The organism is Paraburkholderia tuberum STM678 (genome assembly GCF_902833905.1).
Classification (GTDB): domain Bacteria; phylum Pseudomonadota; class Gammaproteobacteria; order Burkholderiales; family Burkholderiaceae; genus Paraburkholderia; species Paraburkholderia tuberum.
Genome location: NZ_CADFGP010000023.1, coordinates 1 through 55,369 on the forward strand (window position 1 = coordinate 1; position 55,369 = coordinate 55,369).

At 65.7% G+C, this 55,369-nt stretch carries 54 protein-coding genes and 2 tRNA genes (1 of these 56 cut by a window edge); 23 read left to right on the top strand and 33 right to left on the bottom strand.

Annotated features, from left to right (window positions below; translation table 11 throughout):
* The first annotated feature begins 3 nt into the window (after positions 1-3).
* Positions 4-951, top strand: a complete 948-nt coding sequence (locus tag HWY30_RS20610; RefSeq protein ID WP_090801292.1) for an electron transfer flavoprotein subunit alpha/FixB family protein — start codon at positions 4-6, stop codon at positions 949-951.
* A 98-nt stretch (positions 952-1,049) separates the two neighbouring features.
* Complete coding sequence (locus HWY30_RS20615; RefSeq protein ID WP_090801290.1) at positions 1,050-2,840, top strand: acyl-CoA dehydrogenase; 1,791 nt, start codon at positions 1,050-1,052, stop codon at positions 2,838-2,840.
* A 139-nt stretch (positions 2,841-2,979) separates the two neighbouring features.
* Here HWY30_RS20615 and HWY30_RS20620 read toward each other — a convergent pair whose 3' ends face one another.
* Complete coding sequence (locus HWY30_RS20620; protein ID WP_090801289.1) at positions 2,980-4,266, bottom strand: D-amino acid dehydrogenase; 1,287 nt, start codon at positions 4,264-4,266, stop codon at positions 2,980-2,982.
* A gap of 179 nt (positions 4,267-4,445) precedes the next feature.
* On the opposite strand from HWY30_RS20620, the gene HWY30_RS20625 reads away from it, so the two are divergent.
* Positions 4,446-4,934 carry an Lrp/AsnC ligand binding domain-containing protein gene (locus HWY30_RS20625; RefSeq protein WP_090801287.1) on the top strand — a complete coding sequence of 163 codons (489 nt, stop codon included), beginning with the start codon at positions 4,446-4,448 and terminating at the stop codon, positions 4,932-4,934.
* A gap of 145 nt (positions 4,935-5,079) precedes the next feature.
* Positions 5,080-6,231: a PA0069 family radical SAM protein gene (locus HWY30_RS20630; RefSeq protein ID WP_090801284.1), complete on the top strand. Its 1,152-nt coding sequence runs from the start codon at positions 5,080-5,082 to the stop codon at positions 6,229-6,231.
* Between the two features lie 34 nt (positions 6,232-6,265).
* Here the strand turns inward: HWY30_RS20630 and HWY30_RS20635 are convergent, their stop codons facing one another.
* Together HWY30_RS20635 and HWY30_RS20640 are read right to left on the bottom strand one after the other, a co-directional pair.
* Positions 6,266-6,733: an NINE protein gene (locus HWY30_RS20635; RefSeq protein ID WP_090801282.1), complete on the bottom strand. Its 468-nt coding sequence runs from the start codon at positions 6,731-6,733 to the stop codon at positions 6,266-6,268.
* A gap of 198 nt (positions 6,734-6,931) precedes the next feature.
* The gene (locus HWY30_RS20640) at positions 6,932-8,026 is read right to left on the bottom strand and encodes a PQQ-dependent sugar dehydrogenase (RefSeq protein ID WP_425199390.1); all 1,095 of its coding nucleotides are present in this window, start codon (positions 8,024-8,026) and stop codon (positions 6,932-6,934) included.
* A 261-nt stretch (positions 8,027-8,287) separates the two neighbouring features.
* On the opposite strand from HWY30_RS20640, the gene rpsP reads away from it, so the two are divergent.
* From rpsP to HWY30_RS20670, 6 genes are all read left to right on the top strand, one after another.
* Entirely contained in the window at positions 8,288-8,542 is a 255-nt protein-coding gene (rpsP, locus tag HWY30_RS20645; protein WP_013090118.1) for a 30S ribosomal protein S16, read from the top strand.
* Positions 8,543-8,676: 134 nt separating this feature from the next.
* Entirely contained in the window at positions 8,677-9,411 is a 735-nt protein-coding gene (rimM, locus tag HWY30_RS20650; RefSeq protein WP_090801278.1) for a ribosome maturation factor RimM, read from the top strand.
* A 25-nt stretch (positions 9,412-9,436) separates the two neighbouring features.
* The gene (gene trmD, locus HWY30_RS20655) at positions 9,437-10,204 is read left to right on the top strand and encodes a tRNA (guanosine(37)-N1)-methyltransferase TrmD (protein ID WP_090801276.1); all 768 of its coding nucleotides are present in this window, start codon (positions 9,437-9,439) and stop codon (positions 10,202-10,204) included.
* A 149-nt stretch (positions 10,205-10,353) separates the two neighbouring features.
* Complete coding sequence (gene rplS / locus HWY30_RS20660; protein WP_013090115.1) at positions 10,354-10,740, top strand: 50S ribosomal protein L19; 387 nt, start codon at positions 10,354-10,356, stop codon at positions 10,738-10,740.
* 87 nt (positions 10,741-10,827) lie between these two features.
* Positions 10,828-11,586, top strand: a complete 759-nt coding sequence (locus tag HWY30_RS20665) for an NUDIX hydrolase (protein ID WP_090801275.1) — start codon at positions 10,828-10,830, stop codon at positions 11,584-11,586.
* Positions 11,587-11,736: 150 nt separating this feature from the next.
* Positions 11,737-12,675: a CobD/CbiB family protein gene (locus HWY30_RS20670; RefSeq protein WP_090801273.1), complete on the top strand. Its 939-nt coding sequence runs from the start codon at positions 11,737-11,739 to the stop codon at positions 12,673-12,675.
* A 72-nt stretch (positions 12,676-12,747) separates the two neighbouring features.
* Here HWY30_RS20670 and HWY30_RS20675 read toward each other — a convergent pair whose 3' ends face one another.
* Genes HWY30_RS20675 through HWY30_RS20685 form a run of 3 tightly spaced genes read right to left on the bottom strand, consistent with a single transcriptional unit; the run spans position 12,748 to position 15,324 of the window.
* A complete protein-coding gene (locus HWY30_RS20675) occupies positions 12,748-13,068 on the bottom strand; it encodes a putative signal transducing protein (protein ID WP_090801271.1) in 321 nt (106 codons plus the stop codon).
* Between the two features lies 1 nt (position 13,069).
* A complete protein-coding gene (gene rsgA, locus HWY30_RS20680) occupies positions 13,070-14,068 on the bottom strand; it encodes a ribosome small subunit-dependent GTPase A (RefSeq protein ID WP_090801269.1) in 999 nt (332 codons plus the stop codon).
* Positions 14,065-15,324: a M48 family metallopeptidase gene (locus HWY30_RS20685; protein ID WP_090801268.1), complete on the bottom strand. Its 1,260-nt coding sequence runs from the start codon at positions 15,322-15,324 to the stop codon at positions 14,065-14,067. The genes rsgA and HWY30_RS20685 overlap by 4 nt, the downstream gene beginning before the upstream one ends.
* Positions 15,325-15,551: 227 nt before the next feature.
* Here HWY30_RS20685 and orn point away from each other — a divergent pair, with 227 nt between their 5' ends.
* Positions 15,552-16,163, top strand: coding sequence for an oligoribonuclease (gene orn / locus HWY30_RS20690; protein WP_090801266.1), 612 nt, complete (start codon positions 15,552-15,554; stop codon positions 16,161-16,163).
* A 38-nt stretch (positions 16,164-16,201) separates the two neighbouring features.
* Here the strand turns inward: orn and mog are convergent, their stop codons facing one another.
* Both mog and yjgA read right to left on the bottom strand, forming a co-directional pair.
* Positions 16,202-16,843 (bottom strand): molybdopterin adenylyltransferase, encoded by a 642-nt coding sequence (mog, locus tag HWY30_RS20695; protein WP_090801264.1) that lies wholly within the window; start codon positions 16,841-16,843, stop codon positions 16,202-16,204.
* Positions 16,824-17,441: a ribosome biogenesis factor YjgA gene (gene yjgA, locus HWY30_RS20700; RefSeq protein ID WP_090801262.1), complete on the bottom strand. Its 618-nt coding sequence runs from the start codon at positions 17,439-17,441 to the stop codon at positions 16,824-16,826. The genes mog and yjgA overlap by 20 nt, the downstream gene beginning before the upstream one ends.
* Before the next feature lie 150 nt (positions 17,442-17,591).
* On the opposite strand from yjgA, the gene pmbA reads away from it, so the two are divergent.
* On the top strand, positions 17,592-18,962 hold the full coding sequence (gene pmbA, locus HWY30_RS20705; RefSeq protein WP_090801260.1) for a metalloprotease PmbA: 1,371 nt from the start codon (positions 17,592-17,594) through the stop codon (positions 18,960-18,962).
* 97 nt (positions 18,963-19,059) lie between these two features.
* On the opposite strand, the gene HWY30_RS20710 is transcribed toward pmbA, so the two are convergent.
* The 9 genes from HWY30_RS20710 to HWY30_RS20750 all read right to left on the bottom strand — a co-directional run bounded on the left by HWY30_RS20710 (position 19,060) and on the right by HWY30_RS20750 (position 27,536).
* The gene (locus HWY30_RS20710) at positions 19,060-19,560 is read right to left on the bottom strand and encodes a dihydrofolate reductase (RefSeq protein WP_090801258.1); all 501 of its coding nucleotides are present in this window, start codon (positions 19,558-19,560) and stop codon (positions 19,060-19,062) included.
* 71 nt (positions 19,561-19,631) lie between these two features.
* Positions 19,632-21,101 (bottom strand): sigma-54 dependent transcriptional regulator, encoded by a 1,470-nt coding sequence (locus tag HWY30_RS20715; RefSeq protein ID WP_090801256.1) that lies wholly within the window; start codon positions 21,099-21,101, stop codon positions 19,632-19,634.
* A gap of 24 nt (positions 21,102-21,125) precedes the next feature.
* Positions 21,126-22,577 (bottom strand): hypothetical protein, encoded by a 1,452-nt coding sequence (locus HWY30_RS20720; RefSeq protein ID WP_090801255.1) that lies wholly within the window; start codon positions 22,575-22,577, stop codon positions 21,126-21,128.
* A gap of 93 nt (positions 22,578-22,670) precedes the next feature.
* The gene (locus HWY30_RS20725; protein ID WP_090801253.1) at positions 22,671-23,480 is read right to left on the bottom strand and encodes a peptidase C39; all 810 of its coding nucleotides are present in this window, start codon (positions 23,478-23,480) and stop codon (positions 22,671-22,673) included.
* Positions 23,481-23,487: 7 nt separating this feature from the next.
* Complete coding sequence (locus tag HWY30_RS20730; protein WP_090801251.1) at positions 23,488-24,201, bottom strand: C39 family peptidase; 714 nt, start codon at positions 24,199-24,201, stop codon at positions 23,488-23,490.
* Between the two features lie 105 nt (positions 24,202-24,306).
* Complete coding sequence (locus tag HWY30_RS20735) at positions 24,307-25,698, bottom strand: serine-rich family protein (RefSeq protein ID WP_090801249.1); 1,392 nt, start codon at positions 25,696-25,698, stop codon at positions 24,307-24,309.
* A gap of 25 nt (positions 25,699-25,723) precedes the next feature.
* Positions 25,724-26,392 (bottom strand): hypothetical protein, encoded by a 669-nt coding sequence (locus HWY30_RS20740; protein ID WP_090801247.1) that lies wholly within the window; start codon positions 26,390-26,392, stop codon positions 25,724-25,726.
* On the bottom strand, positions 26,389-26,940 hold the full coding sequence (locus HWY30_RS20745; RefSeq protein WP_090801245.1) for a hypothetical protein: 552 nt from the start codon (positions 26,938-26,940) through the stop codon (positions 26,389-26,391). Before HWY30_RS20745 ends, HWY30_RS20740 begins: the two co-directional genes overlap by 4 nt.
* Before the next feature lie 119 nt (positions 26,941-27,059).
* Positions 27,060-27,536 carry a hypothetical protein gene (locus HWY30_RS20750; RefSeq protein ID WP_090801243.1) on the bottom strand — a complete coding sequence of 159 codons (477 nt, stop codon included), beginning with the start codon at positions 27,534-27,536 and terminating at the stop codon, positions 27,060-27,062.
* A 538-nt stretch (positions 27,537-28,074) separates the two neighbouring features.
* Here HWY30_RS20750 and HWY30_RS20755 point away from each other — a divergent pair.
* Together HWY30_RS20755 and HWY30_RS20760 are read left to right on the top strand one after the other, a co-directional pair.
* Positions 28,075-29,469 carry a sigma-54 dependent transcriptional regulator gene (locus HWY30_RS20755; RefSeq protein ID WP_090801240.1) on the top strand — a complete coding sequence of 465 codons (1,395 nt, stop codon included), beginning with the start codon at positions 28,075-28,077 and terminating at the stop codon, positions 29,467-29,469.
* Between the two features lie 334 nt (positions 29,470-29,803).
* Positions 29,804-30,775 (top strand): thymidylate synthase, encoded by a 972-nt coding sequence (locus HWY30_RS20760; RefSeq protein WP_090801238.1) that lies wholly within the window; start codon positions 29,804-29,806, stop codon positions 30,773-30,775.
* Between the two features lie 112 nt (positions 30,776-30,887).
* On the opposite strand, the gene HWY30_RS20765 is transcribed toward HWY30_RS20760, so the two are convergent.
* On the bottom strand, positions 30,888-33,422 hold the full coding sequence (locus HWY30_RS20765; RefSeq protein WP_090801236.1) for a DUF6600 domain-containing protein: 2,535 nt from the start codon (positions 33,420-33,422) through the stop codon (positions 30,888-30,890).
* A 149-nt stretch (positions 33,423-33,571) separates the two neighbouring features.
* Complete coding sequence (locus HWY30_RS20770; RefSeq protein WP_090801234.1) at positions 33,572-34,285, bottom strand: ArsR/SmtB family transcription factor; 714 nt, start codon at positions 34,283-34,285, stop codon at positions 33,572-33,574.
* A gap of 208 nt (positions 34,286-34,493) precedes the next feature.
* On the opposite strand from HWY30_RS20770, the gene HWY30_RS20775 reads away from it, so the two are divergent.
* Together HWY30_RS20775 and HWY30_RS20780 are read left to right on the top strand one after the other, a co-directional pair.
* The gene (locus HWY30_RS20775) at positions 34,494-34,634 is read left to right on the top strand and encodes a hypothetical protein (protein ID WP_167368602.1); all 141 of its coding nucleotides are present in this window, start codon (positions 34,494-34,496) and stop codon (positions 34,632-34,634) included.
* A 119-nt stretch (positions 34,635-34,753) separates the two neighbouring features.
* A complete protein-coding gene (locus HWY30_RS20780) occupies positions 34,754-35,260 on the top strand; it encodes an acyl-CoA thioesterase (RefSeq protein WP_090801232.1) in 507 nt (168 codons plus the stop codon).
* Between the two features lie 10 nt (positions 35,261-35,270).
* Here the strand turns inward: HWY30_RS20780 and fumC are convergent, their stop codons facing one another.
* The 5 genes from fumC to HWY30_RS20805 all read right to left on the bottom strand — a co-directional run bounded on the left by fumC (position 35,271) and on the right by HWY30_RS20805 (position 41,766).
* Positions 35,271-36,668: a class II fumarate hydratase gene (gene fumC / locus HWY30_RS20785; RefSeq protein ID WP_090801230.1), complete on the bottom strand. Its 1,398-nt coding sequence runs from the start codon at positions 36,666-36,668 to the stop codon at positions 35,271-35,273.
* Between the two features lie 15 nt (positions 36,669-36,683).
* Positions 36,684-38,333 carry a phospholipase D family protein gene (locus HWY30_RS20790; protein WP_176078924.1) on the bottom strand — a complete coding sequence of 550 codons (1,650 nt, stop codon included), beginning with the start codon at positions 38,331-38,333 and terminating at the stop codon, positions 36,684-36,686.
* Positions 38,334-38,534: 201 nt separating this feature from the next.
* Entirely contained in the window at positions 38,535-39,494 is a 960-nt protein-coding gene (panS, locus tag HWY30_RS20795) for a ketopantoate/pantoate/pantothenate transporter PanS (RefSeq protein WP_090801228.1), read from the bottom strand.
* Between the two features lie 343 nt (positions 39,495-39,837).
* Positions 39,838-41,253, bottom strand: coding sequence for an MATE family efflux transporter (locus HWY30_RS20800; protein ID WP_090801226.1), 1,416 nt, complete (start codon positions 41,251-41,253; stop codon positions 39,838-39,840).
* Between the two features lie 294 nt (positions 41,254-41,547).
* The gene (locus HWY30_RS20805; RefSeq protein WP_013090085.1) at positions 41,548-41,766 is read right to left on the bottom strand and encodes an RNA-binding S4 domain-containing protein; all 219 of its coding nucleotides are present in this window, start codon (positions 41,764-41,766) and stop codon (positions 41,548-41,550) included.
* 336 nt (positions 41,767-42,102) lie between these two features.
* On the opposite strand from HWY30_RS20805, the gene HWY30_RS20810 reads away from it, so the two are divergent.
* Positions 42,103-42,621 (top strand): hypothetical protein, encoded by a 519-nt coding sequence (locus HWY30_RS20810; protein ID WP_090801225.1) that lies wholly within the window; start codon positions 42,103-42,105, stop codon positions 42,619-42,621.
* Between the two features lie 53 nt (positions 42,622-42,674).
* Here the strand turns inward: HWY30_RS20810 and HWY30_RS20815 are convergent, their stop codons facing one another.
* Complete coding sequence (locus HWY30_RS20815; RefSeq protein ID WP_167368583.1) at positions 42,675-42,899, bottom strand: hypothetical protein; 225 nt, start codon at positions 42,897-42,899, stop codon at positions 42,675-42,677.
* On the opposite strand from HWY30_RS20815, the gene HWY30_RS20820 reads away from it, so the two are divergent.
* A complete protein-coding gene (locus HWY30_RS20820) occupies positions 42,863-45,058 on the top strand; it encodes an ATP-dependent helicase (protein WP_090801220.1) in 2,196 nt (731 codons plus the stop codon). The two genes, HWY30_RS20815 and HWY30_RS20820, sit on opposite strands and share 37 nt — an antisense overlap.
* A gap of 89 nt (positions 45,059-45,147) precedes the next feature.
* Here the strand turns inward: HWY30_RS20820 and HWY30_RS20825 are convergent, their stop codons facing one another.
* The 8 genes from HWY30_RS20825 to fdxA all read right to left on the bottom strand — a co-directional run bounded on the left by HWY30_RS20825 (position 45,148) and on the right by fdxA (position 49,767).
* Complete coding sequence (locus tag HWY30_RS20825) at positions 45,148-45,915, bottom strand: DUF4088 family protein (protein WP_090801217.1); 768 nt, start codon at positions 45,913-45,915, stop codon at positions 45,148-45,150.
* Positions 45,916-46,250: 335 nt separating this feature from the next.
* Entirely contained in the window at positions 46,251-46,574 is a 324-nt protein-coding gene (locus HWY30_RS20830; RefSeq protein ID WP_090801215.1) for an AzlD domain-containing protein, read from the bottom strand.
* Positions 46,571-47,332 carry an AzlC family ABC transporter permease gene (locus HWY30_RS20835; RefSeq protein WP_090801213.1) on the bottom strand — a complete coding sequence of 254 codons (762 nt, stop codon included), beginning with the start codon at positions 47,330-47,332 and terminating at the stop codon, positions 46,571-46,573. The genes HWY30_RS20830 and HWY30_RS20835 overlap by 4 nt, the downstream gene beginning before the upstream one ends.
* 178 nt (positions 47,333-47,510) lie before the next feature.
* Positions 47,511-48,353 carry a helix-turn-helix transcriptional regulator gene (locus tag HWY30_RS20840; RefSeq protein ID WP_090801211.1) on the bottom strand — a complete coding sequence of 281 codons (843 nt, stop codon included), beginning with the start codon at positions 48,351-48,353 and terminating at the stop codon, positions 47,511-47,513.
* Positions 48,354-48,474: 121 nt separating this feature from the next.
* Positions 48,475-48,951 carry a CreA family protein gene (locus HWY30_RS20845; protein WP_090805411.1) on the bottom strand — a complete coding sequence of 159 codons (477 nt, stop codon included), beginning with the start codon at positions 48,949-48,951 and terminating at the stop codon, positions 48,475-48,477.
* A gap of 159 nt (positions 48,952-49,110) precedes the next feature.
* A tRNA-Asn gene (locus HWY30_RS20850) sits at positions 49,111-49,186 on the bottom strand.
* Positions 49,187-49,248: 62 nt separating this feature from the next.
* Positions 49,249-49,324 (bottom strand) — tRNA-Asn (locus HWY30_RS20855).
* Between the two features lie 119 nt (positions 49,325-49,443).
* Positions 49,444-49,767, bottom strand: a complete 324-nt coding sequence (gene fdxA, locus HWY30_RS20860; protein WP_090801209.1) for a ferredoxin FdxA — start codon at positions 49,765-49,767, stop codon at positions 49,444-49,446.
* Positions 49,768-50,058: 291 nt separating this feature from the next.
* Between fdxA and pncB the strand changes: the two genes are divergently transcribed.
* The 5 genes from pncB to HWY30_RS20885 all read left to right on the top strand — a co-directional run.
* Positions 50,059-51,255: a nicotinate phosphoribosyltransferase gene (pncB, locus tag HWY30_RS20865; protein WP_090801208.1), complete on the top strand. Its 1,197-nt coding sequence runs from the start codon at positions 50,059-50,061 to the stop codon at positions 51,253-51,255.
* Between the two features lie 186 nt (positions 51,256-51,441).
* Positions 51,442-52,104: a LutC/YkgG family protein gene (locus HWY30_RS20870; protein WP_090801206.1), complete on the top strand. Its 663-nt coding sequence runs from the start codon at positions 51,442-51,444 to the stop codon at positions 52,102-52,104.
* 139 nt (positions 52,105-52,243) lie between these two features.
* Positions 52,244-53,635, top strand: coding sequence for a sodium:proton antiporter (locus tag HWY30_RS20875; RefSeq protein ID WP_244144953.1), 1,392 nt, complete (start codon positions 52,244-52,246; stop codon positions 53,633-53,635).
* A gap of 48 nt (positions 53,636-53,683) precedes the next feature.
* The gene (locus HWY30_RS20880) at positions 53,684-54,673 is read left to right on the top strand and encodes a 2-hydroxyacid dehydrogenase (RefSeq protein WP_090801203.1); all 990 of its coding nucleotides are present in this window, start codon (positions 53,684-53,686) and stop codon (positions 54,671-54,673) included.
* Positions 54,670-55,369, top strand: the 5' portion of a protein-coding gene (locus tag HWY30_RS20885; RefSeq protein WP_090801201.1) for a DNA recombination protein RmuC. The gene runs 749 nt beyond the window's last position; only the first 700 of its 1,449 coding nucleotides appear in the window; its start codon is at positions 54,670-54,672; its stop codon lies beyond the right edge, outside the window. Before HWY30_RS20880 ends, HWY30_RS20885 begins: the two co-directional genes overlap by 4 nt.

Consider the following 55,369-nt stretch of genomic DNA (forward strand, 5'->3'; position numbering starts at 1 on the left):
CAAATGACGAACCTGGTAATTGCAGAACACGACAATGCGTCGATCAAGGCCGCGACGCTGAACACGATCGCAGCGGCACAGAAGATCGGCGGCGATATTCACGTGCTGGTCGCGGGACATAACGCGCAGGGCGCGGCCGATGCCGCCGCGAAGATCGCTGGTGTCAGCAAGGTGCTGCTCGCCGATGCGCCGCAACTGGCCGCAGGCCTCGCGGAAAACGTCGAAGCGACGGTCCTGACGCTTGTGCAAGATGCGGCGAAGCACTACACGCACATCCTCGCGCCGGCTACCGCCTACGGCAAGAATGTCGCGCCGCGTATCGCCGCGAAGCTCGACGTCGCGCAGATCAGCGACATCACGGCAGTGGATAGCGCCGACACGTTCGAGCGTCCCATCTACGCGGGCAACGCAATCGCGATCGTGCAATCGGCTGATCCGATCAAGGTCATCACCGTGCGCTCGACCGGTTTTGATGCCGTCGCAGCCGTTGGCGGCAGCGCAGCGGTCGAGAGAATCGAAGCGGCACCCGACGCTGGCCTCGCGCAGTTCGTGAGCCGCGAAGTGACGAAGCTCGATCGTCCGGAACTGACGAGCGCGAAGATCATCGTGTCGGGTGGCCGTGGTCTGGGCAATGGCGAGAACTACATGAAGGTGCTCGAGCCGCTGGCCGACAAGCTCGGCGCGGCACTGGGCGCATCGCGCGCGGCGGTCGACGCGGGCTTCGTGCCGAACGACTATCAGGTCGGCCAGACCGGCAAGATCGTCGCGCCGCAACTGTACGTCGCAGTCGGCATCTCGGGTGCGATCCAGCATCTGGCCGGCATGAAGGACTCGAAAGTCATCGTCGCGATCAACAAGGACGAAGAAGCGCCGATTTTCAGCGTGGCCGATTACGGTTTGGTTGGCGATCTGTTCACCCTCGTGCCGGAACTCGTGAGCGAACTAGGCTAAGCGCCGCGGCGCCTGAAAGAGGCCGCCGACAGCAAGCGAAGGGCGCAGGACCCACCAAGTCCCGCGCCCTTTTTTCATATCAAGGGAGGAGTACCGAAATGAGCTATACGGCACCCATCAAGGACATGCTGTTCGTGATGAAAGAACTGGCCGGACTGGAAGACATCGCGAAGCTGCCCGGCTTCGAGGACGCGAACCTCGACACCGCGAAGGCCGTGCTCGACGAGTCGGCGAAACTATGCGGCGAAGTGCTCGCGCCGCTGAACGTCGACGGCGATCGTAATCCGAGCAGCTGGAAGGATGGCGTGGTCACTGCGACGCCGGGTTTCAGGGAAGCCTTCCGCCAGTTTGCCGAAGGCGGTTGGCAGGGCGTGCAACATCCGCTCGACTACGAAGGCCAGGGCCTGCCGAAGCTGATCGCGACGCCTTGCATCGAAATGCTCAACGCGTCGAACCTCTCTTTTGCGCTGTGTCCGTTGCTGACCGACGGCGCCATCGAAGCGCTGTTAACCGCTGGCAGCGAAGCGCAAAAACAGACCTACGTGCCCAAGCTGATTTCAGGCGAATGGACCGGCACGATGAACCTGACCGAGCCGCAGGCCGGCTCCGATCTCGCGCTCGTACGCACGCGCGCCGAGCCGCAGGCCGACGGTTCGTTCAAGCTGTTCGGCACGAAGATTTTCATCACCTGGGGCGAGCACGACATGACGGAAAACATCGTGCATCTGGTGCTCGCACGCACGCCGGGCGCGCCTGAAGGCGTGAGAGGCATTTCGCTGTTCGTCGTGCCGAAGTTCCTCGTCAACGAAGACGGCTCGCTCGGCGAGCGCAACGACGTTCACTGCGTATCGATCGAACACAAGCTCGGCATCAAGGCGAGCCCGACCGCCGTACTGCAGTTCGGCGATCACGGCGGCGCGCTCGGTCAGCTGATCGGCGAAGAGAATCGTGGCCTCGAATACATGTTCATCATGATGAACGCCGCCCGTTTCGCGGTCGGCATGCAAGGTGTCGCGATCTCGGATCGCGCGTATCAGAAGGCGGTCGCGTATGCGAAGGAGCGCGTGCAGAGCCGTCCCGTGGATGGCTCCGCGAAGCAGTCGGTCGCGATCATCCAGCACCCGGACGTGCGCCGCATGCTGTCGACGATGCGCAGCCTCACCGAGGCGTCGCGCGCGCTCGCCTACCTCGCGGCCTCGCACTGCGACGTCGCGCATCGTCATCCGGACGATGCGACGCGCGCGAAGCATCAGGCGATCTACGAATACCTCGTGCCGATCGTGAAGGGCTGGAGCACGGAGCTGTCGATCGACGTGACGAGCCTCGGCGTGCAGGTGCATGGCGGCATGGGCTTCATCGAGGAAACCGGCGCTGCCCAGTACTACCGCGACGCGCGCATTCTACCGATTTACGAAGGCACGACCGCGATCCAGGCCAACGACCTGATCGGTCGCAAGACGCTGCGCGACGGCGGCAAGGTCGCGAAGGAACTGCTCGCTGGCGTCGCCGAAACGGTTGAAGCGCTTGGCGCGCAGCAGGGCGCGGCGTTCGCATCGATGCGCACACAGCTCGCGCAGGGCCGGCGCGCGCTTGGCGCGGTCGTCGATTTCGTCGTCGCCAATGCGAAGGGCGATCCGAATGCGGTGTTCGCGGGCAGCGTGCCCTATCTGAAGCTCGCGGGCATCGTGCTGGGCGGCTGGCAGATGGCGCGTGCGCAGCTTGCCGCGGCGACGAAGCGCGACGAGGACCCAGCGTTTCATGACGCGAAGATCGCGACCGCGCGGTTTTACGCCGAGCATGTGTTGCCACAGGCGGCGGCGCTCGAAGTGGCGATCGTCAGCGCGAAGGGTGGCGAGGGCGTGCTGGCTTTGTCGGAAGACCAGTTCTGAGCATGCCTTGATGCCGGCCGCGATCGCGGCAGCACATTGAAATGCAAACGGCGCCCCGCGAGGCGCCGTTTGTTTGTACGGCTGCTGTTTGTTGCGGCCTGCGCCGCGGCCAGGGCCGCGTCAGCGCACGCACTCAAACTCACGCATACGCCGGCCGATGCTCGCCCGCGGTCTCGCCGAGATAGCGATGCACCGACAGATCGTCCGCGCGAATCGCGGGCTGCTTGCCCGACATCAAGTCGGCGAGCAGTTGGCCCGAGCCGCACGACATCGTCCAGCCAAGCGTGCCGTGGCCGGTGTTCAGGAACAGGTTCGGCACCGGCGTGCGGCCGACGATCGGCGTGCCGTCCGGCGTCATCGGCCGCAGACCGGTCCAGAACGTCGCCTTCGACGTGTCGCCGCCGCCCGGGAACAGGTCATTCACAGAAAGCTCGAGCGTCTCGCGGCGCGCCTCGCGCAGCGATTTGTCGAAGCCGACGATCTCGGCCATCCCGCCGACGCGAATCCGGTCATCGAAGCGCGTGATCGCGATCTTGTAGGTCTCATCGAGCACGGTCGACACCGGCGCGGCAGCCGCGTCGACGATCGGCGCGGTGATCGAATAGCCCTTCAGCGGATAGACCGGAAGCTTCACTATGCCATCGAGGAAGCGCGTCGAATACGAGCCGAGCGCGACCACGAACGAATCCGCGCGCACGAACTCGCTGCCGCACTGCACGCCGGCGACGCGGCCGCCCGCCATCGCGAGCGCGTCGATCGACGTGTTGTAGCGGAACTTGACGCCCAGTTCCTCGGCGAGCGCCGCGAGGCGCGTCGTGAACATCTGGCAGTCGCCGGTTTCGTCGCCGGGCAGGCGCAGGCCGCCGGTGAGCTTGTGCGACACCGCGGCGAGGGCTGGTTCGGCCTTGGCGAGTTCGTCGGCCGTCAGCAGCTCGTATGGCACGTTGGCATCCTGCAGCACGGCGATGTCTTTCGCGGCGCCGTCGAACTGCTGTTGCGTGCGAAATACCTGTAGCGTGCCGCCGGTGCGGCCTTCGTACTCGATGCCGGTGTCGGCGCGCAACGCCTGCAGGCAGTCGCGGCTGTATTCGGCCAGCCGCACCATACGGCCCTTGTTCACCGCATAGCGCGGCGCCGTGCAGTTCTGCAGCATCTGCCACATCCATTGCAGTTGGAACGCGGTGCCGTCGACGCGAATCGCTAGCGGCGCGTGCTTCTGGAACATCCACTTGACGGCCTTCAGCGGCACGCCCGGGGCGGCCCACGGCGAAGCGTAGCCCGGCGAGATCTGGCCCGCGTTGGCGAAACTGGTTTCGAGCGCCGGGCCGGCTTCGCGATCGATAACGGTCACTTCGTGACCGGCGCGCGCGAGGTAATACGCACTCGTCACGCCGACGACGCCACTGCCCAAAACGACGACTCGCATAGCTGCTCCAGATATCCAAAAATTGAGTGAGGGGAAGGCGCTCGTCGGAGGTTCGATCTGAATCGATTCGGCGAGCTGCAATGTGAGGTGAAATGCCGTTTGCCCAGTGTTAACCGCTATAGTATTTACAGTGAGACAGGTTTTGTTATTGTATTTTCATCATTTTTAGAAAAAACACCATGCGTACCCAGCGCCAGCCCGTGCGGGCTCTCGACAAGCTCGATCACAAGATCCTGCGGCTCCTGCAGCAGGACGGCCGTATGGCGATGAAGGACCTGGCGGAGCAGGTCGGTCTGTCGGTGACGCCGTGCATCGAGCGCGTCAAGCGGATGGAGCGCGACGGCGTGATCACCGGCTACTACGCCCGCGTGAACCCGGCCGAGCTGGGCGCGGCGCTGCTCGTGTTCGTCGAGATCACGCTCGATCACAAGAGTGGCAACATGTTCGATCTGTTCCGGCGCGAGGTGCAGAAGATCCCCGAGGTGCTCGAGTGCCACCTCGTGTCGGGCGATTTCGACTATCTGATCAAGGCGCGCATCGGCGAAATGGCCGATTACCGCAAGTTGCTCGGCGATATCTTGCTGCAACTGCCGGGCGCGGTGCAGTCGAAGAGCTATGTGGTGATGGAGGAAATCAAGGAGACGCTGACGATCGCGGTGGGCGAGTAGGTGCCGGTTCACTGACGGGGTTGGACGCGCATCAAGCGACCAACGAAGTGCTCGACAAACGGCGTAAACACTGTATATTTATACAGGTGTTTTGCGCCGCTTTCCTTTGGCGCTTCCTGTTTGCGTTTGCTTTGCGTGGCCCGCCGTGGATGACCCCGACACCCCTGACATTCCCGAATTTCCGATCGCGCGGCCGGCGCCTCGCAAGGGGCGCGGCGCGGTCACGAACCTGCAAGGCCGCTACGAAGTCGACCAGCGCGAAGCCGTCCACGACGGCTGGCAGACGGCCGACGAAGACGGGGAGCCGAAGGTCCTGCGCACGCAGGTGTTCGAGGAGCGCGCAAAAACCATCCTCACACGCAATGCGTCGCCGGACATTCCGTTCAATGTGTCGCTGAATCCTTACCGGGGCTGCGAACACGGCTGCATCTATTGCTTCGCGCGGCCCACGCACAGCTACCTGGGTTTGTCGCCCGGGCTCGATTTCGAAAGCCGCATCTACGCAAAGATCAACGCGCCCGAACTGCTCGAGCGGGAACTGTCGAAGAAATCCTATGTACCCGAGCCGATCGCGCTCGGCGTCGCCACCGATGCTTGGCAGCCGGCCGAACGTGACTTGCGTCTTACGCGTCGTGTGATCGAGGTGCTCAGCGAGCGCAACCACCCGTTCGCGGCGATCACCAAATCATCGCTGATCGAGCGCGACATCGACCTGCTTGCGCCGATGGCCGGGCGCGGGCAATTCATGGCGGCGATCACCATCACCACGCTGGACGCCGACATCGCGCGCACGCTCGAACCGCGCGCGGCCACGCCGTCGCGCCGGCTGCGCACGATCCGTACGCTCAGCGAGGCGGGCATTCCGGTCGGCGTCAGCATCGCGCCGGTGATCCCGTTCGTCACCGAACCGGATATGGAGCGCGTGCTCGAAGCATGCGCCGAAGCGGGCGCCAGCAATGCGAGCTATATCGTGCTGCGGCTGCCGTGGGAGGTCGCGCCGCTGTTCAAGGATTGGCTGGGCGCACATTTCCCGGATCGGGCCGAGCGCGTGATGAGCCGGGTGCGCGACATGCGAGGCGGCAAGGATTACGATTCTTCGTTCTCGACCCGCATGAAGGGAGAGGGCTTATGGGCGGATCTGCTCAGGCAGCGCTTTCACAAGGCCGTGCGCCGGTTAGGGTTGAATGGGCGCGACCGCGGCATTCTCGACATGTCGCATTTCCGCCGGATCGAGCCGCCGCGCGCCGAGCAGGTGAGCGCACCGGCACGCGACAATCCGCAACTGAGGCTTTTCTAGCGCCAGGAACGTCTGCGGGTCCCGCCACGGGGCATTACTGCGAAATCGCTTTGGCCGCTTCGACCTGACTTTCGAAGTAGGTCTGGAACGCGAGCGCGAGACCGGTCATCAGCAGAAACGCACCGATCAGCAGCGAAAAGATCACGACGAAAATGACCGTCCAGCCGGAGCGGCTTTTGCGTTGCGTGTGGGTGTTGAATTGCGCATCCCATTTCTGATCAGGACGCAGCCCGTAGACGAGCGCCGCCAGAAACGCGGCAAACAGCGAAACCGCGCCGATCGGCGCGAGCACCCAGCCCAGGATCGACGCGCGCTCGGTCGCGACCAGCAGCATCACGCCGGGAATGCCGATCAGCGTGCCGAGTAGATGCGCCCAGCCGTAGATGTCTCGGGTGCCGTACAGATAGAAGCGGTGGGCGCCGAGGCTGCCGAACAGGAACGCCAACGCGGCGGTGAGCGTCTTGGATCTGAAGCGCGGGGAAGTCGAGGCAGCGGTGGGCATGAACGCGTGGGCAGAGTGACGGGCGGTCGAAAGGAGCGGCGCGCCGCGGGGGCGCGGACCGACGCGCATTCTACGCCTGCGGCGCGCGGGTGGTCACGTGGAGGACGATCGCCCAGGCTGAAAGCGGGGTGGCGAGATGCGCCGGACCTGGCTCGAGGTGAGTGCAGCCGTTCAGCCGGGCATGCGTGCATCCGCGCGTTACGGCGCTGAATACGTGATGCGATAGATTGCGCCGGCGGTATCGTCGCTGATCAGTAGCGAACCGTCTGGCAGCGGCAACACGTCGGCGGGGCGGCCCCAGACCGATTCGCCGGGTTGCAGCCAGCCTTCGGCAAAGACCTGCTGGCGTGCGTGGCTGCCGTCAGGGTCGGTGATCACGCGCACGACGCGGTAGCCGACCTTCTTGCTGCGGTTCCACGAGCCGTGCTCGGCGATGAAGATATTGTTGCGGTAGTCGGCTGGAAACATCGGGCCGTCGTAGAAGCGCATGCCAAGCGCCGCCACGTGCGCGCCAAGCTTGACCACTGGCGGCGTGAATTCGCTGCACGGATGATCCTTGCCGAACTCGGGGTCGGGCGTGTCGCCGCCGTGACAGTACGGAAAGCCGAAGTTCATGCCGACATGCGGCGCGCGGTTGAGCTTGTCGCTCGGAATATCGTCGCCGAGCAGGTCGCGACCGTTGTCGGTGAACCACAGTTCGTGGGTGACCGGATGCCACGCGAAGCCGACGGAATTGCGGATGCCGCGCGCGACGACCTCGTAGTGGCTGCCGTCCGGGTTCATGCGGCCAATCATCGCAAAGCGGTCCGGATCTCTCTGGCAAATGTTGCACGGCGCGCCTTGCGGCACGTACAGCTTGCCATCCGGGCCGAACGCGATGAATTTCCAGCCGTGATGCGTGTCCGTCGGCAGCTTGTCGGTGACAACGACCGGTTTCGGCGGATCGTTCAGGTGCGAGTCGATCGCATCGAAGCGCACGATTTTCGACACGGCCGACACATACAGCGCGCCGTCGCGCCACGCGACGCCGGCGGGCATCTGCAGCCCGGACGCGATCACGTGGTGAGCCGTCACGCGGCCGTTCCGCAGCTCGAGCGCATACACATGGCCATCGTCGCTACCCACGTAGAGAATGCCCTTGGGCGACAACGTCATCGCGCGCGCGCTCGGCACCTCGTCCGACAACACTTCGATGTGAAAGCCCGGCGGCAGCTTGATTTTCTCGATGGGCAGCGCGGCGATTGCCGTCAACGCCTGCGCGGCGATAACCGCGGCCGCTACCGCACGTAGAATCCGGCTGCACGAGGTGCGCGAAAGTCCGGCAAAGCGTACGAAAAAGGCACGAAAGGCGAACGGAAACGGGAGTTTCGGCTGGCGTTGCACGGGCGCTCCTTCAGGTAATTCGGGCGTTTGAGCGGGTTCTCGCACCTCTTGTAGAAGGTGGGTGCAGCCCGTTTCCGCAGTTTATCCCGGTAAGTGTTTGTTATGGCGTCGCTTTCCCGCTATAATCGCCTGTTTCAGTCGTTCCGAACCCCGGTTTTCAAGGATTCTAGTATGGTCATCATCCGCTTGGCTCGTGGCGGCTCCAAGAAGCGCCCGTTCTACAACATCGTCGCCACCGACTCGCGCAGCCGTCGTGACGGCCGCTTCATCGAGCGCGTCGGTTTCTACAACCCGGTCGCTACGAAGGGCGAGTCCCTGCGTATCGCTCAGGATCGCCTGACGTACTGGCAAGGTGTTGGCGCGCAACTGTCGCCGACCGTCGAACGTCTCGTGAAGGAAGCGCAAAAGGCGCAGCCGGCTGCTTGATATGGCGGCCCGCAGGCGTATCGTCGTCGGTTCGGCCGGCGGCTCGCGCAACTCGCGTGAGCAGTCCGATGCGCAATTTGTTTTACTGAAGCAGACGCCAAAGCAGGCTGCGAAGTTGTTGTCGAGGTTATTCGATGTCTGAGCGTGATTCCGGCAGTTCTGGTAGCGTCAAGGCAGCTTCGCGCGCAAAGGCGTCTGGTCAGGCGTCGTTCGGTGCATTCGTCCGCAAGCCGGTCGAACGAACCGACGGCAAGGCGAAAGAGGCGCAAGCCGATGCCGCGAACGCCGATTTCGAAGCTGCAGAAATGCGCATCGAAACGGCGGCAAGCTGGCCGGCCGATGCGGTCGAAGTCGGCGCAATCGTCGACGCCTATGGTCTCAAAGGCTGGGTCAAGGTAGCCGCGCATGCGGATGCCGGGCAAGGCGGCGACGTCTTGCTGAGCGCGAAGCGCTGGTGGCTGCTGAAAGGCCAGGAGCGCAAATCGGCGCCGTCCTTGCAGGCCAAAACACATAGCGACAGCGTGGTCGCCCGTCTGGGTGGCGTCGCTGACCGCGATACGGCGTTGGCTCTGCGCGGTTCTCGCGTATACATCGGCCGTAGCGAATTTCCGGCGCTCGAAGCCGACGAATTCTACTGGGTCGATCTGATCGGCCTGGACGTGGTGAATCTCGCCGGGCTCAACCTCGGCAAAGTCGCCAGCATGATCGACAACGGCGCGCAGTCGGTGCTGCGCATCGAATATCCGGCTACCGGCAAAAACGGCAAGCCGGTCGCAGGCGAGCGTTTGATCCCGTTCGTCGGCGTCTTTGTCAAAACGGTGGACCAGGCGGCAAAGCATATCGTCGTCGACTGGGAAGCTGACTATTGAAATCTATCGTTGAGCGGGGAGAGCGATGCAGTTCGATGTCGTGACGCTCTTTCCAGAAATGTTCCGCGCGCTGACTGACTGGGGTATCACCAGCCGGGCCGCGAAGCAGCAGCGCTATGGGTTGCGTACGTGGAATCCGCGCGATTTCACGACCGACAACTACCGCACGATCGACGATCGCCCATACGGCGGCGGCCCCGGCATGGTTATGCTGGCCCGGCCGCTCGAAGACGCGATCAGTGCCGCGAAAGCGGCGCAGTCGGAGCAGGGCATCGGCGCGGCGCGCGTCGTGATGATGTCGCCGCAAGGCGACACACTGAATCACGAGCGCGTGATGAAGTTCGCGGCCGAACCCGGTCTGATCCTGTTGTGCGGGCGCTACGAAGCGATCGACCAGCGTCTGCTGGACCGTGTAGTCGACGAAGAAGTAAGCCTTGGCGATTTCGTGCTGTCGGGCGGCGAGTTGCCCGCGATGGCGTTGATGGATGCGGTCGTGCGTCAGTTGCCTGGTGTGCTGAACGACTCACAGTCGGCGGTGCAGGATAGCTTCGTCGATGTGCTGCTCGATTGTCCGCACTACACGCGTCCTGAGGAATACGAGGGCGTGCGGGTGCCTGATGTGCTGCTCGGCGGCCATCATGCGGAAATCGAAGCGTGGCGGCGGCGCGAAGCATTGCGCAACACGTTGAACAAGCGGCCCGATCTGATCGTGAAGGCCCGAAAGAACAGAATGCTGAGCCGTGCCGACGAGGCGTGGCTCGCGAGTCTCGCGAAGGAAGAGCCGAAGGCCTGAGGCCCCGGTCTTTCGAGCGGACACAAGGCGGTGCCGTGCATGCGTGTGCGGTGCCAGATGTGAACCCATCCTCTATCGGGGCCGTAGCCCAACGCAGTAAGCGCGTGAGGCAGGTACGAACGCCGACAAGATGGATCTAGGAGTCAGTGATGAATCTGATTGCAAAACTCGAGCAGGAAGAAATCGCGCGCGTTCTCGGCGAAAAGACCATTCCGGATTTTGGTCCGGGCGATACGGTCATCGTCAGCGTGAACGTGGTTGAAGGCACGCGCAAGCGTGTGCAGGCTTACGAAGGCGTCGTGATCGCCAAGCGTAACCGTGGTCTGAATTCGTCGTTCATCGTCCGTAAGATTTCGTCGGGCGAAGGCGTCGAGCGTACGTTCCAGACGTATTCGCCGCTGCTGGCTAGCATCGTCGTCAAGCGTCGCGGCGATGTGCGTCGTGCGAAGCTGTACTATCTGCGCGAGCGTTCGGGCAAGTCGGCTCGAATCAAGGAAAAGCTGGTCTCGAAAGACCGCGCTGCTTCCCAAGCGTAAATGCTGTAAGAAAAAGCACCCCTCGCGGGTGCTTTTTTGTTGGCCAGGTCAAAATAGCGGCATGTCCACGCTCATCAGAGAGACCCGTTGATCCGCCCCGTCTTTGAGCCCGAAACTCTGCCTGTCATCGCGACAGGCGCCGATCTGCCACCGGTCGCGCGCGAGCGTCTGACGCCCGATGCACTGCGGGCGCGCTTTGATCGGCAGCTTGCCTGGACACCCGAGAAAATTGCCGATGCGCCGTGGCGCAATACCGACCTCGATCCGCGCGTGGCCGCGGTGCTGGTGCCGCTCGTCGTGCGCGCGCGCGGTCTTACCGTGTTGCTCACGCAGCGCGCGGACCATCTGAACGATCACGCCGGTCAGGTGAGTTTTCCCGGCGGCCGCCAGGAACCGTTCGACGCTGATGCGACCGCAACGGCTCTGCGCGAAGCGCACGAAGAGGTGGGCCTCGACGCGTCGCGCGTCGAAGTTCTCGGCGCATTGCCCGACTATCTCACTGGCACCGGCTTTCGCGTGTCGCCGGTCGTCGCTCTTGTGCACCCGCCGTTCTCGCTGGAGATCGATACGCTCGAAGTGGCCGAGGTCTTCGAAGTGCCGCTCGCGTTCCTGATGGACCCGTCCAACCACGAAGAGCGCCTGTTCCGCTACGAGGGCGGAGAGCGCCGCTTCTTCGCGATGCCGTATCCGCGCGGCGAATTGACGGTGGCTCCGGAGGCCGCCGAGCAGCGCGGCGCGCACCAAGCGCAGACGGTCACGCCAGCAGCGGTGCAAGGCGGCCATCATTTCATCTGGGGCGCGACGGCGGCGATGCTGCGCAACCTGTATCGGTTCCTCGCCGCATAAATTACGTGACTCGCATCGCCGCGTCGACGATGCACAGTTGCGCGAACGACGCACTTGTCGGCGCTTTGTCAGCATCCGCGTTCAGACTCATCCGACCCTGTGCTATCGTTATAAAACAATCGTAAAAACTTAAAAAGCACGGCGCATCGCATGACTTTTTTCTCCGTATTGCTGGCTCTGATCATTGAACAGGTACGCGCGCTGTCGCCGAACAATCCGTTGTCCGCGTTGCTTCAATACCATGCGGAGTCGGCGGCGCACGGATTCGATGCTGGCAAGCAACGTCACGGTCTGCTCGCGTGGCTCGTCGTGGTGGTGCCCTGGACGCTCGCGGTCGCGCTCGTCTACTACGTGCTGTATCACATTCACTTCATGCTCGCGTTCCTGTGGAACGTCGTGGTGCTGTACTTCACGCTCGGCTTCCGGCAGTTCAGCCATTACTTCACCGACATCCATCTCGCGTTGAACAACGACGACGTGCCACGCGCGCGCGAAATTCTCAACGAATGGACCGGGCTCGAGACCGTCGACATGCCGGTCAGCGAGATCGTGCGTCACACGCTGATCCACGCGGTGGTCGCGTCGCATCGTCATGTGTTCGGCGTGTTCTTCTGGTTCCTGATTCCGGTCGGTCCCGCTGGCGCGGTGCTGTACCGTTGCGCGGAATATCTCGCGCGCGCATGGGCGCGGCCGGCCGACGACCGCACCGTCGCGTTTTCGAGCTTCGCGCAGCGCGCGTTCTTCGTGATCGACTGGGTGCCGGCGCGGCTGACGTCGCTGGGCTTTGCGATCGTCGGCAATTTCGAGGATGCGATTTACGCGTGGCGCAACCATGCGCGGCAGTGGCCCGATACGAACGACGGCGTGCTGCTCGCCGCGGGCAGCGGGGCGCTCGGCGCGCGCCTGGCCGGGCCACTCGCGGAGCCGTCGAGCCTCGACGCGCTCGCCACCGGCGACGGCGGTCCGATGCAGGTCGGCGACGACTGCACGCCGCGCACGCTGCAATCGGCAGTGGGGCTGGTGTGGCGTGCAGTCGTACTGTGGATGATCCTGCTGTTGATGCTGACCATCGCGGTGTGGCTCGCCTGAAGCGGCCAGGCCACGCGCGCAGCACAAGAAGAAGCCGGGCAATGCCCGGCTTCTTCAATTCCCGACTCCGCTTCACCCCTTCAACGGATCGCGCACAGTCCCGCATTGCCAGCACACGGTGAACTGCGCCTCGAGCAGCTCGCCGCACTGCTGACATTGCCATGGAGGCGCGCCCGGTGCCGGTCCTCGCGAGGCCGCTTCGATCAGCCGCCGCGCGATCGCCTCATCGCGTTCATCGACGAGCCACAGCTCCGGCGCGCACTGGTCGGCCGGAATCTCGCCGAGCGCCCCGTTCAGATAGCGGTTGTGCAGCTCGCAAGCGATGCCCGCGGTCTCCAGCACGTTGACCCAATGCTGTCCGATGATCAGGTTCGGCGCGCGCATCAGTTTCATGTCAGCGGACGATCTGGCTCGCCTCGTGCATGAGCTGCGCATAAAGCGCATGCCGTTCGCGGCGGATGCGCCCGTCGGCGACGGCTTCGAGGATCGCGCAGCCAGGCTCGTGCAAATGATGGCAGTTATAGAAACGGCAGTTTGGCAGTAGCGGCCGGAACTCGGGGAACGCGCGTTCGAGCCGGCCTTCGCTCAGGTGATGCAGGCCGAATTCCTGAAAGCCCGGCGAGTCGATCAGCGCGCCGGCCGCGCCGTTGACGCCATTCACGCCGGTCGTGCCCTCCGACCGCGGCAGGGGATAAAGACGCGTGAACGTCGTGGTATGGCGCCCGCTGTTCAGCGCGGTCGAAATCTCGCGCGTCGCGACTTCGGCATCGGGAATCAGCAGGTTCACGAGTGTCGATTTGCCCATGCCGGACTGGCCGAGCAGCAGCGTCGCGTGACCATGCAGATGTTCGGTCAGCGTGGCGCGTGCCGCCTCGGGCTGCATCCGGATCGACGCTTCGAGCACCGGATAGCCGAGCGCGCGATACGGCTCGAGCCGCTTGCGCGCGCCGTCCAGAGCCTCGGTGACGTCGATCTTGTTCAGCACGATCAGCGGCTTCAATTCGTTCGCCTCGGCGGCGACGAGCGCGCGGCCGAGCAGATCCTCGCTGAAATGCGGCTCGGTGGCGAGCACGATCAGCAACTGGTCGAGGTTCGCGGCGAACAGCTTCGACTTGTACTGATCCGAGCGATACAGCAGATTGCGCCGCTCGCCGATCTCGACGATCACGCCTTGATCCGCCGAGGTCGGCTCATAGATCACGCGATCGCCGACCGCGACCTCGCTGCGCTTGCCGCGTGGGAAACATTGCAGCAACGCGCCGCCGTCTTCAGGAGCGACCAGATAGTGGCGGCCGTGCGCGGCCACCACGAGGCCGCCCGTGCGCACGCCGTACATGCCGGATGCGGTGGCCGACGCGCCGCGCGACGCCTTCTTCGGAGCGCGGCCGCTCATGCGTGCTGCAGCAGTCGGTCGATCCGCTGCGAGGCCGGCGGATGCGAATAGTAGAACGCGGTGTAGATCGGATCGGGCGTCAGCGTCGACGCGTTGTCCTCGTACAGCTTGACGAGCGCGTTGACGAGATCGTGCGCGTCGGTTTGCGTCGCCGCGAACGCGTCGGCTTCGAACTCGTGCTTGCGCGAGCTGAGACTGCCAAGCGGCGTGACGAAGAACATGAACACGGGCAGCGCGAGGAAGAACAGCACGAGCGCGAGTCCGCTATTGCCGCCGACGAGCGACGGCCGCACGCCGAGCCCTTCGTAGAACCACACGCATTGCGTCAGCCAGCCGAGCAGCGCGAGCATCGCGAGGCTGATCGCGAACGTGACCAGCATGCGCTTCATCACGTGACGACGCTTGAAGTGGCCGAGCTCGTGCGCGAGCACCGCTTCGATCTCGCGGCCCGACAGGCGCGCGAGCAGCGTGTCGAAAAACACGATGCGCTTGCTCGCGCCGAAGCCGGTGAAGTACGCGTTGCCGTGCGCCGAACGGCGGCTGCCGTCCATCACGAACAGGCCCTTCGCGGCGAAGCCGCAGCGCTTCATCAGCGCCTCGATGCGGGTCACGAGCGCTTCATCCTTCAGCGGCTCGAACTTGTTGAAGAGCGGCGCGATGAAGGTCGGGAAAATCAGCAGGCCGAACATCTGGAACGCGACCCACACGACCCATGCCCACAGCCACCACAGGTTGCCCGCGCGGTTCATCAGCCACAGCACGACGAACAACAACGGCAGGCCGAACGCGATGCCGAGCAGCGCGCCCTTCAGACGGTCGAAAAAGAACAGGCTTTTGCTCATGCGATTGAAGCCGAAGCGTTGCTCGACGACGAACTGCCGGTAGTAATCGAACGGCAGGTCGATCGCGCTCGTGATCGCGATCACAGCGGCAACCAGCGCGATCTGACCGACGTAGCCGCGGCCGAGCCAGTCGGAGATCGCGAGATCGAGCATCTGCACGCCGCCGAGCAGCGTGAGCCAGATCAGCACGGCCGCGCCGACGACGATCTCGACCATCGCGAGCCGCGTGCGCTCGACCGTGTAGTCGGCCGCGCGCTGATGCGCGGTGAGCGCGATGGTGTTCGCGAACTGGCTCGGCACCTGTTCGCGATGCGCGACGACGAAGCGGATCTGCCGCGACGCGAGCCAGAGTTTGGTGCCGACCATCGCGACGACGGCGACGACGAACAGGGCGGTGAAGTACAGGGTAGGCATCCGGGGATTCCGTGGTATCTATGCGAGAATTATATGTTTCTTCCCGCCTTGCGGCGGAGATACGGTTTAAAGCGACGGTTCAACGCAAGAACTCCGGGTAGCAGTTCAGGGCGGCGCTTTGGCGCGGCCGGCCCGGCTCGAACCGCGCGAATCGATTTCAAACGAACACATGCCGCGCCGCGCGGGTTTCCAGCGAAGCCCACCGCGCGGCCCTCAGGGTTGCCTTCATGACTGACATCCTCGCATCCACCGAACAGCCGCCGCTCGTGCGCAGCGACATGAACCTCGTCTGGCTGGACATGGAAATGACCGGGCTCGAGCCCGACACCGACCGCATCATCGAAATCGCGGTGGTGGTGACGAATTCGACGCTCGACAGGATGGTCGAAGGTCCGGTGCTCGCGATTCATCAGAGCGATGAAACGCTCGCGAAGATGGACGCGTGGAACCAGAACACGCATGGCCGCTCGGGGCTGATCGATCGCGTGAAGGCGTCGACTGTCAGCGAGGCCGATGCGACCGCGCAAATCCGCGAGTTCCTCGGCCAGTACGTGCCGCCGGGCAAGTCGCCGATGTGCGGCAACTCGATCTGCCAGGACCGCCGCTTCATGGCGCGCTGGATGCCGGATCTGGAGAGCTTCTTCCACTACCGCAACCTCGACGTGAGTACGCTGAAGGAGCTGTGCCGGCGCTGGCAGCCGGTCATCTACAAGGGCTTCCAGAAGCGCGCGATGCACACGGCGCTGGCCGATATCCACGAGTCGATCGACGAGCTGAAGTACTACCGCGAGCATTTCCTCGTGCCGTCGGCGCCGGACGCCGCCGCGAGCGCTCAGTAAAGCGCGGGCCTGTACGGGCAGGCCCCGAACCTCGAACCTCAGTCTTGCCGCGGCGCGCGTTGCGCACTTTTCGGCCGGAACGCCTTGACCACGTCGACGTTCGTTTCTACGTAAGGGCCGCCGATCAGGTCGATGCAGTACGGCACCGCCGCGAAAATCCCTGGCACCTTGACCATGCCGTCATCGCGCAGGCCTTCCAGCGTTTCCCTGATGGATTTCGGCTGGCCGGGCAGGTTGATGATCAGCGCGGCGTGTCGTTCGGTTTCGCGGATCACCGCGACCTGGCGCGACAGGATCGCGGTCGGCACGAAATTCAGGCTGATCTGCCGCATCTGCTCGCCGAAGCCGGGCATCTCCCTGGTCGCGACAGCGAGCGTCGCCTCGGGCGTCACGTCGCGGCGCGACGGTCCGGTGCCCCCGGTCGTCAGCACCAGATCGCAGCCCACTTCGTCGACCAGCTCGATCAGCGTCGCCGAGATGGTCGGCGCGTCGTCGGCGATCAGCCGCGTGACCACCTGCCATGGCGAGCTCAAGGCCGCGCCGAGCCACTCCTGCAGCGCCGGAATGCCCTTGTCCTCGTACACGCCCGTCGACGCGCGGTCGCTGATCGACACGAGGCCGATCACGATTTCGTCGGGGTGCTGACGCTGCTTACGTCGATCAGGCGTCGCGGTCGTCATCGTCGTCTTCCGCGGCGAGGTTGGGGTCGTGCGCGTCTTGCGCTTCGTCGTCGGTGCCGGCCGCGCTCTTGATCCACTGGAACAACTCGCGGAAGTAGCGCGGCGGCTTGCTCTGCTCCGCTTCCTTGCGCGCGTTGCGGATCAGCGTGCGGCCCTGCTGCGGGTCGACGCTCGGGTGCTGGCGGATGAACTCGGTCAGCGCGGCGTCGTCGGCCAGCAGCTTTTCGCGGGTGCGCTCGATCCAATGGAGCTTCGCCGTCTCCGACTTGTTGATGCCCTTGTAGGTGTCGAGCGCGGTGCGCAGCGCGGCGGTTTCGGTGTCGAGCAGCGAGCGCATCACGCGGCCGACGTACTGGATCTGGCGGCGCTTGCCTTCGTGGTCGGTGATGCGGCGCGCTTCGCGTACGGCTTCGTCGAGCTTTTCGGGCATCGGCATGCGCTTGAGCGCGTCTTTCGGCAGCGCGACGAGTTCCAAGCCCAGATCCTGCAACGCCTGCATTTCGCGTTTGACCTGGGACTTGCTCGGACGATCGTAGCCGTTTTCGTCGACTTCCGTGACGACGGATTCGATCGGTTGAATGCGGGTTTTGCGTGTCATGCCGGTATTGTAACTTGCCGCGCCGGCCCGACCCGCGGCGGCGCGTACCTTGCTATGATCGCGGGATGCATTTATCCCGCACCCGCGCGCCTGCCCCGAATACGGTGTGCATACCCAGGGCCGCGCGGCCCCAACAGGACGGCAACCACAATGGCAGCAGACATGGACGTCAAGCAGCGCTTTTTTCCGCATACCCAGGATGAGCTGAAGGAAATCGCCTCGGACATCCTTCGTCACGCGAAGGCGCTCGGCGGCACCGACGCCGCGACCGAAATCTCCGAAGGCGACGGCCTGTCCGTCTCGGTACGGCGCGGCGAAGTCGAGACGATCGAGCACAACCGCGACAAGATGGTCGGCGTGACGGTGTTCATCGGCAACAAACGCGGTAACGCGAGCACCTCGGACTTCTCGCGGCAGGCATTGAAGGACACGGTCGCGGCCGCCTACAACATCGCGCGCTTCACCGCCGAAGACAATTGCGCGGGCCTCGCCGAAGCGGAGCTGCTCGAAACCGCGCCGCGCGACCTCGATCTGTACCACCCGTGGAATCTGTCCGCCGACGAAGCGGTCGAAATCGCGCGCCGCGCCGAAGACGCCGCGTTCGCGACCGATCCGCAGATCAAGAACTCGGAAGGCGCGAGCGTGTCGGCACAGCACTCGCAGTTCGTGCTGGCGACCTCGCGCGGCTTCCTCGCCGGCTATCCGTATTCGCGCCACTACGTCGCGTGCGCGCCGATCGCCGGCAGCGGCCGCAACATGCAGCGCGACGACTGGTACACGTCGACGCGCAGCGCCGACGAACTCGCCGATCCCGAAGCGGTCGGTCGTTACGCGGCGCAGCGCGCGCTCGCGCGCATCGGCGCGCGCGGCCTCGACACGCGCAAGGTGCCGGTGCTGTTCGAGGCGCCGCTCGCGGCGGGCCTGCTCGGCGCATTCGTGCAGGCGACGAGCGGCGGCGCGCTGTATCGCAAGACTTCGTTTCTGGTCGACAGCCTCGGCAAGCCGGTGTTCGCGCCGCACGTGCAGGTGGTCGAAGACCCGCACGTCGCGCGCGCGATGGGCAGCGCGCCGTTCGACGAGGAAGGCGTGCGCACGCGCCAGCGCTCGGTCGTGAAGGACGGCGTCGTCGAGGGCTATTTCCTGTCCACCTACTCGGCGCGCAAGCTCGGCATGAAGACCACCGGCAACGCGGGCGGCTCGCACAACCTGTCGCTGCTCAGTTCGAACACGCGCCCCGAGGACGACTTCGAGGCGATGCTGAAGAAGCTCGGCACCGGTCTGCTGCTGACCGAGCTGATGGGGCAGGGCGTCAATTACGTGACCGGCGACTACTCGCGCGGCGCGTCGGGTTTCTGGGTCGAGAACGGCAAGATCCAGTATCCGGTCGAGGAAATCACGGTCGCGAGCACGCTGCAGGAGATGTTCCGCCATATTGTCGCGGTCGGCGCGGATACGATCACGCGCGGCACCAAGCAGACCGGCTCGGTGCTGATCGAGCGGATGACGATCGCGGGGCAGTAAGCCGCACGGCGCGTTCCAGCGCAGCCCCGTATCAAACGAAAACGCCACGCAACTGAACGTTGCGTGGCGTTTTTTATCGCTTGCGCGGCGCGCGCCGTCAGACGTCCTTGCGCTGATACGTGACGAATGCGTAATCGAAGTCGTTGGGCGCATTCGAGTGATGCGCTTCGCGCGCGATTTCTTCCCAGACCTGCGGGTCGATCGTGGGGAAGGTCGCGTCGCCGTCGAAGTCGGCGGCGATTTCGGTGACGATCAGCTTGTCCGCATGGCGCAGCCCTTCGTCGTAGAGCTCTGCGCCGCCGATCAGAAACGCCTGCGGCGCCTGGTCCTGCGCGGCGAGCACGAGCGCTTCGTCGAGATTGGTCGCGGTGTCGCAGCCCTGAAAGCGTCGCGAGGCATCGCGCGTGACGACGATGTTGCGGCGTCCCGGCAGTGGCCGGCCGATCGATTCATGCGTTTTGCGGCCCATGATGATGGGCGCGCCCATCGTCGTGCGCTTGAAGAATTTGAGGTCTTCGGGCAGTCGCCAGGGTAACTGGTTGTCGCGGCCGATCACGCCGTTGCTGGCGCGAGCGACGATCAGGGTGAGCGTCGTCATCGAATGGAAAGAGGAGGGTAACCGGGCGATTCTACCCGAGCCGTCGATCCACACCGACGCGTACCCGCCGCTCACTCCCGCGCCGGCCCGTCTGCGGGGAGTGCTCCCTTGTCGTCGGCGCTGCCCGGTTCGCGCAAGCCGTGCACGCCCATCAGCCGATACAGCGTCACTCGGGAAACGTTCAGATCCACCGCCGCCTCGTTCAACCGGTGCCGATGGCGCAGCAGCGCGGCCTCGATCGCGCGCTTCTCGGCAGCCTCGCGCGCCTGCGTGAGCGTCATGCTTTCCTGCTCCGTGTAGCCCGCGAGGTCGAGGTCGTCGGCCGAGATCAGCTTGTTCTCGGCCATCACGATCGCGCGGCGTACGCGGTTGATCAGCTCGCGCACGTTGCCGGGCCAGTTGTAGTTGTAGAGCGCCTCGATCGCCGACGGCGTGTAGCCGCGAATCTTGCGCGCGTTGTCGGTCTTGAACTTGTGCAGCATGTGGTACGCGAGAATCTCGATGTCCCGCCCCCGCGCGCGCAGCGGCGGCTCATCGAGGCGCAGCACGCACAGGCGATGAAACAGATCCGCACGGAACTGGCCCTCGCGCATCGCGCCGTCGAGATCGACGTGGGTCGCCGAGATGATGCGCACGTCGACCGGAATCGATTCGCGTCCGCCGAGCCGCTCGATCTTGCCTTCCTGCAGAAAGCGCAGCAGGCTCGCCTGGCTTTCGAGCGGCAGATCGCCGATCTCGTCGAGAAACAGCGTGCCGCCGTCTGCCGCCTCGACGCGGCCGATCTTGCGCTGATTCGCGCCGGTAAAGGCACCGCGCTCGTAGCCGAACAGTTCGGATTGAAGCAGATGATGCGGGATCGCGCCGCAGTTGATCGGCGTGAAAGGCGCCTTGCGGCGCGGCGAGCGCTCGTGGATCGCGAGCGCGGTCAGCTCCTTGCCAGTGCCCGATTCGCCCGCGATGAACACGCTCGCGTCGGTGTTCGCGACCTTGCGGATCGTGCGAAAAAGCTGTTGCATCGCCTCGCAGGTGCCGACCATTTCCTCGTCGCCCGCTTCGCTGACGGGCGGCGGAAGTTCCGGGTCGCACAGCGCGACCATGCCGAACGCGTGGCCGGCCAGATAGTCGATCGTGGCGTGCGCGACGGGCAGCTTCACGAAGTCGAAGCAGTAGTGGCGCACGAGGCGTCGCACGAGCGGATCGTCGAGCCGCTCGTTGGTCGCCAGCGCGATCCAGCCGATCTGCTGCTGACGCAGGCTCGCCTCGAGCCCGCCGATGTCGCGCGGCGCGAAGCTCGCCAGATCGACGACTCCCGCGCATGCGATGTCAGGTTTCACGAGCCGCCCGAGTTCGTGCGCCGAGCGCGCCGCCGCGACCTGCCAGCCGCGGCTTTTCAGATGCGCGATCAGCGTTTCGTCGGGCGTGCGCGCGACGTACAGCAGCTGTCGCGCGACGGCGGCGCGCTGCTTCGGCACCGCGAGCGACAGATGCGATCCCGCTGCCGCGACGGAAGCCACACTGGTCAGATGAGGTGATTCACGCACGTTCGACCTCGTATCGTTGGCACGTCAGAAGGTGTACGGAAAGCGCATGCCGACCACGAAGTTCGGCGCGTCGGGTGTGAGTCCGATCGATACCGAGCCGTTGATGGTCAGATGCTTGTTCACGACGTGGTTCAGGCCAAAATTCATCGCCGCGGCCGTGGTTTCGCTGCCCGGCACCTTCTGATAGCTGCCGCCCGGCGACTTGGTCTGCGACGCGGGTTCGAGCGCCATCGTGAACGACACGCTGGCCGAATCCTTGTCGGAGAACGCGAGCGCGACGCCTCCGCCGAACTGCACGATGTCGCCGAGCTTGACCGTCGCGGGTTCGGTTTGTCCCTGCACCGACGAGATGTCCGCGAACGAACGCGCGAGGTTGTAGGTATAGGAAACGCTGCCGAACAGCACGACCGGGTCGTAGGTCTTCAGCAGCGACAGACCCGCCGTGATGTTCCAGAAGCCGGTGCCGGTCGGCAGTCTGGTCGGCGCGACGAGGTTGGTGTTGTCCGCGTCGACCTGCACGACTTTTTCGCCGAACGGCGAGCTGCCGGTCGGCGCCTTCACGCGCAGACTGCCGACCACGTCCGGCAAGGCATTGGTTTCCCTGACGAACTGGTAGTAGATGCCGAAGTTCACGTCGCCGATGTCGTGACTCGACACCGTCGCGTCCGACAGCGTGCTCGCCGCGCCGCCCGCGCCGCCGACGATGAAGGTGCTGCGCCGATACAGGTACGGCACGTCGACGTCGACATTGATGCGGTCGGACACGCCGTAGCGCGTGTCGAGGTCCGCCATTACCTGGTGCGACTTGGTCTGGCCGAGGTTGATGTTGCCGAGGAAAATCGCGTCGAGCGCGAGGAAGCCCGACAACTGCAACTGGCGACGGTCGTAGTAGGTGTCGCTGATGCCGAAGTCCATCGTCAGCTTGTGGTCGAAGAGCGGCGCATGCTCGCGTTGCACGACCGCCTGCTCGGCCTGCGTGCGCACCGGTTCGTTCGCGCGCTGGGTCCGGCCGACCGCGCCGCTGGCGTCGGTGGCGGCGGGCAGGCCGCCGGCGCTGGCGTTGCCTGCATTGCTGCCGTCCGGCGTCGGCGGATTGACCGGCACGCCGGTCGCGGTGCCGGTGGTGCCCGCCGGCGCGGGCGCGCCGGGCGCGATCTGCGCGAGCGGCGGCAGCGGCACCGGCAGGCCGTCGGCGCCCGGCTGCTCGGCCACCGTGTCGCTGCCCGCGGGGGCGTCGGCGCCCGGCACGCCGCGTCCGCGCTGCGCCATCTCGAGTTCGGTGACCTGCCGTTCGAGCGAATGGATCTGCCGCTGCTGCTCGTCGACGACGCGCATCAGCGTGTTCAGACGGTCCTCCACGGATTGACCGGCGAGCGCCTGCGCGCTCGCCGACTGAGAAAGAGCCCACAGCATCACGGCGGCCGGAATGGCCGCGAGAGCCATGCGCGGTGCCCTGGGCGATGACACTTTTTTCATTTTTGCTCCCCCGGTGGTCCGGCCGCGCGGTGCTGACTGCGCGGCCGTTTCTTTACTGCTTTTGCTGCAACTGGCTGGTGGCGGCCCGCTTCGTCATCTCCTGTTTTGCAGTGCCTGCAGTACGCCTAACTGACGAAGCATCGAAGCCGACATCTGCTGGGTTTGCAGATGCAGTTGCAGTGCGTTGGCGACTTGCTGGTTATTGCCTGCAATCTGCAGCAACTGGGCGATCTGCCCGTTGCTCGGCGCGATGGTCTGGGTGGCGAGCCCAGCGGGTGTCCGCAGCGCCACGTTCACGCCGTTGCTGCCGAACGAAATGCCGGCTTTCACGGAGCCGGTCGAATCGCTGGCCGATGCCGACGGCGCGTTGGCGGAGCCCGTCAGCGTCACGGCGCTGTTGTTGAAGTCGATTAGCGCGGTGTTGGTGCCGCTGTTGCGATCGCCCGCGACCTGGGTGATCTGCGACACGCCATTGACACCGATGCTCTGGCCGCCGCGCGCCTGGGCATTCGGGTTGGCGCCCGAATCGCCTGGTTGGCCGTGCGCGCCGCCGCTCACGCTGGCGAACGTGCTGACGGAGCTCGTGAGCTGGCCGCCGCCGTTCTGCACCGCGCTCAGCGATCCCTGGGCGAGCGCGCTCGCGCCGTTGGGCAACTGCCATTGCGAAATGACGTTCAGCACGAAGCCGGAAATCATCGTCGCGCCGGCGTATTTGCCGGTCTGGGTCGCGAGCACGTCGTCGCCGACGAGTTGCACCCGCAGGGGCGCGGCGCCTGGCTCGGGCGGTATCGAAAGTTCGGGAGCCGGTGGCGAGGCGGCGCCCTCCGAAGCGTGGGCAAGGCCGCCTGCGCCGCAGGCGACGGCGCAGAGCACGAACCCAAGCTGTGTGAAGTGTGACTTCATGGCGGGATCAGAACATGTCTGCCTTGTTCAAGCCGTACTCGAAAAAGGGAGTCGCGGCGGTGCCGGCTGCCAGCGCAGCGGCGCGCAGCTTCAGCGCGAGCGACTCGTTGTCCTGCAACAGTGGTGAATCCTCCCTGAAGGGTTTGCCGAGGACCGCGAACACGAGACCGTTCCAGGTCTTCGCGAAGTCCTCTTCGAGCACGATGCGATTGCCGAGCGCCGGGTCCGCGATGAACACGCGGCCGTCCTGCGCATGTTTGACGATCACGAAATGCTCGTAGCCGTCGATGTTCATCAGGACCATCACGGGGATCTGAAGATGGTGGAGCGCTTCGACGTTGACGCGAAAGCCGCGGCCGCGCAGTCCGATGGTCTCGACGAAGTGCTTCATGTCGAGCATCGAGAAGCCGTTCTTGACGACGACTTCGGGGGTTGAAAAGACCATCATCCGGCGAATCAGTTCGGTTTCCGGAATATCGATGCCATAGCCGTACTTGAGGAGGGTGGCGAGCGCCGCCGCGCCGCAGCTGTAATCGAATTGCTGATTGACGATGTGGTTGTAGCGCAGGTCCTTCATTGAACGGACCGTCTTCGTCAACGGCACGCCGACGAACGTGGACGTGTCGATGCTCGACTGTGCGGCGGCGTGATCCGCGCACAGCACGCACCCTGCCAGCGCTACGGCGAACGGTAGCGCCGGGAACCCCTTGAAGCCGGTCATGCTGGTCTCCTGCCCGATCCGAGCCGGCAGCTTCGATGGCTGCCGGCGCGCCCCTCCGACTGCTTTGTGCTTCTTCTGCTTGCCCGCGCTCGCCGCGTCGTCGGCTTACTTGCCGCTGTTCAGCGCCGCGATGGCGAGGCCGTTGTGCTGCAAGTTGCCCGCGCCGCCGGCGATGTTCACGCCGATGTTTCCGGAGGCGCCTTTCAGCGTATCGGCACCCAGACTCGCGGTGCCCTGGAATTGCCCGTGGACGGTCATCGTCGCGGATTGCGAGTTGTCGTCCGTCGCATCCATCGCGGTGGTCAGCGCCTTGCCCGGCGAGGTCGTCGTCACGGCGCCGGCAAGCGCGTTGTCCTGCGCGTTGCCGATACCGGAAGCGATGTTCACGCCGACGTTGCCCGTCACACCCGACAGCGACCCGTTGCCGACCGACGCGTTCAGATTGAAGTTGTGGATCGTCGCGCTGCCGCCCGAGGACTGCACGTTGAAGGCCTGCGCGTTGCCGAACACGTTGCCGACGTCGACCGAGGCGAGCGACACGTCGTTGCTCTGCGCGTTGTCGATGCCTTCCGCGATGTTGATGCCGAGGTTGCCCGACACGTTGCTGGCCGCGTTGGTGCCGGTGGTTGCATTCAGCGTGGCGGCCGCTTCGTTGTTGATGTGCTGCGTGATCGAGCCGCGCGTCGTCACGTCGGTCGTCGACATGCCTGCGTCGATGCCCCAGGCGGCGCCATACGAGTCGCTCGACGACGAGCGGCTGCGCGAGTAGCCCGACGATTGCTCGCCGACCATCGCATAGCCGGAGCCTTCGCTCGCCCTGAAGCCCCATGAACGGCTTTGCCCGGACGCTTCGCTCGCTTCGAAGCCGCCGGCGACGCCCGACGAGTTCGCGTAGCTCGATTCGCGATAACCGGCCTGCAGGCCGCCGCGGGCGCTGAACGAGCCGCTGCCGTGCGAGAACGTGTTGTGGTCCTGATAGCTGTAGCTGCCGCCGATCGAGCCGCCGGCCGACAGCTGGCCGCCCGAGTTCTGACTTGTGTGCGAGAAGCTGCCCGCAATGCCGGCTGCCTGCTGGCTGGTTTCATAGCCGCTGCTCGTCACGCTCGCGCTTTGGCTGCCGTACGCATAGCCGCCGGCGGCTTCGAAGCCCTGCGAGCCCGAGCTCGACGACGTATGGTTTTGCGTCGTGAACGCGAATGCCGAGCCGCCGCCCCTGACCGACGTTGTGCTGTTGTTCAGGGTCGTGGTCACGTTGCCGCTGGTGTAGGTCTGGGCCTGCGGATCGAGCGTCGCATTCACGTTGACGGTCTGATTGTTGTTGATCACCGCGTTCGCCGTGCTGGAGACATGCACGCAGCCAAACAGTCCGACCAGACCTTCGACGCCAACCATCTCGCCGACGACCGTCGTATTGAACAGGTAGGCCTTCTGCGGCGCGGCAAGCACGCTGCCGGACGCGGCAACGAGGACGGCCGTGGCAATGAGAGTGCGCTTCATGATTCGCTCCGATACTTAAGTGTGGTCAGTTAAAAAAAGTGCCCGCCGGGGGACGGAGCACAAAACTGTTTGCCGTGGCATTACCGGCGCCGGCTGCCTGGTTGACCTGCACGATTCCGTTCGCGTTGCGCAAGGCGTCGCTGGAAATGCTTGCCTCGCGCACGCCGTGAATCGCGTTCGACTGCCCCGGACTGCCGTTTTTCGGGGCCGTCGCGGATAGCTCCCCATCCGAGACGGTCTCGACTCCGAGCGCCACAGTCCCGATCTGGGTGCTGTTGCGCTGCAGATTCCCTGCTCCGGCCGACTGGTTCACCAGCACCGCGCCGGATGTGTTCGAAAACGCATTGGCTTCGATCGACGCCTGCGCGCGCGGCACGTTCGCGGCCACCGACGCGCTTTGCACGCTCGCGTTCGCGTTGCCGACCGCGGCGCCGTTCGTTACCGTGATCTGGTTGTCCTGCGCGTTGTCGAGGCCAGCCGTTTCGTTGACCGCGAGCGCGCCCGTCGCGCCCATGCCCGCGCCGGGGCCGATCGTCGCGATGGCGCCGACGATGGGCACCGCTTGCGCCTGCGCGTGAGCCGCGCCGGCGACGAACGCAGCGACGCCCATGCACAGGCACGTGCAGACGCGCAGGGCCGGGCGTGCCGCAGCGATTTGCCGCGAGCGCAGCGAGGGGCGCAGGCGTGTGCTCATTTCAGAGCTCCGAGCGCGCCGCCGAGCACGTTCGATAGCGGCGCGAGCGCGCCCGTCACCGACGAGCTGATCGTGCCGCCGACGCCCGTCGCCGGTCCGCCGATGCCGCCCGAGTTCAGCGGGATCGTGTTGCCGGTCGTCTTGCCGGAGAGGATCTGCGTGACGGCCTGCATGCCGGTGCCGCCGAGTACGCCGCCGGCGGCGACGCCGTTCGAGCCGTGCGCGTTCGTCAGATCGGTGTCGTCGACGAGCGTCGCGATCGTCGGATCGAACGAGTTGGCCGGGAACGTGGTGGCGCGCACGGCGACCGGGTCCTGGTCGCGCGGCACGGGGACGAACGCGTCGCGCGGCGTGACGCTGCGCTCGACGACGAGGTCGCCCGGATTGGCAACCTGCTCGGCATAGGCATGGCTCGTGAAGCAGACGGTGACGAGGACGCTGGCGAGAAGGGCGGTGCCGGCCGAAGCGGCGCGCGGCAAGACGGGAGCGTTGCTGAACGACGCCGCCGGCAGCCCGAGGGCGTGCGGCGTCTGTTGGTTCGTACTCATGTCCCGGTCCCTTCTCTCTTGTTGCCTGTGTCCCGCCGTCGTGGGGCGCGTCACTGCTCGCGCGGCCACCGGTCCTGCATTGCCTGGTTATTTGCCGTCTGTTCGTGGCTTCGTCCTGCTTACTTGCGCTGGTATGTCGCGACGTTGCCCTGGGCGGCGCGCGCGGCATCGACGGGCACCGGCAGCGGCGAGGGTGGCGCGATCTCGTCCCACAACGTCACCTGGTTGCCGCCGCTTTGCATCAACCGGGGCGTCGCGGCGACCATCAACATGCCGAGCGCGCCGCCGCGTTGCCGCGACAGCATCTGGTCGTCGAGCGAAATATCGTTCATGGATGCAGCATCGGCAGCCGGGGTCGACGGGTTGGCGCCAATCTGGCTGTCGTCCTCCGCGGCAACCGGCGTGGTGGCTTGCAGGCTGGCGGAGGCGGGGTCGGCGGCATCGCCGGAATCCGTCAGCGTGGCGAATCGCGCCGGGGCGGCTTGCGCTGTCGGCGTGCCGGCACTCGCCGGCAGGGCGCTGAACGCGAGAGCTGCGCAGATCGCGAAGTATGGTGCGCGGCGGCTTATCAGATCGATGCGGAATGCGAGTCGCATGATGTGTCTCCCTGGTGCACGCCAATTAGCGAAACGTGTGCCATCGCTCGCAATCCATTGATACGTCTGGCGCCAACCAGCGCAAACACGACTAATGCGTTCCAAATCGGGAAAAAACGTTGCAGCCCTGAAACGGATCAGCAGAAAATACCTATAATTCGTTAATCCGCAAGGTACGAAATACTGTCGCGAGAACGCCACGAAAAGCGCTTCCACTAATGTTTGATTTGTCGGCTGAATAAATCGCGATCGGCCGCAAAGCCTTGATGGGCAACGGATCAATCGATTAAATTCGCATAATTGTTTTCGAAGCGGCGCGCGTATAGTAAGCTCTCGAAAACAGCTTCAGATTTAAAAAAGGCCCATATCGGGCCGTCTCGAACACACACGCCGCTTTCTTGGGGATCAGCTGTCCGCACGGAATGGAATGGCCGTTCGGGTTTTGCGATTCGCGAATCCTGGACGAGTCAGCGTGTCTGAACCGCAATTTCAGGTGCATGCGTCGTCCTTAACGTTCGTTGGCGAGAGGATCTGAATAATGGAACCCGCAACGCGGCAACTGATTTACGTTTCGCGTGACCCGAGCGCGGAACTGAATACGCGTTTTATGCAGCGTGGCTGGCATGTCGAAGTCGTGGGATCGGCGCGCGATGCGCGCCGGGCAGTGCGCACCGGCTCGGCTGCTGGCGGCCTGCTCGATCTGTCCAGTGATTTCCAGCCGCACGAAATCGCCGCTTTTGAATCCTGTTTGACCATGCCGAACGTCGGCTGGGTCGCTGCCACTACGCCTGGCCAACTCCAGGACGCCGCGTTGCGCCGGCTCGTGCGCGACTACTGTTTCGATTACGTGACGGTGCCGTCTTCTGGCGACCGTATTGTCGACTCGGTCGGTCATGCGTACGGCATGATCTCGCTGAGCGAAACGGCGTCGCACGACGGCTCGCAAGGCGCCGAGGGCGAGATGGTCGGCTCGTGCGACGCGATGCTCGCGCTGTTCCGCTCGATCCGCAAGGTCGCGATGACCGACGCGCCGGTGTTCATCTCCGGCGAATCGGGTACCGGCAAGGAGCTGACGGCAGTCGCCATTCATGAACGCTCGGCGCGGCGCAACGCGCCGTTCGTGCCGATCAATTGCGGTGCGATCCCGCCGCATCTTCTGCAATCGGAGCTGTTCGGCTATGAGCGCGGTGCGTTCACCGGCGCGAACCAGCGCAAGATCGGCCGGGTCGAGGCGGCCAACGGCGGCACGCTGTTTCTCGACGAAATCGGTGATCTGCCGCTCGAAAGCCAGGCGAGCCTGTTGCGCTTCCTGCAGGAGCGCAAGGTCGAGCGGCTCGGCGGCCATAGCGCGATCGACGTCGACGTGCGCATCATTTCGGCCACGCACGTGGACATGACCGCGGCGATGATCGAAGGGCGCTTCCGTTCCGACCTCTATCACCGCCTCTGCGTGCTGCAGATCGACGAGCCGCCGCTGCGCGCGCGCGGCAAGGACATCGAACTGCTCGCGCGGCACATGCTCGAACGTTTCAAGAAGGATGCGAGCCGCCGCCTGCGTGGCTTCGCGCCCGACGCGATCGCCGCGCTGCATAACTACGGCTGGCCCGGCAACGTGCGCGAACTGATCAATCGGGTGCGGCGCGCGATCGTGATGTCGGAGGGACGCGCGATCACCGCGCGCGACCTCGAACTTGCCGAATACGTCGAGATCGTGCCGGTGTCGCTCGCGCAGGCGCGCGAAGCGGCCGAGCGTCAGGCGATCGAGCTTGCGTTGCTGCGGCATCGCGGGCGGCTCGGAGACGCGGCGCAGGAACTTGGCATCTCGCGAGTAACGCTGTACCGGCTGCTGTGCTCGCACGGCATGCGTCATATGGAAGGTGAGCCGATGGCGCCGCCGCACGGCGATTTGCCGGCGTCGGTGCAGCATCTGTAGGCGGCGGGCGAGCGGTGAGACTGGCGACGTGGCATGTGAAGGTCTGGCGCGTCGCCGTGGGTCTCGGGCTGTGCCGGTTCGGACGGATTGACTGTGCCTTCCGGGCGCAGCGACGCCAGCCGGCAAGCGTCGCGTCGAAGCACTTTTGCATGCACGTGTTTGCCGCCCGTATATCGCGTACCGCGATGTTTTCCTTTCCGTCTGGTATTTCCCTCGATATTCCCCATGCGGCGCGCCATGCCCCGGCGGCGTGCGGTCGCGCTTGTTAGAATCGGGTTTTGCTCAATTCCGTGTGCGCGCCTGATCGGGTTCGCGCCGCGCCGAAGGAAACTGCATGAAACAATACCTGGACCTCGTCCGTACGATTCTCGACACCGGCACGTGGCAGGAAAACCGCACCGGCATCCGCACCATCAGCATGCCCGGCGCGATGCTGCGCTTCGATCTGCAACAAGGCTTTCCAGCGGTCACGACGAAGAAGCTCGCGTTCAAGTCGGCGATCGGCGAGCTGGTCGGGTTTCTGCGTGCTTCGCGCAGCGCCGCGGATTTCCGCGAGCTCGGCTGCAAGGTGTGGGACGGGAACGCGAATCAGAATGCGCAGTGGCTCGCCAATCCGTATCGCGAGGGTCCGGATGATCTCGGTGACGTCTACGGCGTGCAATGGCGCAAGTGGCCGGCCTACAAGGTGCTCGACGCCAGCGCAAGTGCACAACTCGCTGACGCGCAGGCGCGCGGTTTTCGCGTGATCACGCAGTTCGACGAAGAAGGCCGCTCGAAGGTGCTGCTTTACAAGGCGATCGACCAGCTGCGCCAGTGTCTCGACACGATCATGCAGAACCCCGCCGATCGACGCATTCTGTTCCATGCCTGGAACCCAGCCGTGCTCGACCAGATCGCTCTACCGGCTTGCCATCTGCTGTACCAGTTTCTGCCAAACGTTACGCGCCGCGAAATTTCGCTGTGCCTGTATATCCGCAGCAACGACGTCGGGCTTGGCACGCCCTTCAATCTGACCGAGGGCGCGGCGCTGCTGCATCTGGTCGGACGGCTGACGGGCTATACGCCGCGCTGGTTCAGCTATTTCATCGGCGATGCGCACATCTACGAGAATCAGCTCGATATGCTGCACCAGCAGCTCGAGCGCGAGCCGTACGAGAGTCCGCGGCTCGCGATTTCCGATCGCGTGCCCGACTACGCGAAGACCGGCGTGTACGAGCCGGAATGGCTCGAGACGATCGAGCCTGCGGATTTCTCTCTGGTCGGCTATCGGCATCACGAGCCGCTGACGGCGCCGATGGCGATCTGATGTCGGTGGGAGCGGGGCGGTAGCGCTCGCCCTCGTCGTCGTCGAATAACAGAAGCCCCGCGATGGTTTGCATCGCGGGGCTTTATTGTTGCCGGGACGGCAGGCGTCCTGCTTAGCTCTTGTGATGCTCGTCACGATTGCCGCCGCCCTGGTGCTGCTCGGCATGTTGCGGTTGCGGCTGGGGTTGCGGACGTGGCTGCTGCACCTGCTGGGGCCGCGGTTCGGGGCGTGGCTGCTGCATCTGCGGACGCGGCTCGGGCCGGGCTTGCGGCATCGGCTGTGAACGCGGTTCGAAATGCGGCTGCCGCGCCTGCTGGAACTGCGGTTCGGGCCGAGGGGCTTGCGGCATCGGCTGCGGACGCGGTTCGACACGCCGCTGTTGCGCCTGCTGCATTTGTGGTTCGGGACGCGGTTGCTGCGGTGGGACGGCGTGCGGCGCCTGTTGCGTCACAGGCGGATGCGAGTTTGGCACACGCGCCTGTTGCTGCGCGGCCGGGTTGTCCGGCGGATGGGGCACACCGGCCTGTTGCGCGAAGCTCGGCTGTTGCGGGCCGCCCGGTTGCGCCATGCGCGGTGCCTGCTGCGCCATCGGGGTATGCGGCTGCGTCCATGCCGGCTGAGACCTACCGACCGCGCCCCATTCCTGCGGCGCGCCGCGCTGCCGTGCGTACGCCGCCGCGTTGGCTGAATTCCCACCGGCTGCTTGCGGCGGCCGCGGCACACCATTCGACGGATGGCCCATATTGCCCGCGAGCCCGCTCTCGGCAGGCTGCGGCGGACGCGGCTTGCCGACCATCTGCGGCGGCATGCCCTGACGCGCTTGCGGCGCTTCGCCATGCGGCCCCACGACGCTGGCTTCGCCGGGCCGCTGGCCAGCCTGCTCGACGCCATGCGGGCCGTTACCGCCCATTGCGCCAGGCGCGCCGGGCGCACCCGCGGCCATCCCCGGCGGACGTCCCGGCACATGCGATTGCACGACCCGCACGTTCGCCATCGGCAGCGCGTTCGGTGCGCCGGTCATATGCGCCGGCACCGCGGTGCGCACGACCGGCTGGCCGCCGCCGGGCACCCGACCGCCGCTTTGCGCGAAGCGCTGCGCGAGCTCGTCGTGATAAGCGGCCGGCATGACGGGATTGCGAGTCGCGACGACCGGCCGGCCGACGACGCTCGCCGGTGGCCGGTAGTTCGCGCGCCGCAGATCCGACCCGAAGCTTTCGCGCACCGGCGCGATCCCCGGTGCGCCCGGGTTGATCCGCGCGTTGCGCCACTGCGCCGGATCGACCTTTTGCGAAAAGCGTCGGACTGGCTGACCGTGCACGAACGCTGTCGCCGGCACGGCTGTCACACCGCCCGGCACGCGATAGTTCACGTATGTGTTGTGGATGTTCACGTTGCGGCGGTAGTCGTTGACGATCGCCGTGCGGTTCACGCGGTCGTAGTACCCAGCGCTCCAGCGGTCGTGACCGCCCCAATGCGGATGCCACCGCTCGCCCGGCCCGAGCGGAAACCACGCGACGCCCGCCGCGATGACGCCGCCGACCGCCAGGTTCACACCCCAGTCGACGCCGCCGTCGTCGTCGCCGACGAATGCGACGAGCGCCGGCGCATAGACCGGCGTCGCGTCCGCTTCGAGCGGACCTGGCACCCAGGCCCACGTGCCGTCGAGCTCGGCCCAGCGGCCGTAGTGGTACGGCGCGAAGCCCCAAAGTTGGTCGTCGACCCAGGTCCAGCCCCACGGCGCCTGCCAGACCCAGTGGCCGTCGTGATACGGCGCCCAGCCGGCCGGCGTCGCACTCGGCACCCACACTTCGCCGTACTGCGGCGTCTCGCGCCATGTGCCGTTGGCATCGAGGTCCTCGTAGCCGGGGATGTCGCGCGACACGTAGCGCGCCGACAGCGAGCGGTCTTCGGTGGCGTCGCGGCTGGCGGCCCACTGGTCGAGTTCGTCGAGAGCAGGGGCGCGGTTGTCGGCGAGCTGCTGCAGGCTGGTGCCGGCAAAGCGGATCTGCTGACCCGCCGCGACCGGCACTTGGCCGCCGTCGCCGTATGCGATCGCGCTGCCGCTGCGCACGGTGACGGTCGTACTGCTGCCGTCCGGCGCGACGTCGACACGGTAGTCGCCGGGACCATTTACGCCGAGCGCAAGGTTCGGCGTGTCGATTTCATACGACGAGCCCGGCGCGAGCTCGCGCACGCGCGTCGATAGCGTGCCTTGCGCGACTTTCAGTTGCGCGGTCGTGTCGTCGAGATTGAGCACGTCGAGGCTCGTGTTCTGGCCGAGGCGCACCGCGGTCGAGCCGATGTGCAGCTCGGAGCGTGCGTTCTGGTCGTTCCATAGCTGGTCGCCGGTCGTCAGCGGCCGGTTGATCTGCGCGTACGACCAGTCGGTCGCGCCGGCGGGCTCGGTGGTCACGGCGCCGGCCGTGTAGTTCAGCCGCGCGACGCGCCCCGGCGGATCGCCCCCCGACGGAGCGCCGCCCGACGGATCGCCGCCCGGCCCGACGGCCGCCGCGGCTTGTGGCGTGGGTGTCGCTTGCTGCGCCAGGGCGCTCTGCGCCGCGAGCGCGACGGCGGCCGCGATCAGCGTATAGCCGCTCATCCGGCGTCGGATCCCGGCATGCTGCACCGGTTGCTTGGCGTGTGTCATGACTGATCTCCGACGGACGCGGCAATGGGCCGGGTCCGTTCAGTCACTGTACTTGCCGCCTATGTTTCAAGAGTCGCTCATTTGTAATGTGGACTCACTGGCGTGTAACAAAAGGTCTCGCGGCGTCGGGCCGCCGGCAGGTGAACGGTCTATCCGGCCAGAAACGCATCGAACTGTTGATGGCCGGCCGGCGTGACGCGCAGCACGCGCGGCCGCTCGGCCCGCTCGACCCAGCCATGCGCCGACCACGCATCGAGCAACGCCGCGCCGAGCGCGCCGCCCAGATGCGGTCGGCGCATGCTCCAGTCGAGGCAGGTGCAAGCGAAGCGCCGCCGTCGGGTCTTCTGCGCGGCCATATCGACGCCCCAGTCGGCGAAGCGGGCGACGCCCTGCGCGGTCGCTTCGAGCGATGCGCCGTCTTGCGTCAGCAGTCCGCGCTCGAGCATCCGCTCGAACATGCGCACCGACAGCTCGCCTGCCATGTGGTCGTAACAGGTGCGCGCGTAGCGCATTTCTAGCGGCACGGTGCGTGCCGGACGCGGCACGGAGCGCTGTGGCGCGCTGACCTGCGCGACGTTGGCGAGTGCTTCGATCGATGCGGCGATGTCCGCCGACGCGATACGGAAATAGCGATGCCGGCCGCGCACTTCGAGCGCGAGCAGCCCGCCGTCGGTGAGCCGTCCGAGATGGGCGCTCGCCGCCGATGGCGACAGCCCCGCGATCATCGTCAGTTCGCCGGCTGGGCGGGCGCTGCCGTCCATTAGCGCCCACAGCATCGCGGCGCGGCCGGGATCGGCGAGTAGCGCGCCGATGCGGCTCAGGCCGGGGAAGTGGTTCTGGTCGTCTAAGAGGGGGGCGGTCATGGCGCGTCTCCTGAATGGGCCAAAGGGCAGCGCGGTCCAATCGCAAAGCCCGCCGCCACGATTCCTACTCTACGCGCATCGGGTATTCGATGTTTCAGCTTCGCGTGAACAATCGATGTGACGGACGTGTCCGGCTCGGTCCGCGTTTGCGCGTCGTCGCGAGCCGCCAGGCTAGAATCGAAGCCTGTCCTCGCAGGAAATCGATGTGATGAAAACTCTTCTCGCCGTCGCCGCGGCGGTTCTGCTGTCCAGCGCCTGCGCGGGGGGCGGAGCCGGCTCGGGGTCGGCCGGCAGCGGCAGCATCAACATGTACGGCACCGTCGACACAGGGATCAGCGTCCACAACTAAGGCCCACCCTCGGCCCATCGGCGCGCTTCGCGCCGCGTCCCCAATCGACGCCGCGCCGCGCGCAATATTGCGCTCGTATAATCGCCTCCTTTCAATGCATCCGATTGACCGGAGTCAAGATGAGCACTGTTCCCACCGCACCGCTGGACCGTTCGGAAACCACCTTCCGCTTTCTCGCCGAGCCGACCTCGGTCAACTTCGGCGGCAAGGTGCATGGCGGCGCGCTGATGAAGTGGATCGACGAAACCGCCTACGCATGCGCGGCGGTATGGTCTGGGCGCTATTGCGTGACGGTCAGCGTCGGCAATATCCGTTTCCGTCGGCCGATCCTCGTCGGCAATCTGGTCGAGCTGCGCGCGCGCGTCGTCGCGACGGGCCGCACCAGCATGCACATCCACGTGTCGGTGCACGCGGGCGATCCGAAGGGCGGCGAACTGCTGCAGACCACCGACTGTCTCGTCGTCATGGTCGCCGTCAACGAGAACGGCCATCCGGTGCCGGTGCCCGCCTTCCTGCCAGAGACCGACGAACAGAAACGCCTCGCCAGGTACGCGATGGACGTGAAGGAAGCGCTCGACGCGATCGTCGAGCTGAAGCCGGAAGAAGTCGCGCAGGGAAAGATCTAAGCGCGCAGCATCATGCGGTGCGTCCGACCATATCCTTCGGTCGCACCCACTCGTCGAACTGCTGCTCGGTGAGATAGCCGAGCGCCAGCGCCGACGCCTTCAGCGTCGTGCCTTCCTTGTGCGCCTTCTTCGCGATCTGCGCGGCCTTGTCGTAGCCGATGTGCGGATTGAGCGCCGTCACCAGCATCAGCGATTCGTTGAGCAAGGTATCGATGCGCTCGTGATTCGGCTCGATGCCGGCCGCGCAGTTGTCGTTGAAGCTGTGCGCGCCGTCGGCGAGCAGGCGCACCGACTGCAGCACGTTGTGCGCGATCATCGGACGGAACACATTGAGCTCGAAGTTGCCGCTCGCGCCGCCGATGTTCACGGCGACGTCGTTGCCGAACACCTGCGCGCACAGCATCGTCAACGCTTCGGACTGGGTCGGATTGACCTTGCCCGGCATGATCGAGCTGCCCGGCTCGTTTTCGGGGATCGACAGCTCGCCGAGACCGCAGCGTGGGCCGCTCGCGAGCCAGCGGATGTCGTTGGCGATCTTGTTCAGGCTCGCGGCCACCGTTTTGAGCGCGCCGTGCGCGAATACCAGCGCGTCGGCGGCTGCCATCACCTCGAACTTGTTCGGCGCCGACACGAACGGCAGACCGGTCAGCTTGCCGATCGCGGCGGCGACGCCGTCGGCGAAATTCGGGTGCGCGTTCAGTCCCGTGCCGACCGCGGTGCCGCCCTGCGCAAGCTCGTACAGATGCGGCAACGCCGACTCGACGTGCCGGATGCCGTGCTCGAGCTGCGCGACATAGCCCGAGAATTCCTGGCCGAGCGTGAGCGGCGTCGCGTCCTGCAGGTGCGTGCGGCCGATCTTGACGACGTCGGTGAACGCTTTCGCCTTGCCGTCGAGCGTGTCGCGCAACGTCTTCAGCGCGGGCAGCAGATGCTTGACGATGGCATCCGCGGCAGCCACGTGCATCGCGGTCGGAAACACGTCGTTCGACGACTGCCCGCGATTCACGTCATCGTTCGGATGCACCTTGCGCGCTTCGCCGCGCTCGCCGCCGAGCAGCTCGCTCGCGCGGTTCGCGATCACCTCGTTCAGGTTCATGTTGGTCTGCGTGCCCGAGCCGGTCTGCCAGACCGCCAGCGGAAATTCGTCCGGATGCTTGCCGTCGATGATCTCGTCGGCCGCCTGCATGATCGCGCGGGCCTTCTGCTCGTCGAGCACACCGAGGCCGAGGTTGACCTCGGCGGCCGCGCGCTTGATCACCGCGAGCGCGGTGATCAGCTCGGGCGACTGCTTTTCCGTCGAAATCTTGAAGTTCTGCAGCGAGCGCTGCGTCTGCGCGCCCCACAGGCGGGCGTTCGGCACCGCGATTTCGCCGAACGTGTCGCGCTCCATCCGTACGTCTTCAGTCATGGTTGACTCCGCTTCTCAAAGTTCCGAGTTGACAGGCAATAACGAGAATAGACCCGTTAGCGCATTCCGGTAAAAACCGGCCTGCGGATCGAAAATGTAGGTGCGTGTCTGGCCGTTCTCGACGTCGGTCCAGACGAGCGGCGACAGGGGCGCGCCGATCGAGCGCAGATAGGCGAGCTGGGCCGCGTCGGCGAGCGTCACGTGGTAGCTGTGATCGGGCTGGATGGCGCGCTCGATGATGCCGGCGACCTGATTCGCGAGTTCGGGGCTGTGGATCACGAGTGCTAGCTCGGTGTTCAGATTGGCCGAGCGCGGGTCGAGGTTCATCGAGCCGATGACGAGAATCTGGTGGTCGATCACATAAGTCTTCGCATGCAAACTCGCGCGCGAACGCGAGCCGACCAGCCCCACGTTCGGCGTGTCCTGGAATGACCTGAATTCGTACAGTTCGACGCCTGCCTTTAGCAGCGGCACCCGGAACGGGCTGTAGCCGGCCTGCACGGCGACCGCGTCGGTAGCCGCGAGCGAGTTGGTCAGCACTGCGATGCGGATGCCGCGGCGCGTGAGCTCGCCGGCCGCCTGCACGCCCGACACGTGCGGCACGAAGTAGGGCGACACGATCAGGAAGTCGTGCTGCGCGTCGCGCATCAGTTCGCGCAGCCGCGCGAGCGGCGGGCTCACGTAGTCCGGCGACGGATGCGCGATCTTCTCCGGCAGGTCCGCCCAGAATTCCGCACTTGCCCACGTGAGGCCGAGCTGCTCGCTCGTAATCTGCGCGGCGAGCGGCGTCGCGTTCAGCGGTTTCGCGTTGTACGGATCGGCATTGGTGCGCCAGTGGTGGCGCAGGTCGTCGCGCGTCTGGTCGAGTTCTTTCTGGTCGAATTTCTGCTTGTTCAGCGCACGCAGCGGATAGGCGAGGTCGCTGTTCCAGTAGTCGTCGAAACTCGCTGAGACGTCGGCGACGATCGGGCCCGCCGCGAGCACGTCCATGTCGCGGAACTGCAGCGTTTCGCTGGCGCTGAAGTACTCGTCGCCAAGATTGCGCCCGCCGACGATCGCGAGCTGGTTGTCCGCGATCATCGCCTTGTTGTGCATGCGGCGCGTGAAGTGGCCGATCTGCGTGAAGACGTTCGTGGTGCGCTCGAACATGCCTTGCTGGGCGCTGCCGAACGGATTGAAGACGCGGATCTCGATGTTGTCGTGCGAGTTCAGCCCCGCCATGATGCGGTCGATGTCCTTGAAGTTCAGATCGTCGACCAGCATGCGCACGCGCACGCCGTGATCGGCCGCATACAGCGCGGCGCCGAGCAGCAGCTTGCCGGTGGTGTCCTCGTTGGCAATGTAGTACTGCATGTCGAGGGTTTTGGTCGCCGCGCGCGCGAGCGCGATGCGCATCTGCAGCGCGTCGGTGCCGTTCGCCAGCACGCGAAAGCCCGACTGCTCCGGATGCTTCGCCTCGAACGGCGCGAGCGCTTCGCGCAGCGGCGTATCCGCGGTGGCGGGGAGTGCGTGCGTGAGCTGGCGGTCGAACGCGGTGGCGGGCGGCTTCGTCGCGCAGGCGGTCACCAATGCCGCCGCGCAACAGAGCAGGAAAAATTGCCTCGTCGTGCTGACTGTCGAGTGGCGGCGCGCGGCCCGCCGATGTTGTTCGAATTGGCCCTGCACGCTGTTTTCCCCTTGTTTTGCAAGCTTTTCGCGTGGCGACAGCGAAGGCCTGCGCACGCTGTCGAGAAAACCATTCTAAGGGAATTGGGGCGCGTGTTCGTCGTTCGTCTGCAAACGCAGCAGAGTGCCGCGCGTCGGTCGGGGGGCGCCGCGATTCGGTGATCCATCAACTGATGCGAACCGCGGTGCGCGGACGCTCTATCAGACGCGCTCGGCGTGCAGCGCGCGCTCGCCATCGGAATGGGTCGAGCCTTTCGCCGGGCGACCCGCCCACACTCCCGCGAGCAGCGAGCCCGACAGGTTGTGCCAGACCGAGAACAGCGCACCCGGCAGCGCGGCGAGGGGCGTGAAGTAGAGCTTGCCGAGCGTCGCGGCGAGACCGGAGTTCTGCATGCCCACTTCGATCGCGAGCGTACGGCAGACGGCCTCGTCGAAACCGAGCAGACGGCCGCCCCAGTAGCCGCCGAGCAGGCCGATGCCGTTGTGCAGGATGACGCCGACCATCACGACGAGGCCCACCGACGCGATGCTCTTCTGCGTGCCACCCACCACCGCGCCGATGATCAGCACGATCGCGACCATCGACACGAGCGGCAGGATCGGTTCGATCTTGCGCACGAGCTTGCCGAACAGATGATTGACGACGAGACCGACGACGATCGGCAGCGCGACTATCTGCAGGATGCTCATCAGCATGCCGTGCACGTCGACGACGATCGACGCGTCGACGTAAAGGCGCGTGAGCAGCGGGGTCGCGAACACGCCGACGAGCGTCGACAGCGCGCTGATCGTCACCGACAGCGCGACGTCGCCGCGCGCGAGATAAATCATCACGTTCGACGCGGTGCCGCTGGCGACGCTGCCGACCAGCACCATGCCGGCGGTCAGCTCGGGCGGCATGCGCAGCGCCCTGGCGATGACCCACGCGGCGAGCGGCATCACGAGGTAGTGCAGCACGATGCCGGCGATCACCGGCGCGGGCCGCGAAAACACGCGCAGGAAATCGCCGGCCGACAGCGTGACGCCCATCGCCAGCATGATGATCGTGAGGAGCGTGGTGACGTGCGGCGCAACGCCGGAAAACGAGGCCGGCGAGAAGTACGCGGCGACCGAGACGAGCACGGCCCAGAGCGGGAACAGGCGGGTGACGCGGGCAAGCATGGCGGGTGGTCCTTGGTTATGTTGTATCGCGGGAAAGCGGGGGCTGCGGCGCGGCCGGGTGTCGGCTGGCGGCTGGCGTTGCGGCGTTTGCCGCGCCAAAGCGGGTGAAGCGGCTGCGGCAAGCGCCGTGGCGAAAGCGCGGCAAAAACGGCCGGCCAATTGAAGCCGCACGCGAAGCGGGCAATGGTGAGCGCGCGAGCGGCGCCAGTCCCGCGCCTGCCTTCGTGAGGCGCGCCGTCGTGCGGTTCGTGGCGCGTGAGCGCGGGTTAGCGCTCGCGTGCCGCGGCGGCCATTTTACCTTTTACAGGGAGTGCTTCAGGAGGGGAGCGTACGGCTACTTCGCTCAAACCGAGCGCGCGGGCGGCGTGGCCGATGCCGCCGTCGGCGCCTGCCGTCGGCTCAGCCTGTGAAAACGCAGCGTCATCAGCAGCGCGACGCTCGCGAGACCTGCGGCGAGCCCCCACCACAAGCCGCGCGCGCCGAGGCCGGCGTGAAACGCGAGCAGATAGCCGGTCGGAAAACCGATCACCCAGTAGCCGAACGCGGCGGCGATCATCGGCACGCGCGTGTCCTTCAGGCCGCGCAGACAACCGGAGCCCACCGCCTGCATCCCGTCGACGATCTGGAAAATCGCCGCCACGCCGAGCAGCGAACTGGCGAGCGCGATGGTCGGCGCGTTGGCCGGGTCGTCCAGATGCAGATACAGACCGACGATCCAGTGCGGCGCGGTGATCAGCACGAGGCCCGACATCGACATGAAGCCGACGCCGAGGGCGAGCGCGACGAAGCCCGCGTGGCGCGCGGCGAGCGGCTGACCGGCGCCGGCCCAGTAGCCGACCCGCACGTTGGCCGCCTGGCCGATCGACAGCGGCACCATGAACGCGACCGACGCGACGTTCAGCGCGATCTGATGCGCGGCCAGTTGCGATTCGCCGAGCAGGCCGACCATCAGGCCGGTGGCGAGGAACAGCGTCGACTCGACGCCGTAGGTGATCGCGACCGGCCAGCCGATGCCGAACAATTCGCCCATCAACGGCAGCTTGGGCCGCGTCGCGACGACGAAATGGCGGAAGCGCGGCCGCAGATGCAGCAGCGCCATCAGCACGAGCGCGGTCAGCCACACGGTGATCGTGGTCGCGGCCGCCGAGCCGAGAAAACCCAGCCGCGGCAGCCCGTACGCGCCGTGGATGAGCCCGTAGTTCAGGAAGCCGTTCACGCCGACGCTCGCGATCGACACCCACAACAGGCGCCGTGCCGCGCCGATCGCCGGCAGAAACGAGCGCATCAGGCCGACGCCGATCAGGCTCGCGGGTGCGCCCCAGCGCAACACCGCCGCGTATCGGCCGACGTTGTGCGCGAGCAGGCCCGGCTCGCCGACCGCGAGCAGGATCCTCGACGCGAACGACAGCAGGATGAACGCCGGCACCGACAGCAGCACCGACAGCACGAAACCGGTCCAGTAAATATGCGGCACCCGGCCGTCGTCCCGCGCGCCGCGCGCGTGCGCGACGCTGACGCTGACCGAGGTCAGCACGCCCTGCAGCAGCGTGACGACGACGAAAAAGAGGTTCGCGCCGAGGCCGCCGGCGGCGAGCGCATCGGGGCCGAGCGAGCCGAGCAGGATCGTGTCGGTGACGCTCATCGCCATTTGCGACAGTTGCGCGATCGCGAGCGGCGCGGCGAGCCGCGCGGTGTCGGCCGCGTGGCGGGATAGGGTCGGCGGCCGGCTGGCCGCGCGGGCGAAGCTGGGTTGAGTCATCGAATGCCTGACGGCGAAAAGTGGTAGCGGTGGCAACAGCGGTGGCGTCAGCGAAAGGCGGGCGCGAGCGGCGCCGCATTGCATCTCGCTGCGCGCTCCGACGGGCGTTGGAGCGACCGGGCAGCGGGCGGGAAAAAACCGCGACGCGGCGTCGAGCCGGTCAGCCGACTCCTCGCCCGTGGCGCGGTCCGTCGTTTACCTGTCGAAACCGACAGCTTATTGCCTCCCCCGGCCGCTGTCGATGGACGACGCACAATTCTGGTGCGTGCCGTCCTGCGATTTTCCGGACTGCCGTCAGCCTTCGTGGACCGCGATCCGCGTATCGCCGAGCAGTACGACCTGGCCCGCGCGGATCTTGCAGGTCTTACGCGTCTCGACCCGGCCATCGACCATCACGGCGCCGTCGGCAACCATCATTTTCGCGGAGCCGCCACTATCCGCGAGGCCCGTGATCTTCAGCAGATTGTGGAGTTCGACGTATTCGCCGGTCAGCGTGAAATTGAGGTTGGGCATGGCGTTTGCACCTTTGGGCACGGGGTCGCGTTGGGGTTCGCATCATAAAGCAAGCGCACCCGGAACGGCGGCGCGGCCATCCGGCGAGCCCTTCGCGCAAGCAAATGAAAGTAGATGTTATTCAGTTGTCGGAAAGTGAAACGTTCCGTAACGCTGGTCGCACCGGACGGATTTCACTCTTAGAGTGCAGTTTCAGCAGCAAAGCCCGCTGGCTTCCGGGATCGCTCCCCGGCCGCCCATCCAGCGACGCACAGACCGGACGAGGCGCGCGCGACGTCCCGTCATCACGACGCCAGAGAGTCCGCCCGTGTCACAACAACTCCAGAGAGGATAACCATGACCCAGATTCGTTCGCTCCTGTTCGGTACCGCCCTCACTGCTTTTGCCGCGACGGCGGCCGTTGCGCAGACCGCGCAGCCGGCAGCAGGCATCGGCGCTCAGCCGCAGATCCAGAGCCAGGGCGCCGCCGACATGGCGCCGCCGTCCGCGGCTGGCGCCCAGCGCATGCAGGTGGCGCCTTCGACGCAGGGCATGCAGCAAGTCCCGGGCGCACCCGCCGCGCAAGGCGTCGAGGCGCCGCCGCCGGCCCGTTTGACGGCTTCGGGCTCCACCGACCCGCTCGTGCAGAAGCGCGACGCCGACGCGAAGGCCAACGCCGAGTATCGCGCGGCCAGGAAGTCCTCGAAAGCGGAATTGAAGGCGGAGCAGAAGGCCGCGAAGGACCAGTACAAGGAGCAGGTGCGCGGCGCGAAGCTGAACCAGAAGGCGGACAAACAGACCGCCAATAACGAAATGAAGATGAACATGGAAGGGCAGGCTGCCGCGCAGGGCGACGGCGCGGACGTCAAGCACTAAGCCCTGCTGGATGCCGCGGCGCGCGGGTCTGCGAGGCTCGCGCGCCGCGGGCGTCAGGCGAAGGCCGACAAGAAAGCCGCGCTCGCCCAGGCGAAAGCGGACAAGACCACAGTCGACGCGCAGGCCGACGCCGACAAGGCCAGCGCTGCTGCCAACCTGAAGGACGCGAAGAAACAGTAGTGCGCGGCGTAGACCGGCGGATAGGCGCCCGAAAAAAGGGGCGCTTGTCGCATGAGGTTGTATGGATATACAGTCTGCGTCGCATCCTGAAAATCCATCCAACCCGCGAAACCGATCAGTGTCCACCGTCGCCGAATCCGCTCCGTCGTTCGATACCGCCGCCTGGCTAGCGAAGCTCAACGACGCCCAACGCGAAGCCGTCGAATACGGGACCGACACGCCAGACGCGCTGCCCGGCGCGCTGCTCGTGATCGCGGGCGCCGGCTCCGGCAAGACCAACACGCTCGCGCACCGCGTCGCCAATCTGGTGGTGAAGGGCGCCGATCCGCAGCGCATCCTGCTGTTGACCTTCTCGCGCCGCGCGGCGCTCGAAATGATTCGCCGCGTGACCCGCATCGCGGGCGCTGCGGCCACTACCGTCGGCCCACGCGCCGCGCTCGCGCAAGGGCTCACGTGGGCGGGTACCTTCCATAGTGTCGGCGCGCGGCTGTTGCGCGAATACGCGGATCTGATCGGCCTCGCGCCCGCGTTCACGATCAACGACCGCGAAGACTCCGCCGACCTGATGAACCTGGTGCGCCACGAGCTTGGACTGTCCGCGAAGGAGCGGCGCTTTCCGGCGAAGGGCACCTGCTTCGCGATCTACTCGCGTGTCGTCAACACCGGCGCATCGCTCGGCCAGGTATTGGACCGCGCGTTTCCGTGGTGTCGCGAGTGGGAGGACGATCTGCGCCGGCTGTTCGCCGCATACGTCGACGCCAAACAGAAGCAGAGCGTGCTCGACTACGACGATCTGCTGCTCTACTGGTCGCACATGGCCGCCGAGCCCAGCATCGCGGCCGATCTGTCGGCGCGTTTCGATCATGTTCTGGTCGACGAATACCAGGACACCAACCGCCTGCAGGCGTCGATCCTGCTCGCGATGAAGCCGGACGGCCGAGGCCTGACCGTGGTCGGCGACGACGCGCAGTCGATCTATTCGTTTCGCGGCGCGACGGTGCGCAATATCCTCGACTTTCCCACGCAGTTCGAGCCGCCCGCCAGGCAGGTCACGCTCGAGCGCAACTATCGCTCGACCGAGCCGATTCTCGCCGCGTCGAACGCGGTGATCGAACTCGCGAGCGAGCGCTACACCAAGAATCTGTGGACCGACAAGGCGTCGGCGCAGCGCCCGCGCCTCGTCACGGTCGCCGACGATGCCGCGCAAGCTCGCTACGTCGTCGAGCAGGTGCTCGAGGCGCGCGAGCAGGGCGTGAAGCTGAAGTCGCAGGCGGTATTGTTTCGCGCCGCGCATCACAGCGCCGCGCTCGAGATCGAGCTCACGCGCCGCAACATTCCATTCGTCAAGTTCGGCGGGCTCAAATTTCTCGACTCGGTGCATGTGAAGGACGTGCTCGCGGTGCTGCGCTGGGCCGAGAATCCGCGCGATCGCGTCGCCGGCTTTCGCGTCGTGCAGCTGCTGCCGGGCGTCGGCCCGGCCACTGCGGCGAAGGTGCTCGACGACATCGTCGCGCGCGCGGACGGCGGCGATCCGGTCGCGACTGCGGGCGGTGTGCTGGCCGCGTTTGCGGCGCCCGCGCGCACGCAGGAAGACTGGCATCCGTTCGTCAAGCTGATGTCGAGCGTGTACGGCCGGCAAACGCCGTGGCCCGCCGAGTTCGAGATGGTGCGGCGCTGGTACGAGCCGCATCTGGAGCGTAATCACGAGGACGCCGCGATCCGCCACGCGGACCTGCTGCAGATGGAAAGCATCGCGGGTACGTATCCGTCGCGTGAACGCTTCCTGACCGAATTGACGCTCGATCCGCCCGACGCGACCAGCGACGAATCCGGCGTGCCGCTGATCGACGAGGACTACCTGATCCTGTCGACGATCCATTCGGCGAAGGGTCAGGAGTGGCGCAACGTGTTCGTGCTGAACGGCGTCGACGGCTGTATTCCGTCCGATCTCGGCACCGGCAGCGACGAGGAAATCGACGAGGAGCGGCGCCTGCTTTACGTGGCAATGACGCGCGCGAAGGAAGACCTGCACATCGTCGTGCCGCAGCGCTTTTACGTGCACAGCCAGACGCATCTGGGCGACCGCCATGTGTGGGCGTCGCGCACGCGCTTCATCGCCACGCCGATGCTGCCGCTGTTCGACGCCTATGCATGGCCGCGCATTGCGGTGGCGAGCGCGCCGAGCGCGGCGGGGTTCGCCGCGGCCGCGCAGGCGAAGATCGAGATCGCGGCGAAGCTCAGGAAGATGTGGGATTGAGCCGCTAGCACCGCGCGTTGGGATCGACGCGCGGGCAGGGGGCGCGTCGATCCGACGAAGGGACGCGCGCCGCGCGGGTCAGTGGAAGCTCAGCGCGACTGCCGCTGCTGTTGCTGCGCGACCGGAGGCGGCGGCACGAAGAAATTGCGCAGCCATGCCGCGAGCCGCGAGAACACGTCGTACGGCTCCTCGACGAAAATCTCCGGCTTCAAGAGCCGCAGATACTCCATGATCTGCTGCGCTTCCTGCTTCTGGAACGTGCCGTGCGAAATGCCTAGCCGCAACAGCCCACGCAGTTCGCCGAGCTTCTCGCGCGCGGTGCTGCCCACGCTCGTCTCGCACGCGACCTTCGCCTCGTAGACGCGCTGGCGCAGCGATTCGACGAGCCGCCATGCCGGCGTCTGCATCACTTCCTCGAGCGCCTGAATGTCCTGCACCGTGCTCTTGATCTGCGAGGCGAGGGGGTCGACCAGCGTCGCGTCGCCTTCCGCTTCCTTGACGATTGCGGCGGCCCAGTCGCGGCATTGCTTGGTGAGCTCCTCGGGCGTCCATTCCGAGCGCGCCGCGAAACCGAAGCCGAACTCGCCCGCCTGCCGCATCAGGATCGACACGACGTCCGGGAATTCCTTGTCGAGCGTGCGTTTGGCCCACGCGTACTGGCCGCCTTGCAGCATCCGCTGTACCGCGTGCTCGGTGAGCGGCACCATGTTGTCGAGTAGCTTGGCGCGTAAGAAATCCTCGAACGACGGCGTCGCGAACTGCGGATCGAGCTTCAGCGAGACCCGTAAAAAGGCCTCGAAGTCCTTGCGCAGCGACGCGACGGTCTCGTCCTTGAGCTTCAGGGTGATTTGACCCATGTGTTATCCCGTTTAATGCGGCCGCGCGCGGCGCGCCGTCGCAAGATCGCCCGGCCGCTCGCGGACCGAGGCGATGCGACGCCGGTTGCCGACGCGCTTGATTCCAGCCTGTTGCCGCGTAACCAGCGGGACGACTCCCGATGAGCGGACCTCGACTGCATATCGGCGGGGTGGCGGGAAACTTGAGGGCGGCCCGGCGACGCGCGGACGCTTTGGAGGGAAGCTTCGGGCAAAGGCCCGCTTGGGAGTCGCTTGAACGGGAGTGCGCGGCCCGCGAGGCGGCGAGGTGTCGACGGGACCGCTGATGAGTCGATGAGCGTAGAGACAGGGCGCGCTTACTTCAGCACCACGCACTGCCAGACGAAGAACACGCCTAGACCGACTGCGATCGTCAGCAGCGGCCGGCGCGTCAGCGCGCTAACGACGATCGCGGCGAGCGCGCCGACCAGCTGCGGATTGCGCCAGCTCAGCTCGGCGTTGTTGCCGTGCGGTGACACGGCCATCGGGACGATGATCGCGGTCAGCACGGTGACCGGCACGAAGCTAAGCGCGGCGCGCAGAAGCGGCGGGAACACGAGCCGGTCGCCGAGCACGAACACGGCCGCGCGGATCAACCACGTAATCGCGGCCATGCCGACGATCAGAACGACGTAGCTCATCGCGTGGCCTCCAAGGGACGGCGCGCGCCACGCAGGTTCAGACGCGACATCGACAGCAGTACGCCGACCGCGACTCCCGCGAATACTGCGCCGAGCAGGCCGAGCTTGTACGGCCACGCCTGCCAGAAAAACGCCAGCGCGCCGGCGGTGACGGCCGCCGCGATATAGCGCAGCGCGACCAGTTGCGGCACGACGATCGCAATGAACGTCGCCACCATCGCAAAGTCGAGGCCGAGCGACTGCAGGCCGGGGAAGGCCGCGCCGAACAGCAGGCCGGCGACGGTCCACAACTGCCAGTTCAGATACATCGCGACGCCGGCGCCGAAAAAGTAGTACGGGCCGACCGTGCCCGGCTCGCGATGCCGGTAGTGCTCCCACGCGACCGCGAAGACTTCGTCGGTGAGCAGCGCGCCGAGCGCCCAACGCCAGCGCTTCGGCAGATGCGCGACGTGCGGTGCGAGCGTCGCGCTATACAGCACGTGACGCAGATTGACGACGAGCGTGGTCGCCCAGATCACGGCGAAGCTCGCATGTCCGGCGATCAGCCCGAGCGCGATGAACTGCGCGGAGCCCGCGAAAACGACGAGCGACATCAACTGGCCGTGCCACAGATGCAGCGGGCTGGAGGTCACGAGCGTGCCGAAAATGACGCCGAACGGCGCGGCGCCGACCATCATCGGGATGATGTCGCGCGCGCCGGCGGCGAATTCTTTGAGATGGCCGCCCCGGGTGGGCTGGCCTTGGGTGGAATCGGTCAATCTAAGCCTCCTTGATGTCGGAAGCATAGCGGCTGACCGGCGTTCGGACTTGTACGTTCTTGCGGCGGGTTGCGGATGGGGTGCTCCGGTGTAGCGGGGGGATGGCTGATGACGGGCTGACGGATTGCGGCGGCACGCTCACGGCGCGCGGCGCAGGCGCCGGCGGTGCCGCATCGCGTTACGAACCGCGCTGCGTTCCTTGCCATTGGCCCGGCGGCACGCCGAACATGCGCCGGAAATGCCGCGTGAAATGGCTCTGATCGGTGAAGCCGCTCGCGGCGGCGACGTCGGTCACCGGGACGCCGGCGCGCAACGGCGCGAGCGCGCGCTGCAGGCGCACCTGATTGCGCCACGCGTGGGGCGGCAGGCCGGTCGATTGGGTGAATAGCCGCGCCGCGTGGAACGGCGACAGACCCGCTGCCTTCGCGACCTCGGCGAGCGTCACCGGTTCGACGAGGTCGCCGGTCAGACGCTCCTGCATCAGTGCGACGCGAGTGTCGTCGGTGGCGACGCGCGCGGCGGCGGGGCGCGTCCGCGCATAGCGGACCAGCAACGTGGACAGCGCGTCGAGCATCGCGGTTTCGGCGGCGAGCGCGTCGTCGCCGGCTTCGAGCAGACGGTGGGCGTGCGCGAGCCGCGTCGCGAGATCGGAATCGCGGATCACGCCGGGCGCGAACCACGGTAAGGCCTGCGGCTTGCCGGCGACTTCGTCGGCCAGCGCGCAGAGGAACCCGACCGGCGCATACATCACGCGATACCGCCAGCCCGCCTCGACCGCCTTCGACCCCGTATGCAACTCGCCCGGGTTGATGACCGGCACGCTGCCCGCTTCGGCGACATGGTGCTCGCCGCTATACCGATAGCATTCCGCACCCGCGACGATCACCGGGATCGTGTAGGCGTCGTGCCAATGCGGCGCGAACTCGTGATCGTGATATTCGGCGGTGAGCAGATCCGCGCCGGGCAGTAGCGGCGTGCGCCAGTAGCGGGCGGAATCGCGGAAACGAGGGGTGGCGGTCATGACGAAAGTCTAGCTGGACCGGTCAGTTTAACGCGTCGTTGTCGGGGACGGCGGCGGGTGTGCAGCGCCGCGCCGCGTGCCGCTGGTGCCGTCGATTGCCGGTACTTGTCCTGACTTGCCCTTACTTGACCGGAATCGTCGTGCCAGTGGGCATCGGTACGGCGCTCACGCTGTTTTTCGCGCTGCCGCTGACGACGCGGTCGCTGTAGGTCAGATAGACCAGGGCGTTGCGCTTCGTGTCGACCACGCGCACCACGTGCAGCGACTTGAAGATCAGCGACATGCTGACCGAGAACACGTCGTCCTTCTGCTTGACGGGGCCGGTGAAATGCAACTCCCCGAGCTGGCGGCACGCGATCGAAGCCTCGGTCGGATCTTCGGCGATGCCGAGCGTGCCTTTGACGCCGCCCGTCCGCGCCCGCGACACGTAGCAGGTGACGCCTTGCACGATGGGATCGTCATAGGCCTCCACGACCACGCGGTCGGAGCCGGTAACGTGAAAATTCGTATTGACGCTGGCGATTTCTTCGCCGCGCGCCGAAGAAAGCAGCAGGGCGCCGGCGGCCGCGAGCGCGATGCGTAGCGAGGTGGATTTCATGAGCGTGCCGGTTGAGTGTCTGGAGTGGGCCGGCGCCAGAGCGGGGCGAAACGTGCGCCGTGAAGGCGCCATCGTATAACGGCGCGCGGCGCGCGTGAGGCTGTCCATCGTGGCACAAAAACAAAAAGGCCCGCATGGATGCGGGCCTTTCAAATTTTTTGGCTCCTCGACCTGGGCTCGAACCAGGGACCTACGGATTAACAGTCCGGCGCTCTACCGACTGAGCTATCGAGGAACAGCAGTACAACTTGATCTACATAAAAAAACCCGTCTTGATTAACGGGCTTTTGCAATTCTTGGCTCCTCGACCTGGGCTCGAACCAGGGACCTACGGATTAACAGTCCGGCGCTCTACCGACTGAGCTATCGAGGAACAGAACAACAACAGCAGAGAAACGAAATTTTAGAGGCAGCTGAAACGTCTGTCAATACCTCGGCGTTCATCCTGATACTGAATCTGAACGGCCAAGGCAGGTGACAGGCGGCTCGCGCTCAGCGCGCGAGCAGCGCGAGCTTTTCCTTCACATCCTTGAATTCCTCGGCTTCCGGCAGCGGTGCCTTGGTCTTCGTGATGCTCGGCCACGCTTTCGCCAGGTCGGCGTTCAGCGCGATGAAGTCCTGCTGGTCGCCCGGCACGTCTTCTTCGGCATAGATGGCGTTCACCGGGCACTCGGCCACGCACACGGCGCAGTCGATGCATTCATCGGGGTCGATCGCGAGGAAGTTGGGACCTTCGCGAAAGCAGTCCACCGGGCACACATCGACGCAGTCGGTATAGCGGCACTTGATGCAGCTTTCGGTCACAACGTGAGTCATTCAGGCAGCTCCTGCATGCGGAATCGGGGAGGGCGCGGACGCCAAAAGCACTATTGTAACGTAACGTCAACAGGCGCATAAAGCATCGGGCCGTGCGTCTTATATGTTTTTGTGATTAGTTTATGGGGTGCCGCGAGCGGCCGCGCAATGGCGGCGAAGGCCCGGTGGCACGCTGGATGCGGACGCATTCGGGTAACATGCATCAGGTTGGCGCGCCGCTCGGCTCAGCGCGTCCGTTGCAAGGGTGCAGTGAGCCCTTTTCGTTTTTTCAGCGGTCCAGTTCGTACCATCATGATTATTACTTCGCTGCTCGATACCGATCTGTACAAGTTCACGATGATGCAGGTGGTGTTGCATCACTTCCCCGCCGCCAACGTGGAGTACCGCTTCCGCTGCCGCACGCCGAACGTCGATCTGGTGCCGTACATCGACGAGATTCGCGACGAAATGCGCAAGCTCTGCGAACTGCGTTTCACCGACGACGAACTCGACTACCTGCGCCGCATGCGCTTCATCAAGGGCGACTTCATCGAGTTCCTCGCGTTGTTCCATCTGAACGAGAAGTACATTTCGATCACGCCGTCGCCGAAGGGCAATGGCGAAATCGACATCGACATCAAGGGGCCGTGGCTGCATACGATCCTCTTCGAAATTCCGGTGCTCGCGATCGTCAACGAAGTCTATTTCCGCAACACCCAGCAAACGCCCGACTATCACGTAGGCCGTGGCCGTCTGCTCGACAAGATTCAACTGCTCGGCGCTCGTCCGGAGTTCGCCGACTGCAAGATCGCCGATTACGGCACGCGCCGCCGCTTCTCGAAGCAGTGGCACGAGGAAGTGATCCTCACGCTCAAGGACGGTCTCGGCGAGCAGTTCGCCGGCACGAGCAACGTCTTCTACGCGATGAAGCACAGCCTGACACCGCTCGGCACGATGGCGCACGAGTACCTGCAGGCTTGCCAGGCGCTCGGTCCGCGGCTGCGCGACTCGCAGATCTTCGGCTTCGAGATGTGGGCGAAGGAATATCGCGGCGACCTCGGGATCGCGCTCTCCGACGTGTACGGCATGCAGGCGTTCCTGCGCGACTTCGACATGTACTTCTGCAAGCTGTTCGACGGCGCTCGCCACGATTCCGGCGACCCATTCGACTGGGGCGAGCGCCTGCTCAAACACTACGAGGCGAATCGTTGCGACCCGCGCACCAAGGTCCTCGTGTTCTCCGACGCGCTCGACATCCCGAAGGTGCTGCAGCTATACGAGCGCTTCCGCGGCCGCTGCAAGCTCGCGTTCGGCGTGGGCACCAATCTGACCAACGACCTCGGCTACAACCCGCTGCAGATCGTGATCAAGATGGTTCGTTGCAACGGTCAGCCGGTCGCGAAATTGTCGGACTCGCCGGGCAAGAACATGTGCGAGGACAAGGCGTATCTCGCGTATCTGCGCCAGGTGTTCGGCATCGCGCAGCCGGAAGAAGAGGCGGCCAGGTAGCGCGCTTTGCGGACTGCTTTTCGGTTCATCGCCTGACCATGATCTGCTCGCGTTCGGGGGCACGGCGAACAGTGTCGCCGCGCTACCGACTGGCGGCAATATGCCGTTCGGCCAGGGTGTTCGCGCGGAGCGCGGCCGGTATAATCCTCGCCATATCGCACGGCCGTCGACACGAGGATTTCGCCCATGGACACATCGATTGCCCGCCGCAACATCCTGGCGCGCATCCGCGCCGCGCAAGAGCGCGAGCCCGAACCGAGCGCCGCCGAGCGCGAAGCCGCGGCGGACTATCTCGCGCGTCATCCGGCCGGCCCGCGTCCGGACATGCCCACCGATCTGCGCGCGCGCTTCATCGAGGAAGCGCAGAAAATGGCGAGTACTGTCGACACCGTTCAGACCTTCGCCGATGTACCCGCCGCCGCGCATCGCTATCTGACGCAACACGGTTTGCCGTTGCAGGCCATCGCGTGGCAAACGCTGCGCGATCTGCCGTGGGCCGCGGCCGGCCTCGCCGTCGAATATCGCAAACCGCAAGACAATGACGTGGTCGGTCTCACCGGCTGTTTCTGCGCGACCGCGGAGACCGGCACGCTCGTGTTGCTGTCCGGTCCCGAGACGTATGCGTCGGCCGGGCTGCTGCCGGAGACGCACATCGCGATCGTGCCGGGCTCGCGGATCGTCGCGGGTCATGAAGAGGCGTTCGACCTGATCCGCAAGGAACGCGGCGAGCTGCCGCGCGCGGTCAATTTCGTGTCGGGACCATCGCGCACCGGCGACATCGAGCAGACCATCGTGCTGGGCGCGCACGGCCCCTACCGGGTGCATGCGATCGTCGTGCAGGATGCTTGAACGCGTCGCGCGGCGGCGTGCCAGCTCATACGCGACACACGCGTTATCTGTCGTGCGTGCGGTTGCAAGCCGTCGCGCGGCCTGTATCGGCATGAACTCGCAGGCCGGCCGCGCGGGCCGGTGGCTCGCCGTTGCGTCGATGCTTGCGCTGTGCTCGCCGTCCGTGCAGGCTGAGACGCTCCTCGACGGCGCGCGCTTGTCGGCGTTGTGGGGCTTGCCCTTCGCGGGTGTGCTGCTGTCGATCGCGATCCTTCCGCTGATCGCGCCAGCCCTCTGGCATCACCACTTCGGCAAGATCGCCGCGGCGTGGGCGCTCGCGTTCATCGTGCCGCTTGCCGTGAGCTTCGGCGCGAGCGCGGCGCTCGGCGCGCTCGCGCATGCCATGCTCGACGAGTACATCCCGTTCATCATCCTGCTGACCGCGCTCTATACCGTCGCGGGCGGCATCTGCGTGCGCGGCAACCTGCATGGCACACCGCGTCTGAACACCGCGATTCTCGCGCTCGGCACCTTGCTCGCGAGCGTGATGGGTACGACCGGCGCGGCGATGCTGCTGATCCGCCCGTTGCTGCGCGCAAACGACAATCGCCGCCACGTGACCCACGTGGTCGTGTTCTTCATCTTCCTCGTCGCGAACGTCGGTGGCGCGCTGTCGCCGCTCGGCGACCCGCCGCTGTTCCTCGGTTTTCTCGAAGGCGTGAGCTTTTTCTGGACCACCACGCATCTCGCGCGGCCGATGCTGTTCGTGAGCGGCATGCTGCTCGCCGCGTTCTATGCGCTCGACTCGTACTACTTTCACAAGCGCGAGGAGGTGCGTTCAGCTTTCCTCGATCCGACGCCCGACGGCGCGCCGCTCGGCATCGACGGCAAGATCAATTTCGTGCTGCTCGCCGCGCTGATCGCGTTCGTGATGATGAGCGGACTGTGGCGCCCGCAAATCACATTCGACGTGCTCGGCACGCACGTCGCGTTGCAAAACATCGTGCGCGACGCCGCGCTGATCGTCGTCACGCTGCTATCGCTCGCGTGGACACCGCGCGCGGCCCGCGCGGGCAACGACTTCAACTGGGCGCCGATCGAGGAAGTCGCCAAACTGTTCGCCGGCATCTTCGTGACGATCGTGCCGGTCATCATGATCCTGCGCGCGGGAGAAGCCGGCGCGTTCGCGGGCATCGTCCATCTGGTCAATGATTCGTCAGGCGAGCCGCGCGACATCATGTATTTCTGGGCGACCGGCCTGCTATCTTCGTTTCTCGACAACGCGCCGACCTACCTCGTGTTCTTCAACCTGGCCGGCGGCGATGCGCAGACCTTGATGACCACCGGCGCGACCACGCTCGCGGCGATTTCGGCCGGCGCCGTGTTCATGGGCGCGAACACCTACATCGGCAACGCGCCGAACTTCATGGTGAAGGCGATCGCGCAATCGCGCGGCGTTCGCATGCCGAGCTTTTTTGCGTATCTGGGCTGGTCCGGCGCGGTGCTGCTGCCGTTGTTCGCGCTGACCGGCTGGCTCTTTTTTGAACGCTGACTCTGCAACGCCGAGACAATCCCTCGACGTGCGATACGGAGACTTGCATTGCAGAAAATCCTCGTTGCCCGTTCGATCTTTCCCGACGTGATCGACCGGCTCAAGCAGTACTTCGACGTCGACTGGAACGAGGGCGACGTGTTGCCCGCCGACGAACTGAAGCGCCGTCTCGCGGACAAGGACGGCGCGCTGACGGCCGGCGAGATGATCGACGCGGGCGTGCTCGCCGCGGCGCCGCGTCTGCGCGTCGTGTCGAACATGGCGGTCGGCTACAACAACTTCGACATGGCCGCGTTCAACGCGGCGAACGTACTCGGCACCAACACGCCGGACGTGCTGAACGAATCGACCGCCGATTTCGGCTGGGCGCTGATGATGGCCGCCGCGCGCCGCATCGCCGAATCGGAGCACTGGCTGCGCGCCGGACATTGGCAGAAGTGGAGCTACGATGGCTTCCTCGGCAGCGACCTATACGGTTCGACGCTCGGCGTGATCGGCATGGGCCGCATCGGCCAGGCGCTCGCGCGGCGCGCGCAGGGCTTCAACATGCGGGTCATCTATCACAATCGCTCGCGCGTCGCGCCGCAAATCGAGGCCGAGCTGAACGCGGAGTACGTGTCGAAAGAGGATCTGCTGCGGCGCGCCGACCACGTCGTGCTGGTGCTGCCGTACAACAAAGGCAACCACCATACGATCGGCGCGGCCGAACTGGCGCTGATGAAGCCGAGCGCGACGCTCACCAACATCGCGCGCGGCGGCATCGTCGACGATGCGGCGTTGGCCGACGCGCTGCGTGACAGGCGCATCGCGGCGGCCGGTCTGGACGTGTTCGAAGGCGAGCCGCAGCTGCACCCGGCGCTGCTGAACGTGCCGAACGTCGTGCTGACGCCGCACATCGCGAGCGCGACCGAAACCACGCGCCGCGCCATGGCGAATCTCGCCGCGGACAACCTGATCGCCGGCCTCGGCGCAGGACCGCGCGCCGGTCAGCCGCCGAATCCGATCAACCCCGACGTGATCGGCAAGGCGCGTTCATGACAATGATTCTGGTGGCGGCCGTCGCGGTGCTGGCGGTTGCCCTCGTGATCGCACTCGCCTTGCTGCTACGCGGTCACGACCGCCCGGAGCAGCGCGAACAGTTCGAGATGCTGAACGAACGCGTCGATGCCGTCGTCGACGCGCAGGCGCATACCGCCGAGCGGCTCGAGCGGCAACTGCGCAACGACATCGCCGAGACCGCGCGCGTGTCGCGCACCGAGCAAAGCAGCAGCTTCGCGCATTTTCAGCAGACGCTCGCCGCGCAGTTCAGCAGCATGACGACGGTGCAGGGCGGCAAGATCGACGGCTTCGCGCAACAGCTCGACGCCGTGCGTCACAGCCTGCAGGCACAGGCGCAGCAGGCGCGCGACGAGCAGGGCCGCTCGCTGAAGCAGTTCGGCGACACGCTGAGCCTGCAACTCGGGCAACTTACCGAGGCGAACGACCGGCGCTTCGCCGAAGTGCGCGCGACGATCGAGCAGCGTCTGAAGGACATCGAGGCGAACAACGCGACGCGGCTCGAGGAAATGCGCCGCACCGTGGACGAAAAACTGCACGCAACGCTTGAGCAGCGTCTCGGCGAGTCGTTCAAGCTCGTGTCCGACCGGCTCGAACAGGTGCATCGCGGCCTCGGTGAAATGCAGACGCTGGCGGCCGGCGTCGGCGATCTGAAGCGCGTGCTGACCAACGTGAAGA

Coding starts and splice junctions, on each gene's coding strand:
- mog (WP_090801264.1), bottom strand. CDS start 16,843: ATGACGACCGCGACGCCTGATCGACGTAAGCAGCGTCAGCACCCCGAC.
- HWY30_RS20740 (WP_090801247.1), bottom strand. CDS start 26,392: ATGAGCACACGCCTGCGCCCCTCGCTGCGCTCGCGGCAAATCGCTGCG.
- HWY30_RS20670 (WP_090801273.1), top strand. CDS start 11,737: ATGACTTTTTTCTCCGTATTGCTGGCTCTGATCATTGAACAGGTACGC.
- HWY30_RS20760 (WP_090801238.1), top strand. CDS start 29,804: ATGAAACAATACCTGGACCTCGTCCGTACGATTCTCGACACCGGCACG.
- HWY30_RS20815 (WP_167368583.1), bottom strand. CDS start 42,899: ATGGATTTTCAGGATGCGACGCAGACTGTATATCCATACAACCTCATG.
- rsgA (WP_090801269.1), bottom strand. CDS start 14,068: ATGAGCGGCCGCGCTCCGAAGAAGGCGTCGCGCGGCGCGTCGGCCACC.
- HWY30_RS20615 (WP_090801290.1), top strand. CDS start 1,050: ATGAGCTATACGGCACCCATCAAGGACATGCTGTTCGTGATGAAAGAA.
- HWY30_RS20845 (WP_090805411.1), bottom strand. CDS start 48,951: ATGAAATCCACCTCGCTACGCATCGCGCTCGCGGCCGCCGGCGCCCTG.
- HWY30_RS20765 (WP_090801236.1), bottom strand. CDS start 33,422: ATGACACACGCCAAGCAACCGGTGCAGCATGCCGGGATCCGACGCCGG.
- fumC (WP_090801230.1), bottom strand. CDS start 36,668: ATGACTGAAGACGTACGGATGGAGCGCGACACGTTCGGCGAAATCGCG.
- HWY30_RS20875 (WP_244144953.1), top strand. CDS start 52,244: ATGCTTGCGCTGTGCTCGCCGTCCGTGCAGGCTGAGACGCTCCTCGAC.
- HWY30_RS20810 (WP_090801225.1), top strand. CDS start 42,103: ATGACCCAGATTCGTTCGCTCCTGTTCGGTACCGCCCTCACTGCTTTT.
- HWY30_RS20710 (WP_090801258.1), bottom strand. CDS start 19,560: ATGACGACGCTCACCCTGATCGTCGCTCGCGCCAGCAACGGCGTGATC.
- trmD (WP_090801276.1), top strand. CDS start 9,437: ATGCAGTTCGATGTCGTGACGCTCTTTCCAGAAATGTTCCGCGCGCTG.
- HWY30_RS20840 (WP_090801211.1), bottom strand. CDS start 48,353: ATGACCGCCACCCCTCGTTTCCGCGATTCCGCCCGCTACTGGCGCACG.
- pmbA (WP_090801260.1), top strand. CDS start 17,592: ATGGCAGCAGACATGGACGTCAAGCAGCGCTTTTTTCCGCATACCCAG.
- rimM (WP_090801278.1), top strand. CDS start 8,677: ATGTCTGAGCGTGATTCCGGCAGTTCTGGTAGCGTCAAGGCAGCTTCG.
- yjgA (WP_090801262.1), bottom strand. CDS start 17,441: ATGACACGCAAAACCCGCATTCAACCGATCGAATCCGTCGTCACGGAA.
- HWY30_RS20635 (WP_090801282.1), bottom strand. CDS start 6,733: ATGCCCACCGCTGCCTCGACTTCCCCGCGCTTCAGATCCAAGACGCTC.
- orn (WP_090801266.1), top strand. CDS start 15,552: ATGACTGACATCCTCGCATCCACCGAACAGCCGCCGCTCGTGCGCAGC.
- HWY30_RS20780 (WP_090801232.1), top strand. CDS start 34,754: ATGAGCACTGTTCCCACCGCACCGCTGGACCGTTCGGAAACCACCTTC.
- HWY30_RS20745 (WP_090801245.1), bottom strand. CDS start 26,940: ATGAGTACGAACCAACAGACGCCGCACGCCCTCGGGCTGCCGGCGGCG.
- HWY30_RS20725 (WP_090801253.1), bottom strand. CDS start 23,480: ATGAAGTCACACTTCACACAGCTTGGGTTCGTGCTCTGCGCCGTCGCC.
- HWY30_RS20685 (WP_090801268.1), bottom strand. CDS start 15,324: ATGCCTACCCTGTACTTCACCGCCCTGTTCGTCGTCGCCGTCGTCGCG.
- HWY30_RS20735 (WP_090801249.1), bottom strand. CDS start 25,698: ATGAAGCGCACTCTCATTGCCACGGCCGTCCTCGTTGCCGCGTCCGGC.
- HWY30_RS20830 (WP_090801215.1), bottom strand. CDS start 46,574: ATGAGCTACGTCGTTCTGATCGTCGGCATGGCCGCGATTACGTGGTTG.
- HWY30_RS20675 (WP_090801271.1), bottom strand. CDS start 13,068: ATGAAACTGATGCGCGCGCCGAACCTGATCATCGGACAGCATTGGGTC.
- HWY30_RS20805 (WP_013090085.1), bottom strand. CDS start 41,766: ATGCCCAACCTCAATTTCACGCTGACCGGCGAATACGTCGAACTCCAC.
- HWY30_RS20720 (WP_090801255.1), bottom strand. CDS start 22,577: ATGAAAAAAGTGTCATCGCCCAGGGCACCGCGCATGGCTCTCGCGGCC.
- HWY30_RS20800 (WP_090801226.1), bottom strand. CDS start 41,253: ATGACTCAACCCAGCTTCGCCCGCGCGGCCAGCCGGCCGCCGACCCTA.
- HWY30_RS20825 (WP_090801217.1), bottom strand. CDS start 45,915: ATGGGTCAAATCACCCTGAAGCTCAAGGACGAGACCGTCGCGTCGCTG.
- HWY30_RS20870 (WP_090801206.1), top strand. CDS start 51,442: ATGGACACATCGATTGCCCGCCGCAACATCCTGGCGCGCATCCGCGCC.
- fdxA (WP_090801209.1), bottom strand. CDS start 49,767: ATGACTCACGTTGTGACCGAAAGCTGCATCAAGTGCCGCTATACCGAC.
- panS (WP_090801228.1), bottom strand. CDS start 39,494: ATGCTTGCCCGCGTCACCCGCCTGTTCCCGCTCTGGGCCGTGCTCGTC.
- HWY30_RS20755 (WP_090801240.1), top strand. CDS start 28,075: ATGGAACCCGCAACGCGGCAACTGATTTACGTTTCGCGTGACCCGAGC.
- HWY30_RS20820 (WP_090801220.1), top strand. CDS start 42,863: ATGGATATACAGTCTGCGTCGCATCCTGAAAATCCATCCAACCCGCGA.
- HWY30_RS20610 (WP_090801292.1), top strand. CDS start 4: ATGACGAACCTGGTAATTGCAGAACACGACAATGCGTCGATCAAGGCC.
- HWY30_RS20730 (WP_090801251.1), bottom strand. CDS start 24,201: ATGACCGGCTTCAAGGGGTTCCCGGCGCTACCGTTCGCCGTAGCGCTG.
- HWY30_RS20620 (WP_090801289.1), bottom strand. CDS start 4,266: ATGCGAGTCGTCGTTTTGGGCAGTGGCGTCGTCGGCGTGACGAGTGCG.
- rpsP (WP_013090118.1), top strand. CDS start 8,288: ATGGTCATCATCCGCTTGGCTCGTGGCGGCTCCAAGAAGCGCCCGTTC.
- pncB (WP_090801208.1), top strand. CDS start 50,059: ATGATTATTACTTCGCTGCTCGATACCGATCTGTACAAGTTCACGATG.
- HWY30_RS20775 (WP_167368602.1), top strand. CDS start 34,494: ATGAAAACTCTTCTCGCCGTCGCCGCGGCGGTTCTGCTGTCCAGCGCC.
- HWY30_RS20625 (WP_090801287.1), top strand. CDS start 4,446: ATGCGTACCCAGCGCCAGCCCGTGCGGGCTCTCGACAAGCTCGATCAC.
- HWY30_RS20750 (WP_090801243.1), bottom strand. CDS start 27,536: ATGCGACTCGCATTCCGCATCGATCTGATAAGCCGCCGCGCACCATAC.
- HWY30_RS20770 (WP_090801234.1), bottom strand. CDS start 34,285: ATGACCGCCCCCCTCTTAGACGACCAGAACCACTTCCCCGGCCTGAGC.
- rplS (WP_013090115.1), top strand. CDS start 10,354: ATGAATCTGATTGCAAAACTCGAGCAGGAAGAAATCGCGCGCGTTCTC.